Origin of the sequence: Pseudomonas sp. NPDC087817, from assembly GCF_044742875.1 — a bacterium.
Classification (GTDB): Bacteria; Pseudomonadota; Gammaproteobacteria; order Pseudomonadales; family Pseudomonadaceae; genus Aquipseudomonas.
Window position 1 is genome coordinate 162,141 of the sequence record NZ_JBIUVJ010000001.1, and the last position, 57,671, is coordinate 219,811.

Below are 57,671 nucleotides of genomic sequence, written 5' to 3' on the forward strand. Positions count from 1 at the left end.
GTTGCCATCAATCATGGATACACACTGGCAAGCCAGCTCCCACAGGTTTTGTGTGTTGCCATCAATCATGGATACACACTGGCAAGCCAGCTCCCACAGGTTTTGTGTGTTGCCATCAATCATGGATACACACTGGCAAGCCAGCTCCCATAGGTTTTTGTGTGCTGCCATCAATGGTGGGCACACCCTGGATCCCTGTGGGAGCTGGCTTGCCAGCGATTGCGGTGGGTCAGGCAACATTTCAGTCGGCTGCCCCACCAGGTTTGATCGCGTTACGACAGCGGCGGGGTGCGTGGCGGGATCAGGCGTTTGCTGCCTGTCGATTCAAATGCTGCGGCCAGGCGCAGCAAGCTTGAATCGTCATAGGCACGACCGGCGAAGGTCAGACCGACCGGCATGCCGATGTCGGCCATCACGCCCATCGGCACGGTGACGGTCGGTACGCCGAGGTGACGGATCGCGAGGTTGCCGTTGGCGACCCAGATGCCGTTGCTCCAAGCGATATCGGCTGACACCGGGTTCACGTCCGCGTCCGCTGGGCCGACGTCGGCGACGGTCGGGAACAACACGGCGTCGAGGCCCAGCTTGTCCATCCAGTCTTCAAGATCGATACGCCGCGTCTGTTCGAGGCCGCGCAGGCCATCGGGCACGGTGGAAATTTCATTCCACGGCGTGATGCCGCGCTCGGCCATGCGCACGTATTCATCCATGCCAGCGGCGAGGTCGCCTTCCCGGTTCGGCAGAGTGCCCGGGTCGTGCGGGAAAATCTTCGGCCCATCGACGTCGACCAGACGATTGAGCTTCGGATCGCCGTTGGCTTGCAGGAAGTCGTCGAACGCCCAAGCCGTCAGATCCCACAGTTCATGGTGGAGGAACTCTTTCGACACCAGCCCACGGGTGAACACGGTCGGCGCGCCGGGGCGATCGCCTTCGCAATTGGACACCAGCGGGAAGTCCGTCTCGATCACTTCAGCGCCAGCGGCTTCGAGGGCCTGACGTGCCTGTTTCCACAAATCGATTACCGAAGCGCGGGTGTTGATGCGTTGGCCGGTCGGGCCACCAATACCCGGCGCTTCGCTGGTGCCCGCCTCAGGATCGGCGTTGATGAACATGCGCGGCACGGCAAAACGCTTGCCGGCCAGTGCAGTGCGGTCGGCAGCCAATTCAGCGTAAGCGGCGGGGCGCACGGAGCTGACGCTCGGGATCGGTACCCACGGTTGCAGGCGCCACAGGTCGCCACGGGTATCCGGATCTTCGGCAACAACAATGTCGAGGACTTCGAGCAGGTCGGCCATGGTGCGAGCGTACGGCACGACCACGTCCATGGTCGGCGTCAGCGGCCAGTTGCCGCGCACCGAAATCACCCCACGCGAAGGGGTGTAGGCGCACAAGCCATTGTTCGACGCCGGGCCGCGACCGCTCGACCAGGTTTCTTCAGCCAGGCCGAACGCGGCAAAACTGGCCGCCGTGGCGGTGCCGGCGCCATTCGATGAGCCGGAGGCGAACGGCGCGGTGAGGTAGTCGGCGTTGTACGGGCTTTCAGCGCGGCCATACACCCCGCGCTGCATTCCGCCATTGGCCATCGGCGGCATATTGGTTTTGCCCAGGCAGATTGCCCCGGCGGCGCGCAGGCGCTCAATGGTGAACGCGTCGCGATAGGCAACCAGATCAGCGAAGGCCGGGCTGCCGGACGCTGCGGTCAGGCCCTTGACCAGATAACTGTCCTTGGCGGTGTAGGGGATGCCGTCGAGCGGGCTCAGGGTTTCGCCTTTGGCGCGGCGAGCGTCGGAGGCCCGTGCTTCGTTCAGCGCTTCGGGATTGCGTACGACCACCGCGTTGAGTGCGGTCGGCGTGTCGGCGCCGTCGTAGGCATCGATGCGGGCGAGATAGGCCTGCACCAGCTCAACCGAGGTGGTCTGGCCGGATTCAAGCGCGGCGCGCAGTTGCGCAATGGAAACTTCAGTGACTTCGATCATGCGGTCACCGCCGTTTGCAGTGGGGCGACGTTCTTTTTGGAATGGGTGTTCATAGCGGTTCTCGTGGCACGGCTTTAAGCGACAAGGTTAAGACTGGCGCCTATTTAACACCATGCGGCGTGCGGAGTAATCGGCGGGATCGTTCGCCCACCGATTTTTTCCAGGTGAAATGCAATCCCCTGTGGGAGCTGGCTTGCCAGCGATGGCGGTAGGTCAGTCAACCCAATATCAACTGTGCTAGCCCCTTCGCTGGCGAGCCAGCTCCCACAATGTTCCGCCGATTACAGAACCCCATACTCACGAGCCGTACGATCCACCGCAATCCGCGTCTTGTCGATCAGCTCATCAAGCTCCACACGGCTGGCAATCAGCGCCGGCGCCATGATCATCCGGCCCAACGTCGAACGAATGATCAACCCTTCCTCAAACCCGATCGTACGGCAGCGCCAGGCGATGTCGTTCTCGTTGGCAAAACGCTTGCGAGTCGCCTTGTCCTCAGCGAATTGCAACGCCGCCACCAGACCAACACCCTGAATCTCACCGACCAACGGGTGATTGCCAAACACTTCGCGCAGACAGTTTTGCAGGTAAGGCCCGGTATCGGTTTTCACCTGCGTGACCACACCTTCATCACGCAAGGCCTTGAGATTGGCAATCGCCACCGCAGCCGCGACCGGGTGCCCGGAATAGGTGAGGCCGTGAGCAAACACGCCACCCTTTTCCACCAGCGCCTCGGCCATGCGCCGCGAAAGGATCAAGCCGCCCATGGGGATGTAACCGGAGGTCAGGCCCTTGGCGATCGACAGCGTGTCGGGCTCGAAACCGAAAGTCTGGTGGGCGAACCACTCGCCGGTGCGACCGAACCCACCGATCACTTCATCAGCACACAGCAGCACATCGTATTGGCGGCAGATGCGCTGGATTTCCGGCCAATAAGTCGCTGGCGGAATGATCATCCCGCCAGCGCCCTGAAACGGTTCGGCGACGAAAGCTGCCACCTTGTCGGCGCCCAATTCAAGAATCTTGTCTTCCAGTTGCCGCGCCGCACGCAGGCCGAATTCTTCCGGGCTAAGGTTGCCTTCGTGGGCGAACCAGTACGGCTCGTCGATGTGCGCCACATCGGGAATGGTGCCGCCCATCTCATGCATGAACTTCATGCCGCCCAACGCCGTCGCTGCGAGGGTCGAGCCGTGGTAGCCGTTCCAGCGGCCGATCATGATTTTCTTCTCGGGTTTGCCCATCACTTGCCAGAACTTGCGCACCGTGCGGATCAGCACTTCGTTGGCTTCGGAACCGGAGTTGGTGTAGATCGCGTGGCTGTAGTGCTTGGGCAGCAGGCTGAACAACAGTTCGGACAGTTCGATCACGGCCGGGTGAGTGGTGTGGAAGAACATGTTGTAGTAGGGCAGCTGCTCCAGTTGCGCGGTCGCGGCGGCGGCCAGATCCTTGCGGCCGTAACCAAGGTTGGTGCACCACAGGCCGGACATGCCGTCCACATAACGATTGCCGTCGTTGTCCCACAACGCCAGGCGATCACCGCTGACCATCACCCGTGGACCTTCTTCGTTGAGCGCCTTCTGATCGACAAACGCGTGAATGTGGTGGGCGGCGTCCGCGGCTTGAAAATCACGGGTGCTGCGAGTCGGATCGAGTTCGGCGGACATGGCTGATCTCCAAAAGAATTGGGCAAGTGAGTGCGTTCATTCCAGCGGTGCACAGCTAATATTTGTCACTTAAAAATATTTTTGTAAAGAAAATATTTGTCGATGGAAAAAGATATCCGTACGCTGAGGCGCATTGGCAAGGCACAGCAGGCACGACATGAGCGGACTCAGAGAGCGGCAAAAGGAACAGCGCAGGGAAGTCATCGCGCAGGCAGCCCTTGAACTGTTTATCAGCAACGGCTTCGGCGCGACCACGCTGGAGCAGATCGCCAATGCAGCGGCGGTTTCCGCGCCGACAGTGACCAACTACTTCGGCGGCAAACAGGAGATTTTGCTGGCATTGCTCAAGCAACCGGACGAGCAGGCCATGCGCGAGGCCCGGGCCAATCTCGATGACGACAGCGATCCGCTGGAGGCGTTGTGCGAGTTCGAAGGGCTGATGACCGACTACCAACTGCAAGCGATGCCGGCTTCACTATGGCGCGAGTTGGCGCCGTTTCTGCTCACGGGCGAACTGGCTCAGGCGTTGAGCCCGTGGAATGCGGCGGTGATCGAGGAAACCAAGGCGTTGCTGACGCATTTTCAGGCGCTGGGCAAAGTCCGCGAGTCCGTCGATATCGACGTGGCGGCGACGCTGTTCAACCAGTACGCGAACATGGCGTTTATTCGACTGGCGACCGAAGCGGCGCCAGATCGAAAAGCGCATGCGCGGCATATGCGCAGTGTACTGGGGCTGATCTGCCATGGAATTCTGAGCCTGGGGTGATCAACTGTGGCGAGGGAGCTTGCTCCCGCTGGACTGCGCAGCAGGCCTTCTTTTAAAAACAGGGGCCGCTTCGCGACCCAGCGGGAGCAAGCTCCCTCGCCACAAGGTTTTTCGCCGTCCTGAAGATCAGGCTTTCGGCAACCACGGCTGCATTTGCTCCAGCAAACCTCGTCCGCCCCGACGCAATCCTGTTGCCAGTCCCAGCCATGACAGGTCAGTCATGATTACCTCGGAGGCGCGCAGCAAGCGAACTTCGCCAGCCGTGCCGCCAGAGGTCCCTCCGTCCGGCATGAACACCGTCAGCCAATCGCCGACACTGTCCACCACCAGACACAGGCGCCAGCCTTGTTCTTCGGCAATCATGCCGACCTTCGTCCCATCGGCGTGCTCCATGCCGGCAAACCGCGCCGTGGTGTCCTTGAGCAACTGATAACCCGGCAGATTGCTCAGCACTTTGTCTTCGGTCGCCTCAATCGCCCGAGCCGCCGCCGAGGTCCTGGCCAGAAGTCCTGCGAGAAAACACAGCACGATCAAGCCAACCAACGTGGCCAACGTCACCACGGTCACGCCCGCCACATCGTGACCCTCGAACATCGGCAGCAGCTTTTGCATCGGTCCACGCAGCAGATGAATGGCTTTTTCGATCAGGATGAAGATCAGCACCAACGGCAGAATAAACAGCAGTCCGCCGATCACGGTGGTTTTGATGAACTTGAACATGACAGCTCCTTGATGACGATCAGAAATCAAGGCTAGCTGATAAAAATCCCGGGGCAGGCGCGCGATGAAACTCATGGCACCATGGCGGCCGGATGCGCTTAACAAGGAGCAGGGCACATGAACGTACCGGATCAGCAAGCATGGCAAGCGTGGACGCCGGAGGAGTTATCGCAACGTCTGAGACAGGTTTCACGCCCCTGGAGCGTGGTGGGCGGATGGGCGCTGGATCTGTGGCTGGGCAGACAAACTCGCGATCACGGTGATCTGGAGTTCACCGTCCTGCGTGATGATTTTCTGCTGTTCAGGCAAGCGCTGGCGCCCTTGCAGTTCTACACCGTCAAAGACGGCACGTTTGCGTTTCTGCCGACAGACCGGGTGCCGGGCGAGGAGATATTTCAGGTTTGGGGTTTTGATGCGGTTGCCAATGTCTGGCGAGTGGATGTGATGCTGGAGTTCGGCACTGCGGACACTTGGGTCTATAAAAGAGACACTTCGCTTGTCTATCCACGCGCCGAAATGGTCGCTGTCAGTGACGCAGGGGTTCCGTATTTAAAACCTGCGGCCATTCTGCTGTTCAAGGCCAAACACATCCGGTCCAAGGATCAAAACGACTTCAACCAGTCATTGCCGAATCTATCCTGCGAAGATCGGCATTGGTTGGCTCGACACCTTGCTCTACTGCATCCAGATCATGAGTGGACGTACAGACTAGAAAACGCCGAGTAACTTTGTGGCGAGGGAGCTTGTCGAATCGTCGCACCGTCCCGCTGGGCGCGCAGCGGCCCCAAAAGATTGGGACTGCTGCACACTCCAGCGGGAGCAAGCTCCCTCGCCACAAGGTGGTGGATTGTTTACTCGTTGATCCGCGGATGTTGCTGCACCAGATTCTTGCGTTTGGCTTCCAGTTCAGCAATTTCAGCGTCGATGTCTTCGATCTTCTGCTCGATGTTGTCGTGATGCTCCTGCAACAACTCCTTGGCTTCTTCAAGATCGGAAGCCGCCGGCGCCGCGCCTCGCAGCGGTTTGTTGGCGGTTTCTTTCATGGTCACGCCGGTGGCCAGGCCGACCACGGCAATCACCATCAGGTAATACGCCGGCATGTACAGGTTGTTGGTGCTTTCCACCAGCCAGGCCACGACAGTCGGGGTCAGACCTGCAATCAGCACAGAAACGTTGAACGCTGCCGCCAATGCGCTGTAGCGAATGTGCGTGGGGAACATCGCGGGCAGGGTCGAGGCCATCACGCCGATGAAGAAGTTCAGCAGCACCGCCAGCATCAGCAGGCCGCCGAAGATCAGGCCGATCTTGCCGCTGTTGATCAGCATGAATGCCGGAATGGCAAGGATGAACAGACCGATGCTGCCGACGACGATGAAAGGCTTGCGGCCAATCTTGTCGCTGATAAAGCCAATCGCCGGCTGCACGAACAGCATGCCGACCATGATCGCGATGATGATCAGCACGCCACGGTTTTCGCTGTAATGCAGGTTGTGCGACAGGTAACTCGGCATGTACGTGAGCAGCATGTAGTAAGTAACGTTGGTCACCGCCACCACGCCGATACAGGTCATCAGGCTGCGCCAGTGCTTGGTCGCAACTTCCTTGAACGACACTTTCGGCCCGCCGGCCAGGCCTTCGCGGTCGCCTTGTTCCAGCTTCTCGACATGCTGTTGAAACGCTGGCGTTTCTTCGAGCGCATGACGCAAATAAAGCCCGATCATGCCCAGCGGCAACGCGAGGAAGAACGGCAGACGCCAGCCCCATTCCTCGAATTTGGCTTCGCCCAGCGTCGTGGAAATCAGCACCACCACACCGGCACCCAGCACAAAACCGGCAATCGAGCCAAAGTCCAGCCAACTGCCGAGGAACCCACGTTTGCGATCCGGCGCATATTCGGCAACGAAGATCGAGGCGCCGGTGTACTCACCGCCAACCGAGAAGCCTTGGGCCATTTTCGCCAGCAACAGCAGGATCGGCGCCCAGATGCCGATCGAGGCATAGGACGGAATCAAACCGATGGCAAACGTGCTGAGCGACATGATCACGATGGTTGCAGCGAGGACTTTCTGCCGCCCGTACTTGTCGCCCAGTGCGCCGAAGAACAGCCCGCCCAACGGCCTGATCAGGAACGGCACGGAGAACGTCGCCAGCGCGGCGATCATTTGCGTGCCCGGATCGGCGCCCGGGAAAAACACTTTGCCGAGCACATAGGCCACAAAACCGTAGACCCCGAAGTCGAACCATTCCATGGCATTGCCGAGCGCGGCGGCCGTAATGGCTTTGCGCATCTTGGCGTCGTCGACGATGGTGATGTCTTTCAGGCCGATCGGTTTGACGCTGTTTTTACGTGATTTCATCCGCGTATTCTCTTTACTGATCCATCTTGCCGCGTAGATGCCATCTTTTTGATGGCGCGTGCTCTTTGGGTCAGATACATGAGGACACGAAATAATTCACCGCTAACCGCTTTTTTTCCCCGTAGGCGCTGCTGAAGACTGCGATCTGATGATCTTGCCTTGCGAAAACGACAAAACCCGCCATCCCGATTGAACGGGAGTGGCGGGTTTTTTCTGCCGAAGAGATGTATTGCCAGTGAGTCAGCCTTCGCGGGCAAGCCCGCTCCCACAGGGATCTGTGTCGACCACAAACCTGCGCCACACCGCCAAACCTGCGCCACACCGCCAAACCTGTGGGAGGGGGCTTGCCCGCGAAGACGTCAGTGGTTACGACACATCAATCAAGCCTTGTCACAGAGGTTGCGACTACGGCAACTCCAGATTATTCAGCACCCGATTCACCGCCAGCTCCCCGAGCATGATCAGTTGCGCAATGCCCTGCAGTGTTCGGCGCTGTGACGCGGGGATGAGGTTGGCGAAATCATTGGTGATGGTTCTTGCCGATGCCAGTGTTTCGCAGGCATCGACCAGCAGCTCTTCGTTTTTGAAGTCGGCGGTGACGGCGTACATTCTGCGGGTCCTACGGGGAGGTGGCGTGGATCCGGGCGGACAGAGGTAGTGATCGAGCGCACGGTCGGCGGCTTCGTTGAGCTTTTTCGACTCGAGGGATTCGTAGGGAGAGGTGGGGTCGGTTTCGGGCGGGTTTGGCGTTGGTTTGATCATAGTGAAGCTCCTAGAGTCATTGGAGCCGCCACATTTCGCTGCGATACGAAAGGGAGGTGGCAGCTATACGCGGGTCGCAGACCGGGACTCTAGAACCGGCAGACCCGAAGGTCTCCCACGTACAGCCGCCATAAAATGAGGACGGATGTTGTGCGTCTAGAAATCAGCGGGCTGCGAGACCCGATCGCTGATTCGTCAGCGACCGCACCACAATAGAACCCGCCCCCTAGGCGCACAAGCCGGCGGATTCTGGCGTAGCTGTAGGCAATTACGCAAGGTCGTGTAGCCGGATTACATGTCTTGGCGTGTCATTTAAACGGGGGGTGTTTAAAGCCAAAGATCGCAGCCTTGCGAAAACGACAAAACCCGCCATCCCGATTGAACGGGAGTGGCGGGTTTTTTCTGCCGAAGAGATGTGTTGCCAGTGAGTCAGCCTTCGCGGGCAAGCCCGCTCCCACAGGGATCTGTGTCGACCACAAACCTGCGCCACACCGCCAAACCTGTGGGAGCGGGCTTGCCCGAGAAGACGTCAGTGGTTACGAGCCGTCAACCATCGCTGCTAAACGAAGAGGTGGCGGCTGTACGCGGGTTAGCAGACCAGGCTCAAGGATCCCGGCGCACCGAAGTGCCCCACGCAAAGCCGCCATAACGTAATGGCGGAACTCGCGTGCCTTGAGAATTGCCGAGCTGCTAAACCCGATCACTGAAATTTCAGCGACCGCACCACAATAGAACCCGCCCCCTAGGCGCACAAGCCGGCGGATTCTGGCGTAGCTGTAGGCAATTACGCAAGATCGCGTAGCCTGATTACGTGTCTTGGCGTGTCATTTAAACGGGGGTGTTTAAAGCCAAAGATCGCAGCCTTCGGCCGCTCCTGCACCGGTCCATATAGGAGCTGCCGAAGGCTGCGATCTTTTGATCTTTTTCCCGACACAACGCCTAATTCGTCAGCGAAACAACGATATCCAGCGCATTGATCGGCAGGTAAATCAGCGTGACAGTCGTGTAAGCCTTGCGTGATTTCGCCGCGAAGGCGCACAGCGGAAGAATGATCATCAACACATCCAGCACACCCCACAGTGCGATCGGCGAGGCTTGAAACAGGAAGACATTGACGATCAGCCCGAGAAGCAGATAAGTCGACAACGACAGCAAGGCGTAGCGGCCGTCCTGTTCGAAATAGACTCGCAAGCCGTTCTGTTCATCTTCGCTTCGACTCGGCAGCAACAACGCCGAAGAGACAAACAGCGACAGCGCCAGCAGCACCAGCAACAAAAACTCCGGAAAGGAAAATGTCGATTTGATCTGCGGCAGCGAGTTGACCGCCCACCAGAAATCCAGTTGCGTGGCGAACAGCGTGACGGCCCAGACCAGCGCCACCCAATCCGGCGCCGCCGCCCGGCGGATGCGGAATACCGTCAACGCGCCGAGCAGCAGCCGAGTGACCGACAGCCCCAGAATCATCGAAAGAACTGTCGCAACGATGGAGAAATTGCTCATCAATGGCCGTGTCCCGTGTGCTGCCAATACCTGCGTTTCACGTTAGACGAGAAAACGGCCGTACTACCGACGAATCGCTACATAGGATTGCCCCAGATCACTGGCCCAGCCATCCAGCACCCCTTTGACGTCATCCGCCGTCAGCACTTGTTTGTCGTTTTCCAGCGCCACGCCGGTGCCCTTGCGCACGACCTCGGCAACCACTTCGCCGGTCGAGCCGTCCTCGAACGACACTTCGGTGGCGATTTCACTGTCCTGATCGCGGATGCCGGCAGCGGTGCTGACCCCGGCAGCCACTAAAGTGACCGGCAACCATTCATAAAAGCGCAAGCCTTGAGTGCTCGCGGCGACCCGGGTAATGGCCGGCCTGACGATCAGCGTATCCGGGCCGGGCATGGACACCAGTTGCAGGACTTTGCCCAATTCCTGCCGGAGGGCGGCATCGTAATACTCGGTGACGCCGGAAATCGTGCTCAACGGAATACGCCCGGTCGGTTCTACGCCGGGATAAAACTGGCTCGGCGCCAGATAGGCTTTGGTATAGCGGCCCCTGGCCAATGCCGGGCTGACCCAACTCATTACGTCGTGACCCGACGGCGATTTGTGCTCTTTCAGAACGCTGTAATCATGCAGAAATCCCGTCGTTTCGACGCTATTGCTGCTGCAACCGGACAGACTCATTGACGCCGTACAGAGCAGCGTCATCAGGCAATGGCTTTTCATCAACGGGTTCCCTTGTGATGTTGCGTCGTGATGCTGTCCGCGCACTCGATGTGCAACTGGCCGTGGCGCATGATCCATTCGATGAGGTCGGCGGCGGCGATGCTGTGGACGTACTCGACCCAGTGCGCACTGGTCGGGCTGAATTGCTCGAAGTAACGACGCAGGAAGATCCGGCTCTGATCGCCGGACACGCCCAGGCAGGATTCCTGGAACACAACCGGCGTGTCGGGGCCGAGTGCGGCGGTCCGCTGGCTGAGGATCAAGGGACGATTGCTGTGATGTCCCTCGGTGCAATGGCTGTTGTTCAATACCTTCATCATGCGAACCCCCTGGATTGGAATGGCTGCAGAGTGCCCGAGGGGTTTTGCCGGACGATGTCCGCTTGATGTCTGTCATGCAGGAATGTTACTCGATTGAAATAAATGACCCGGGCGGCGAAATGGCTTTAGATAGCCTCTTTTTGGTCCATGGATCCTGTAACCGTGAGCAGACTGCTGTTCGTCGACGACGACGTGGAAATCCTCTCCTTGCTGAAAAAGTTCTTCGTCCAGCACGCCTATGACGTCGACGTCGCCGAGAATGGCGAGGCGATGTGGGCGGCGATCGCGCAGCAGCGTCCGGACACGATCATTCTTGACCTGATGATGCCCGGCGAAAGCGGCTTGAGCCTGTGCCAGAAGGTGCGCGCGCAGCTGGGCATTCCGATCATCATGCTCACGGCAATGGCCGAGCTGAGCGATCGCATTGTCGGTCTGGAACTCGGTGCGGATGACTACCTGACCAAGCCGTTCGCCCCACAGGAGTTGCTCGCACGGGTGCGCGCCTTGCAGCGTCGCGCCGGTGAACAACGGAGCCCGGTTGAACCGTCGCGGCCGGTGATCGGCTTCGCCGGTTGGCATCTGGACATCACTTGCCGCGAGTTGCGCTCACCGGACAACGTGATGATTCCGCTGTCCGGTGGCGAGTTCGATTTGCTCGTGGTGTTTCTTGATCATCCGCAACGCATTCTTACCCGTGAGCAGTTGATCGATCTCACCCATGGCCAGGGTCACGACGCTTTCGACCGCAGCATCGACGTGCAGGTCAGCCGCCTGCGGCGCAAGATCGAGCCGGACTGCAAACGCCCGGATCTGATCCGCACCGTGCGCAATGGCGGTTATATGTTCACTGCCAAGGTCAATCGCTCGTGATCCGCCGATTGCTGCGGGGCGACACACTGAGCCGGCGCATCGCCCTGACCATCATTGCGGCGATGTTTGCCTCGCTGGCGCTCAATGCCCTGTTTTTTCAGGCGGCGGGGATCTGGGCGCGGCCACCGATCGAACGCACCGGCCTGCTGGAGCAGATTGCCGCGACATCGCGCGTGATCGAGGCTGCACCGGCCAACCTGCGCCCGCAACTGGCTGCCGCAGCGAGCAGCGCCATGCTGCAAGTGTCGTGGAAAGCGCAACGCGCTGAATTCGATCTGCCCAATGACGGCCTGCGCATTGAAGCGAGCAGGGTGCCGGTGCTGCAACAGTTGCTGGGTGCTGATCGAAAAATCGAAGCGTTCAACCCCGGCGATTGGCCGAACGACAATCCCCAGGCGCATTACGCTGCACTCGTGCAATTGGTCGATGGCAGCTGGTTGTCATTTATCCCGCCTGAACGCAGCTGGGGTTTGGAGCTGGGCACGCGGATCGCGATCATCATCACGTTGGGGTTGATTGCCACGTTGCTGGTGGCCTGGATCGCCACGCGCCAACTGGCCAATCCCTTGCAGCGTTTTGCCCGCGCAGCGCGGCGTTTCGGCACCGACTTGCGTGCACCGCCGATCAAACTGGAAGGCCCCGACGAGATACGTCAGGTGATTGTGGCTTTCAACACCATGCAGGCACAGATTCAGCATTTCATTGACGAGCGCACGCACATGCTCGCGTCGATTTCCCACGACTTGCGCGCACCGCTGACCCGCATGCGCCTGCGCAGCGAGTTCATCGAGGATCTTGAATACCAAAGCAAACAGATTCGCGATATCGAAGAGATGCAATCGATGATCAACGCCGCATTGGCGTTCTTTCGTGAAGACACTCAGCCCGAACAAACTACGGCGTTCGACCTCTCGGAACTGTTGCATACCATCGTCGATGACTATCGCGATCAGAACATTGCCGTCGACTACAACGGCCCGGCGCATCGGGTGTATGAAGGCCGGCCGCTGGCGCTCAAACGGGTGATCGTCAACCTGCTGGAAAACGCGTCGAAGTATGCGCAGCGCCCGCGTATCGAATTGAGCGGAAATGAGCGCTTGATTCGTATCGACGTCAGCGACGAGGGGCCGGGCATTCCTGAGGAGTCGCTGCAGCGTGTATTCGATCCGTTCTTTCGCCTCGAAGCCTCACGCAACCGCCACACCGGCGGCGTTGGCCTCGGGCTCTCGGCAGCGCGGGCCATCGTGCGCGAGCAGGGCGGCGAACTGACCTTGAGCAATCGCAGCGGCGGCGGGCTGTTGGCGCGGGTCGAGTTGCCGGTTCAATGACCACGTGCTCAAGGCGCGCAAGTCAGCGACACCCGCTCATAGTTGAGGGCCTTGTCGCGCTCAGGCAGTGAATAGCTGGCCTGACATTGCTTGCCCGCCCACTTGATCGTCAGCGTGGCACGCTGTTCCTGAACCAGTGCCAACGCCTTGCCGGAAGGATCGGCGATCGCAATCTGCTTGCCGGCCGCATCTTCGAGCACCGCGCCAAACGGCAAGCGGTTGTGCTGCGAATCAAACAACTCGAACTGCACTCGGCGACCGGTCTGCGACGGGTAGCGCACCAATACGGCGGCACCGCGTCGTGGCACGACTTGCTGGGTGGCGTTTTCAATTTCTACATCGGCACCCAGATCTCGAGTGTCGAGACTGATCCAGTTCACCCGATAGGGCTGGGTGTTGGGAATCACGGCGAAGCCATTGCGACCGGTTTCAGTGCCGCTGAAGCTGCTGATCTTGACCCCGCCCGGTACCCCCGGCACTTCGGCCAAGGCAAAGGTTTCACCCAAGGTTTGCCCCAGATTGATACCGCCCGCGTGCGCTACCACCGAACCGGCAAGGCTCAGGTTCTGCGAAGTGTAGCCGCGCCCCTGGCTGTAACCGGCGTTGACGTCGACGAACGAGGTGCGCGAACTGATGCTCGCCGAGCCTGAATTGCCGCCGGTGCTGCTGTTGCCGGCCTGCACCGAATAATAGGTGTCGCTGTTTTCCGACAGGTAGCCGTTCACGCCCAACTGCGTGCTGTCGCTGGATTTCTGTCGATTGGTCGAGACAAACGCCCTTGGCGCGCGCGGTTTGGAACCCAGCGGAAATGACAGCGAAAGGTTCATCTGCGTGTCGTTGTTCGCCGGGCCGGCATTGCCCACATCCTGGGTATGCGTTACGCCAAGGTTGTAGGTGACGTCGCCCCAGTTGTTGCTGTAGCCGGCAGACAGGCTTTGCGAGCCGCCACGTCCCCAGTACCGCTGATCGGTTGCGTTGAGGTACAGGCTGCCGAATTGCTGGTTGCGCCCCAGACTCTGGCTGACGGTCAGGTCAGTGCGGGTTTTGGAGTTGCCACGGCGCTGCTCCCCGGTGCTTTGATCCTCGATGTGATCGGTCAGGGTGCGATAGCCCTCGGTGGAGTAACGATAGGCGGCGAGGGTGAAATTGGTGTCGGTGCCGGTGAAGGTTTTGGCATAGAGCATCCGCAGGCTATTCCCTTCGGTGGTCTGCCCGTGCGCCTGACTGGACGAGTGCGTCAGGTCGAACGACACCGCGCCAAACGCCGTGTTGCGGCCCATGCCCAGAGACATCGCCTTGAAGCTGTCTGTCGCCTGTACACCAAGAATCCCGGTCATGTTGCTGGTCATGCCATAAGCCAGCGTGCCGCTGACAAACTTCGGTTCGGCCAGACCCTCGGTGTTGCTTTTGTATTGCCCCGCCGAGAGGCTGTAGTTGACCTGGCCCTTGCGCACCATGATCGGCAGGCTGGAAAACGCCTGCTGGGTTTCATGCCGCGTGCCGTCGGCCTCGATGACGATCACCCGCAAGTCGCCGTTCGAGCCACTCGGATAAATGTCGCTGATCTCGAACGGACCGGGTGGCACGTTGGTGCTGTAGAGAACGTAGTCGTTCTGGCGGATTTCCACGGTGGCGTTGCTTTGCGCCACGCCGCGGATGACCGGCGCGTAGCCGCGTTCGCTGTCGGCGCGCATGCCTTCGTCGGAACTCAACTTGAGCCCACGGTAACGCACGCTGTCGAAGAGCTGCGAGTCGGAGAAAATATCGCCGGCGCTGAATTGTCCCTTCAGCGCTGTGACATCGTGCTGCACATAGCTGCGGTTGCTGGTGAACGTGTTGCGCTCGCCGGTACGGCTGCTGAAGTTCGATTCGTTACGCAGCCGCCAGGCGCCGAGGTTGATGCCGTTACGCAAACCGAGGTTGTTGGAGATCGTCGTGGCGGAGTCGGTGCTGTTGCGGTTGCTGCTCAACTGGTAATTGATGAACGCCGCCGGGACGCCGGCATCCCACAGCGCAGGATCGACATAGCCACGCATGCCGCGTTGCATGGCGATTTGCGGCACGCTGATCAACAGTCGCAGGCGGGTAGGGTCGTAGCTGACGGTGGCCTGGTCAATCAGGGTTGGCAAGTCGTAGCAAGTGTCGGGCGCCTCAGGCTTGAGCAGCCCTGCCGCTTCCAGCGTACTCATGTTGATGCCCAACTGCTGCAGCATGTCCAGGGTCAGGCACGCCTCGACCTTGCCGGTTTTCTCGGCGCGACGAAAATCGATATCGCGCCGCCCGACCAACACTTCGTTGCTGTAAACGTCGACTCGGTAATTGCCCGGCAAAACGCTGTTGGCCGAGAGCAACAGATTCAAATCCACCGACGACCCGACTCCCTGCAGAAACGAAGTGTTGAACTGGGCGAGTTGCTCTTGCTCCGGTGCAGCGACGGCATCACTGGCATTTGCCAAGTAAGGAAGACTCACTAACATGGCCAGATACAGCGCATTGAATCCCGAGAGTTTCGGGCAGGATTGTTCAGTCAGCGAATTGAAGTTGCTGCGCGGGAGTAAAGACATACCCAGCCCTATATTGCTACAGAGAACGAAGAGTTAATTCATTATTAGAATCAAGAGAGGGGGCGAACTTTCGGTGCAGGTGCTATTGCACTGCTTTTGCATTCACGGCGGCATTACCCGAGAAAGTTGCGCTGTAACGATCCTGTGCGCCGTAATCGTTAATGCTTGAAAAGTTGAGGTTGGAATAAGTCGAGTTGTTTGTTCCTTTTAGTGCGATGGTCTTGCTCTGGCCCGGAGCAATCATCATCGAATCGACTGGTTTTTCCATTGTGGCACCCGATTGCACGGAGACTTCTGACAACGAAACATGAAAGAGACTTGGATTGGTGATTTTCAATGCGGCATGCCCACCTTGCTGGTCGATCTGCCATAACAGCTGAGTCGGTGCGAGGTAAGCCTGGCTGGCCAGTCCGGCAGGGCGGAAGAACACCTTGATACGCTGGCGCACGGCCAGTTGCAGGGTGTTTTCCGTTTTGGCGGTCTGGGGGATTTCCTGAACGTTCAGCCAGACCACGGATTCCTTGTCAGACGGCATGCCAGTGCCTTCGTAAATCACCCGCAGCAATTGCTGTTCCTTGCCGAGAATCCTCGCCAGCGGCGGCGTGACGGCGAAAGGCACCGAAGCAATGCCGGGCTCATCGCTGTCGATCCATGACTGGATCAACAGGTCATCGCCATTGTTGCGGACCTTGATGCTGACTTCTTTGTGCTCGCCATCAAACACCAGACGGGTCGCGCTCAGCGAGATACCCGCGTGTGCCTGCGTCGCCAGCAGCGCGCAGTGCAAACCCAAGCACAGGGAAAGAATGTGTCGATTAAACATGGAAAACTGCCTGAAATTGAAAAAAGGCGGGACGATTGCGTCCCGCACAGTGTCAGCCCCGAGTGCGGTTTACTCGTATTGCAGAGTGAACGGCAGAGTCGCGTCACCACGACCGGCGACCGCAGTTTTCGGGTCGGCAGTGGTCACATAGGCGGCGGAGAATTTCAGGGTGGTGCTGCCGTCTTGCAGGGTGTTTTGAATTTTGGCGGCGGCAGGCGAACTCAGGTCGATCTGATCGCCATTGGCGTCGAGCAGGGCGATACCGATGTTTTTCGCGGCGCCCACACCGTCGGTCAACTTCAGGACCTTGGTGCCAGTGACGATACCCGAACCAGCGCCTTTGGTCGGTTCGAAGATCATCGAAACTTTGGTACCGGCGTTGCAGTTGATCTTCATGTCGAAGTTCTCGGCACTCAGTTTGCCATTGCCCTTAGGCGCTGCAGCGGTACCCATGTCTTTGATTGACACTTCGCCCATCGGTACGGAAATGGTTTTATTCAGACCTGCATCTTCGATAGAGCAAGCATCGTTGTTGATGATGCCGGTGAAGTTAATGGTGCCGCTGCCCGCTTTAGTGGGTGTTACCGGTTCGTCTGCTGCAAACGATTGGCCCGCCACCGAAAGCATGGAAAGTGTCAGCAGTGTCAGCGAAAGCTTTTTCATGTCGATATCCATTAGATCGTGATTAAGTTGTGTTGGAGAACACGATCCAGAATATAGGTCTGAGTGCAGTGCTCAGACCATCAGACGATTCCTATAAGGTGGGGGTGTTAGTTGCACTTCGTCTGATAAGTGCATTCATTGAAAGACGTTATTCTCCAGGCAGTATGTCAACAGATCCTGATCGCTGGACACTTCAAGTTTGCGCATCGCCGAAATCTTTTGCGTGCTGATGGTTTTCGCACTTCTGGACTGGCTGCGTGCAATCGTGGTGACGCTTTGCCCGGAGACAAACATGCGCAGAATTTCAAATTCCTTGGGCGACAGCCGCGACAGTCTTTCGTCCAGCGCTACGTTAGGCTCCAGGACGCTGACAGGCTCGGGTTTGGCACTCTTGAAGGTGCGGCCTTTGGCGATTGACGAGAGTGCCAGTTGAATATCGTCGTGCAACTGGTTTTTCTGAATCACCCCCACCACCCCCAGTTCATGCAGACGGGTCAGAATCAACGGGCTGGAGATCATGGTCAGCACCAGCACTTTCACCTGGGCAAAATGTCGGCCCAGGTACTCCACCAGTTTCAGGCCGTCACCGTAGGGCGAATCCGCCGGCATGTTGAAGTCGGTGATCACCAGATCAACCGACTGGGTGTGCAACAACTCGATCAGCTCGTTCGAACAGACCGCTTCGCCCACCACACGAAAGCGCTCATCACGCTCTATCAGCTCACGTACGCCCAATAAAACGATGGGGTGATCATCGGCGATCACGACGTTGAGTATTGCCATGTTCGGCTATCCCTAGTGTGTTGTTGAATTCAATCGGGTTACGCCAGAGCATCGAGCATCGCGGTCAATCGCTCAAGCATAGCGCTGATCTCGCGGACCAGAGCGGGCGTGATGACGCGACCTTGCAGCTGGCTTTCCAGACGCACGCACGCTTCCGCCAGACCAGTGGCCTGCACCGCGCCAAGGGCCCCGGCCATGCTGTGCAGGTGTTGGGCCAGCGCGGGGGCGTCATTGCTCTGGAGCAGGGCGCTGACTTTCTCGATGTCCTGTTGCAGGGTACTGAAAAACAGCACGCGCATTTTCGGTGAAAGCTGTGGCTGATCCAGCGGTGGTGGGGGGTCTTGTGTGACAACCGCGTCATCGGCCAGCGCCGGCTCAACGAGTTGGCAATGCTTGAGCAACTGCGTTCGCAACGTGTGCAGGTTGAGCGGTTTCACCAGCCAGGCATTCATGCCCACCGCGGCGCAGCGCTCACCTTCATCGCGCAGGGCATTGGCCGTCACGCCAATGATCGGCAGATCCGCGTCGTTGCTGCGCAACGCCTTGGCCAGCTCATAGCCATTCATGACCGGCATGTTGACGTCGGTCAGCACCAGATCAAACACCCCCGGCAGCCATTGATGCAGCGCCTGTTCACCATCGGCGGCGGCGACCACCGAGCAGCCCAGGGCTTCCAGCTGTTCTTTGATAATCGCTCGATTGATCGGGTTGTCTTCGGCAATCAGGATGTTCAGATCAAGGCGTCGCGCCGGCGCTTTGATCGCCGGGCGAGCTTGCGGGTCGGCGCCTTGTTGCGCGAAGTGGACAGCCCAGGCCACCGCGCGAATATCGTGGGCATCGACCGTCCAGCCTTCGCCCGTGTATTGCGGCGGATTGGCGCCGGCGGCCGTGGCGATGACGCGCAGACCTGGCCAGCCGGATGGCTCGGCGCACGGCAGTACGTCGAGCAACAGTGATGATGAGGCGGCCATGTGTTTGGTCTCGGGGCCGATGATCTGAGTGTCCAGCCCCAGTCGCTCAAGCCAGCCGCAGAAATGTTGCGCCAACTCCGGCGCGTAAGCCTGGACGAACAAGGTTGGCATATGCGCGGTGAATCCCGGGCAGTCACTCAGCGAACCCTCCACACGAGCGAGTTCCAGTTGCAACGAAAAGCTGCTGCCCAGACCGGGCTCGCTGACCACTTTCAGTTGCCCCTCCATCAATTCACACAACCACCAGCAAATCGCCAGACCCAAACCTGCACCGGCTTCGCTGGACGCATCACGTACCTGATAAAACGGGTCGAACAGCTGAAGTTGCTGGGCCTGGGAAATGCCGATCCCCGAGTCGCTGACCTGCCACAGCAGACTGACATTTTCGGCGGATTCCTGCACAACTCTGGCGCGCAATACCACCCGGCCGTTATCAGTGAACTTGATCGCATTGCTCAGCAGGTTATTGAGGATCTGCCGGATGCGCAGGGGATCGCCGCGCACCCGGTCGGGGATCGCCGGGTCGATGCAGGCGTAAAGCTGCAAACCTTTGGCCTGAGCAAATGCACTGTAGGCCCGCAGCGAATCCTCGGTCAGTTCGAGCGGACAGAAATCCTGCGCTTCGATGGTCATTTGCCCGGACTCGATTTTCGACACATCCAGTACATCGCTGATCAATTGGAACAACGTCGTGGATGAGCGCTGGATCGTCCGCAGATATTCTTGCTGCCGAGGGCCAAGTTCGGTCAGCCCCAGCAACTCCAGAGTGCCGAGAACGCCATACAGTGGTGTGCGGATTTCGTGGCTCATGGTCGCGAGAAAACGGGTTTTCGCTTCATTGGCCGAATCGGCTTCACGCAGGGCATTTTCCAGTGCGGCGGCGTCATCGATGTGCCGGGTCACGTCGTGAAATGCGCAGATCCACACATGTTCTCCGTGGTAGCGCGCAGGCACGAACCCGACGTGATAATGCCGTCCTGCCACTTCCAGATCGGTCTGGCCCGCAGCGTTCAGCGCGTGTTCGCGGATTAGCGCCGCGATCAGTTGATCACTTTGTTGCCATTCCTGAATGCAGCGGTTTTCCAAGAGAATCCGGTGGTCACTGCGGCGTACGACACACAGGCCTGTTGGGGCGGTGTCGATGATCGCGCGGCTGAAGGCTTCGCTTTCAGCGATGCTTTCATGGGCCTGATGTGCAGGAATCACCACGCGGATTTTGTACCAGCGATTGAACGCCCAGCCACCGCCGATACTGGTCAGCATCAACGTCAACAAGCCAAGCAGCGGCCACCAGGCATAGTCGATAAATCGCTTGAAACCGACCACATAGACGGCCGTCCACGGTTGTGGCCCGACACTGGAAATCTTGAACACCAGACCGTCCAGACGAACATTCAGCCCGTCCTTTAAATCCTGACTGGCATGCTCCGCACCGATCACCAAAGTGCCGTTGGGAGCGGTGAGGTTGAAGCTGTCGTAGATCGACCACTTCATGATTCGTTCGATGTTGTTGATCTGCGCCAGATTCAACAACGACGCCACAACCACCCATGAACTGGCGCCCTCGATATTCAGTTGCGCGGCGGGCATGTTGACATTGACGTAGGCCAGCAGCGCAGGCGGGCCTTTGCTATCCGATCGGGCGTCGTAGCGGACCCAGTGAACTTCACTGTCCAGCGGTTTGGGGTTGGCATCATGCAGCTGTTGCACCACTTGCTTCATGACGTCAACGAAAGATCCGCCCTGAAGCTGCCCGGCAGTGCGCAACTGCCCGGCAGCGGGGACGGCGATGTCGAAATTATCGGGCACGTTGAACAGGAATACCTGCGGTGATTGATAGTGCGAGGCCGACCAGAAAGCACTGTAGTAACTGGCCAGATGGGCACCCAGGGCAAAGACTCGTGCGCGCTCACTGGTTTCAATCGCTGCCGGATTGATTTTCACGCTGTACGGCAGGGAAGAGGAGAGCTCCTGCGCCTTATAGATCCCGACTCCCTCATAGGGCAATGGCGTCTGCTTGAAGATTTGCACGTGTGTATTCAACGGCAGGCCTTTGTCGGCTTGCTGAACAATGGCGCTGAGGAACACTTCCTGTTCGCCGATGTTCTCCATCAGCCGGGCGAAATGAAACCGCACCGTGTCGCGCTGTTCCTCGACCATCCGATAAAGCCCCCAGCCACTGAGGCCCACCAACAGCGAAGCGAGGCCGCAGAGCACCACCAGACCAGTGTTCATTCGCAATGAGCTATTGGTCAGTTTTTCCAGATGGACAGTCGGGTGGGTCATTGCGCAAGCCTGTTGAAAATGCCGGGATAAGCGTAGGTCACCGCTACCTCTGTAGAAAACATCGGGTCAATCCATCAACGCGGGACCGTCCTGCGTCAGCAGTTGCTGAAAATCCTGTGACGACACGGCGTGGGAAATGATGAAACCCTGAACCTGAGTGCAGTTGATTTTACGCAACACCGCCAGTTCTTGCGCCGTCTCGACGCCTTCGGCCACGACCGTCAAACCCAGTTGTCGGCCGAGGGCGACAATACTTGTCAGGGCCTGCGCCAACTCTTCATTGTCATTGCAGCCCTGGACCAGAGCCCGGTCGATTTTCAACTCGGTAAACGGCGTCGAGACCAGGTTCATGTAAGAACTGTAACCCTGACCGAAATCATCCTGCGACAGGCCAAAGCCCTTCATGCGCAACCGGCACGCACCGGCGTAGAAGTTACTGATGTCCTCGGGCATCGAGCATTCCATCAATTCGAAACAGATCATCGCAGGAACCCCCTGACGCTGAAGCACAAAGGCAAGAATCCGGTCAGCCAGATCGGGGCTGTTGAGCAGATGCGTCGGCAGGTTGATCGACACCGGGATCGCGTAACCTTGCACCTGCCATTGTTCCTGCGCCTTGATTGCTTGTCCCAGAATCAGCCACAGCAAACGCTCTTCCAGATTGAAGGCTTTGAAGGCCGGTAGAAATACCCCCGGCAGCAAAAGCCCTTGCTCAGGGTGAAGCCAGCGCACCAGTGCTTCGGCGGCGACGATGCGGCCGTTGGCCAGTGATTTCTTTGGTTGGAACCAGGCCTGCAATTCACCGTTATCCAGCGCATCGAGAATGGCCAGATGATCAATTTGCGGGCCGGGCAGGGGCAGGGTGGCCTGACGCAAGGTGCCCAATTGGTCGGTGAGATTGCGCAGGGCTGCGGTCTTGACCGGTTTGGAAATCAGGCCGATGACTTTCACGCCCAGATTGCGCGCGGCGAGGCTGGCACTGGTCAGCATGCGGCGCGAGGCGGCGCTCATGATCGCCAGCGCGGGGCGCGAACCCGAGGCGGCAAGCCCCTGGATGAACTGCACGCCGTCCATGCCGGGCATCAACAAATCGGTCAACACCAGATCGAAGTCGTGGCGTTTCAGGCAGTCCAGCGCGGCGCTGCCTTCTTCGGCAAATTGCAGATGAAACTGGCCGATCTCGCTGAACAGGTTTTGCAGGTACAGTTGCTGGAACGGATGGTCTTCAACGACCAGGATACTAATCGGTTTCATGGAGTGTTCTTTCGTAGGACGCCAACTGGTTATGCAGGGCCTGTAGCGTGAAAGGTTTGATCAGGCAGTCGTTCATCCCGGCTGCCAGACACAGCGCTTCTTCGCCGCGCATGGCATTGGCGGTCGCGCCGATAATCGGCGCCGTGCAGCCGAGGCGGCGCAGCTCGCGGGCCAGTTCATAGCCGTTCTTCTGCGGCATGTTGACGTCGCTCAGGATCACGTCGAAATGCCCCTTGCGCCACAGCGCCAGGGCTTCCTCACCGTTGCTCGCCAGCTCGGCGGTACAACCCAGCTCCTGCAACTGGTCATGCAGGATCAACTGGTTGATGACGTTGTCTTCGGCGACCAGTACATGCAGATGCAGGGTTTTCAGTTGCCGCTGTGGCGCATCGATTGTGGGTTTGCTCGCCGACAATCCTTGAGCGTGGCTGACCGCTTGATGAATGGCGTGCAGGTGATTGATGTTCACCACCCAGCCGTCGTCGCTCCATTGCGGTTCGTTGTAGCCATCGCCCGTGGCGATCACTCGCGAGCCGGTCCACTCGGCGTCCAGACGCTGTTCGAATGAGCCGGGATGCAGCTCCAGCAGCACATGGTCAGCGTTGCAGGCGCCCCGCGAAGGCCGATCGAGTTGTGGCCGTGCGCCCCAGCGGCGTAACCAGCCATTCATCGCTTCGGCCAGTTCGCGGATGGGCGACACCACGTAGACCGTCGCCGGCAACAGCGGCGTAAAGCTGCTCGGCAACCTCGGCGTTGAGGGCTGCTCGAGCGACAGGGTCAGAGAAAAGCTGCTGCCCAGGCCCGGCTCGCTGACCACGCGAATATGGCCGTTCATCAAGTGGGTCAGGCGTTGACAGATCGGCAACCCCAACCCGGTGCCGGCGATCACGTTGGTGTGGCCCCGGGACTGATAGAACGGTTCGAAAATCCGCGCCTGATCTTCCTGGGTGATGCCTTTGCCCGTGTCCGACACTTGCCAGAACAGGTTCACCCGCTCAGCGTCACGCCCAAGCAGCTTCACCCGCAGCACGATGCGCCCGGTATCGGTGAATTTGACGGCGTTGTTCAGCAGGTTGTAGAGGATCTGACGAATTCTCGACACATCGCCAATCACCCGTTCCGGCAGCTTCGGATCAATCACTGCGTACAGATCAAGGCCCTTGCCATGCGCCGCCGCCGCGTAGCCTTGAATCACTTCGTGGATCAGCTCGTGGACGCAGAATTCGCTGAGTTCAAGTGCCAGTTGCCCGGCTTCGATCTTGGACACGTCGAGTACATCGCAGATCAACTGCAGCAGCGTTGCCGACGAGCCTTCGATGGTGTGCAGATAGTCGGTTTGCTGCGCGTCCAGTTCTGTTCGCGCCAACAACTCCAGGGTGCCCAATACGCCATACAACGGCGTGCGGATCTCGTGGCTCATGGTTGCCAGAAACAGGGTTTTCGCTTCATTGGCGGCATCGGCCAATTGCCGCGCCTGTTCCAGCGCCTCTTCAATTTGCGTGCGCGTGCTGATATCGCTGAAGGCACAGAGCAACACGTCCTCGCCCTTGTAGCGAGTCGGTGCGCAGCTGAGATAGAGATGGCGGCCGTCGGCGGTTTCGAAGTAGTCAGTGACTTGCGGGTCCAACGCATCGAACGCCTGATAGATCCAGCGATGGCTGAGCCTTTCTCTTTCGCCGCTTTGGCCCAGCCATTGTTGTGACAGGGTATTTTCCAGTACCACCTGACCATTGGTGCGGCGCAACACGCACAGGGCCACGGGTGCGGTTTGAATCACGTCACTGCTGAACAGTTCACTCTCCACCAGCGCCTGAATACGGCTGATGGTCGGCGCGATAAAGCGGTATTCGAGGCGACGGATAAGGATCCACACGAGGCTGATACTGAACAGGCAGAACAGCAGCGCGCCGGCGAGGCGCGGCCACAGGGCGACGACGACATCCCGCAGGTTGATCGAATAAACCAGTTGCCAGTCCGAGGACTTCAGTTGTTTGCGCATCACCAGATGATCCGGCAACCAGCCTTCGCCAACGAAACCGAAGAAGTTCTGCCGCTGGATCTGCAGCAGGTTCTGGCTTAGTTGTGCAGGCTGGCTGTTGCTGAACACCAGCATGCCGTCGGAGTTGAACATCATGAACTGCCCGGCACTTTGATCATCCAGTGCATGGGAGACTTCGCGGCCGTCCATTTCCAGGCCGAGCCAACCGGAGTCGACGTCGCGCTCATCCAGGCGAATGAACATATACAGCCGGGAATGACTGGCCGACTGATTGGTCAACCAGAGTTCTTCCAGCGCAGCGGTGTTGTCGCGTTTGAGCGCCTGCAACCGATCAAGCATCGCCGGGGGGAAGTCGGCGACTATCGGCGTCGCCGTGTAAAGCCTTTTGACGCGCACGTCGTTGCCACTGCTGACGTAGAGCAGATTGACCTGTTTGCTCACCAGATACTGCTTGATGCGCTCCGTCAGCCAGATGCTCCACTGTTTGCCTCGCGTGTTGCCCAGCAGCAGGTGAACTTCCTCGGGTGAGACCTGCGGTTTGACCCCTTGAGGCTTGCGGATGGCCGACAGACTGAGGCTTTCCAGCAAGGCCTCGCGGGTGGTGAAAAAGGTGTGCGCCTCGGCAATGGCGCTGCTCATGTGGCTGCGTCGGCGCGACACTTCGGCATTGAAGGTAAGCAAGAGAAAGCTGTACACGCCGCTGAGGATGCCAATCAGCAACACCAGGCCAAAAATCCGCAGCAACCGCCGGGCGGCGTTGGGCGTAGAGAGCAGGGGATTGATCTGGTGAAGGTAGTTCTTCAGTTTCATCCGGCCACCCTAGCGGGGCGTCGCCGGAGGCCACATCAGACGATTCCTAAAGTGTGCCGTTCTATAAATACGACATGACGAAATTGATACTGGTGTTGGCGCTGCCGGCGCGAAACTCCGCGCCCGGGATTCGGGTGTATGCCGCAAAGAAATTCGCCTCGGCGGTTTCCGCGCCGCTGGTGAAGCGGCCAAGCTGGTAGGTTTCATCCATCAGGATATTGCCCATCAAGCCGTTGGTGATTCTCAGGCCAATACCTCTGGCGGTGGAGTATTGGTCAAGCTCCACGGTGCCGGTGTCTTTGTCGACGATGGGTGTGGTGGCGTTGAGTCTGATCTGAATTTTATTGATGCTCTTGTCGCAGCCGACGACAGGAATCTTGAAGGCGACCGGTGGTGTGGTATCACCGACGTTTTCCAGTTGGTGCAGTCGGTAGTCATTGCCCATCGCGACGTTCACGTCGTTCACCGTGCAGGATGCGGCGACGACATTGATCGGATTGAGCAAATTGAAGGAGGCGATGACATAGCCACTGCTGGTGACCCAGGTGCCGAGCAAGCCAGCGGGAATGGTGGTGCCCGGTTCGATGGTGCGGTTTTTGATCAGAAACAAGCGGTACGGCCCGTCCTTTATCAGCATGCCGGTCTTTGCGATGAAGCTCGGCTGCGGATCCAGTTTGGAGAAGAACGCGCTAAAGCCTTCTATTCTCAACCTCAGGTCCAGTCCGGTATTTCTCAAAGTGAATACCGTGCCCTTGGCGGGCTGAGAGCCCAATGCGGGATTCAACTGGAAACCGGAATTTTCCTCAGGGATACACACCGGTCGGATATGCTTGTTCAACCCCGAAGTGGTCACATCAAGGACGGTCAAACTGCTGCTATCGGCGGGAATATTCAGGGTTGATGGCGCACTGAAATTTATGACGCGAGGCTTGCCGTCGCCGGCCTGCCCATTGTCATCGATATAGCAGTTGGCGACCGCCCCGGCAGAGTGGAAGAGCAGTAATGTTGTGATGATTCGGTAGGTTCTGTTCACGGTGAAATCCAGTCTTCGGGTTTTCTGGCATTGAGCAGGGCGTTTTGGCGTCATCGCTCCCTTACTCATAAGTAATCGTCTGATAGTGATAGGCGCGTTATTCAGAGGCCATCAGAAGATTCCTAGAGTTTCTTGCTGCAGATTCGGCCTGTGAGTGATCTTGTAATACTTTGAAACATTTGCGCGCGGCGGGCGGTCAACAGGTCACATTCCTGATAAGAAGCGTCCATGAAAATCCCACGGCCCTCCGCACGTCTTGAACCGCTGTCGCAACTGCGCAATCTGAAAATGGCCCGCTCGGCGCACGCTTATGTAAGGGGCAGCACCGTGCAGTTTTACGAGTGGCTGCACAGCCAGCCGGGGCGCAGCCTGCCAAAAGGTCCGGCGGTGTGGATCTGTGGCGATTGCCATGCCGGCAATCTGGGGCCGACAGGGGATCTGAAGGGGAAAATCGACATTCATATCCGCGACCTCGATCAGACCGTCATCGGCAATCCCGCGCATGATCTGGTGCGTTTGGCCCTGTCGCTCGCCACAGCCGCCCGCGGCTCGGATTTGCCCGGCGTGGCGACCGCACGAATGCTTGAAGAGATGATGCGCGGCTACGAGCAGGCCTTTGAAGGCGATCTGGATGAAGAGCCGCCGCGCCCGACTCAGATCAAGGCCGGGATGCGCAGTGCGGTGCAGCGCACCTGGAAGCATCTGGCTGCGGAACGGATCGAGAACAGCAAACCGACCATCCCGCTGGGCAAGCAATTCTGGACACTGTCCCGGCCTGAGCGTGCGGCGTTGAAGGCGCTGTGTGCCACACCGGAAATCCACACGCTGGTGACTTCACTGAAGGGCCGGTCGAAGGACGACCGAGTAAAAATGCTCGACTCGGCGTATTGGGTCAAAGGTTGCAGCTCGCTGGGATTGCAGCGTTATGCGGTGTTGCTCGGTGTGGGCGAGGGTGACGATCAGGAATATTGCCTGCTGGATGTCAAAGAGGCCGTCGGCGCCGCCGCTCCACGTGCAGCCCGCGCCACCATGCCCAGGGACAACGGCAAACGCGTGGTCGAAGGTGCGCGTTCGTTATCACCGGGGCTGGGCAATCGGATGCTCGCGACACGCATGCTCGATCACGGATTTTTCGTCCGCGAGTTGCTGCCGCAGGACATGAAGCTTGAACTGGACCAACTGAGCCAACGCGATGCGATGTTGGCGGCCGGTTATCTGGCGCGGGTCGTGGGGCTGGCCCATGCACGGCAGATGGACTTGGCGACGAGGGCCTCATGGATAGGCGAATTGCAAGCTTGCCGCTCGAAAACCCTGGACGCGCCGTCGTGGCTTTGGACGAGTGTGGTGCAGTTGGTCGGCAATCATGAGCGCGGCTATCTGGAGCATTGTCGCCGGTATGCGTTGGCGCACTGATTACTGGGCCAGTCGCTCTAATGTGATGCCCGGGGCAGGCGCCGCTGTGGATTTGACCTGATTGCGGTAACTCTGCGCACTGATGCCGAAATGCTTTTGAAACGCTCGGCGCATGCGTTCTTCGCGACCAAACCCCACGGTTTCGGCAATCCTCTTGATCGGTTCATCGGTGGTTTTCAGCAGCCGACTGGCCGCCTCCATGCGCAAGTTCTCTACGGCTTGCGCAGGCGTTTCCCCGGTGGCGGCGACGTAAGCGCGGGCAAAGTGGCGCGGGCTCATGCCGAACTGCTCGGCGAGCCGATCGACCCGCAGATCACCGTTCAGATTTCCAGCAATCCACCCGTGCAGACGGGCCAGACGCACGTCCTGATCGGTGCGCAAGGCCTTCGATTGCGCATTGAGCGAGGCGCTGAGCTGCGGCTGTTCGGCGCTGCGCCAGAGGAACACGGTGAAATAGCGAGCCAGCGCCAATGCGGCGTGGGCGCCGAGATCCTGTTCGACCAGCCCGAGCGCCAGATCGATACCTGCCGTGGCACCGCCGCACGTCCAGAGATTGCCGTCGTGCAGATACAGGGCTTCGGTCTGACAGTGCAGCGCCGGGTAGCGCGCCTGTAATTCATCGGCGAATTTCCAGTGAGTCACCACTTTTCGCCCATCGAGCAGGCCCGCAGCGGCGAGGGCAAAAGTGCCGGTGCCAATCGAGCAGAGACGGCGGATTTGCGGGGCGCGGCTGCGCAACCAGTGGCAGGCGTGTTCGTCGGCCTCAAGGGCGGCCATGCCCGGTCCACCGGCGACGATCAGCGTATCGATCACTGGCGCTATCTGATCGACCTGCTCCAGCGAACAGGTGGTGACGGTGATGCCCGAGACCGACATCACCTGACCACCCTGCGGCGAGGCCACCAGCAACCGATACGGCGGATTCGTTGCAAAGTCGCCGGCCAACACGCGCGGTATCGCGGCAAACACCTCAAGCGGCCCGGCCGCATTCAGCAGCAACAGATCGTCGAACGCCAACACTACCACCGTGCGCGCAGGCAACGGCGGCGTGTCAGAGATGGCAGCAAAGGAGGGGTGTTTGGCATGGAGCGGCACGGCGGGCCTCGACATACTGAAATCAATGCATAAATGAGGGCACGACAATGCCGCTAAAACTTCTTGCTGCCAAGCACCCACTGCTGACGCGGTTCAAAGCGCTGCTGTGCTGCGCCGCGTTGGTACTGGCGCTTCCGGTGTCGGCTGCCAGCGAACCATTGAAAATGGGCGACCAGAGCGGTCTGATTCAGGCGTTGTTGCACGCGGCGGGTGAGGACAAGGACTTGACTTATCCGCTGTCCTGGCATCCCTTTCTGGCCGGAACGACGATGCTGGAAGCACTGAGCGCCGGGGCGATCGACGCCGGTGTGGTGGGCAATGCGCCGCCGGTGTTCGCCCAGGCGGGCGGCTTCGATGTGCGCATCATCGGCGTGGCCAGTGGCGCGCAAAACAACAATGCACTGCTGGTTCCGCAGGATTCTCAAGTCCATAACGTGGCCGATCTCAAAGGCCAGCGCGTCGCCGTGGCCAAAGGCAGCAGTGGCCATTATTTATTGCTGGCGGCGCTGCATCAGGCAGGCCTGACCCCGCGTGATGTGAACATCGCCTACGTCAGCCCGGTGGATGCGCAAAATGCGTTCGCCAGCGGAAAACTCGACGCCTGGGCGGTGTGGTATCCCTTTGTCGGACAGGCCACTTCCCGTGGTGCGCGGATTCTGCTCGATGGCAGTTCCTGGCCGGAAACCGGTCTGAATTTCACCGTCGCCAGCAAGCGCGCACTTGCAGATCCTGAACGAGCAGGGCAGGTCGGCGATCTGTTGGCTCGACTGGCCCGCGCCCAAGCCTGGGCCACCGCGCATCCTGAGGCCTGGGCCAAGGTGTTCGCCCAGACCACCCGCCTGCCTGTCGAACTGGTGCAGGAGATGCTCGCGCATCAAGACCTTCGCTACGTGCCGATTCAGCCGACAGTGATCACCTCGCAACAACGACTGGCGGACATGTTTGCTGCCGAGCGCCTGATTCCAAAACCCCTGCAAGTCGAGCAGATCTTCGACGACCGTTTCAACGCCTTGCTGCCAACACCGCAGTAACCCCACGACTTCACCTTGCCGCTTGACTGTCGGCCGGGATTCACACGCCTGGAGAAAAGCCATGCCCAACCTCGAACGCACCACACTCAAACGCCAGAAAACCGGTCTGATCGCTGTCGATCATGCCCGCAGCGCTGGTGGCTACACGCTGTTCGCCCCGCAAACGGCGGACGGCAACGTGTTTTTGATCGACCTTGACGGCGAGATCGTCCATCGCTGGAAACTGCCGCAACGCCCCGGCCGCGACGCGGTGATCCTGCGCAACGGCAACCTCGGTTATAACGGCAACCATCCTGATTCGCCGGACCTGTTCCCGGGCTGGTCGGTATGGCATGGCGGCGCGTTCAGCGAAGTCACGCCTGAAGGCGAGGTGGTCTGGGAACACACCGATCTGCTCCATCACCACGACGCGCAATGGCTGGACAACGGCAACCTGCTGTACACCACCGCCGAGCCGTTGAGTGCCGAATTGGCCCGTCGCGTAGTCGGCGGCATTCCCGGCAGCGAGGCGCCGGGCGGGGTGATCTATGCCGACGTGGTCAAGGAAGTCGATCGCCAGGGCAACGTGGTCTGGGAATGGCGCAGTTGGGAGCATCTGCGTCCTGAAGACTATCCGCTGCACGAGTGCTTCGAGCGCCACCACTGGCCGATGACCAATGCGGTGACGCCGGGCCGCGACGGCAAGGTGATCCTGAGTCTGCGCAGCGTTTCTTCGGTGATCGCCGTGCAACGTGGCAGCGGTGAAGTGCTCTGGCGTCTGGGCCACGATCTGGTCGCGCAGCAGCATTGCCCGACTGAGCTGGACAACGGCAACGTGCTGGTTTTCGACAACGGCATCTTCCGCCCGCACATCAGCATGCCGCACTCGCGCATCGTCGAAATCAACCCGACGACGCAACGCATCGAATGGCAGTACGCCGACACGCCGGGTTATGCCTTTTTCACCCCGTTCATGGGTGGCGCGCAGCGGTTGCACAACGGCAATACGCTGGTCACCGAAGCCAACTTCGGCCGTTTGTTTGAAGTGACACACCAAGGCGAAGTGGTCTGGGAATACGTCAATCCGTTCTTCGCCAGCTACCCCGATGCGCCTTCGCGCAATTACTTGCCGGGCGAAAACAACGCGATCTTCCGCGCGCATCGCCACCAGCGCGAAGACCTGCCATGGCTGCGTGACTGACCACGCGCCGACTTCCATCGCAACGATTCCGCTCACGCAAGCCACGCGCAGCGAAGTATCGACTCCTTTCAAAGAGCGGCGTGAAGCCGCTCCAGGAACCACCGATGACTCTTCTTTATTCGCGCAATTTTTCAGTGGGCGCACTGGGCTTGTGTTCGCTGATGCCCATGTTGCCCGCAGCGGCCAATAATCTGCCGAGCAATTCCGATGTCCTGCAACCGGTGACGGTCGAGGCCCGCCGTCGCAGCGAAGATGCCCAGCAAGTACCCACGGCCATGAGCGTGCTCGGCGCGCAAACCCTTGAAGAACAACGCTTGTATCGCCTGCAGGATTTGCAGCAGGCGATGCCCAGCGTCAACGTCGCATTCATGCATGCACGGCAATCGAGCCTGTCGATTCGCGGTTTGGGTAACAACCCGGCCAGTGACGGGCTGGAGGGCAGCGCCGGGATCTATCTGGATAACGTCTACCTCGGTCGCCCCGGCATGGCTGTGTTCGATCTGCTGGATGTCGAGCAGATCGAGTTGCTGCGCGGCCCGCAAGGCACGCTGTTCGGCAAGAACACCACTGCTGGCGTGTTGAACATCACCACTCGGCGACCTTCGTTTACCCCTCAGGGCAGTCTATCCACTTCGGTGGGTGAGGATGGCTACACGCAAACCCAGGCGAGTTTTTCCGGCCCGCTCAACGACACGCTGGCCGGGCGCATTGCCGCCTATCGAACCCGTGAAAATGGCTACGTGGAAAACGACTTCGACGGCCACACGCTGGGTGGTGGCGTGCGGCAGGGCGCACGCGGGCAACTGCTGTTCCAGCCCAACGAGGATTTCAACCTGCGCTGGCTGGCCGACTATCACGAAGAGGACTCGAGCGCCGGCACTCGCTCACTGTTCAGCACCGGGCCGACGATCAATGGCGTCAACCGCTACGAGCAGCGCGCAGCAGCGGTGGGCGCGACGCTGGCGAAGGGGCGCCATGTCAATCTCGACGCCGACCAGAGCGTCAAGGTGTTTCAGGGTGGCACGTCGCTGGAAGCCAATTGGAATTTGCCCGGTGACTACACGCTGACCTCGATCAGCGCTTACCGCTGGTGGGATTTCACCCCGCGTAACGACGATGAGCTGAACGTCGATGTCATGCACAACGTCGGGCAGTCGACGCGGGACAAGCAGTACTCTCAGGAGATTCGCCTGGCTTCGCCGATCGGTGAGCGTTTCGATTACATCCTGGGCGGGTATTACTTCCGTCAGGAAATGCGCAATACCGTGTTCACCGACTACGGCCCGCTAGCCGATACCTGGAATGGCACGCCGCAAGGTGCGCTGAACAACTTCACCAGCGTCGGCCACGGTGAAGTCGATACCGACAGTTTCGCCACGTTCGCCCAAGGCACCTGGCACCTGACCCCACGACTGGATTTCAGCCTGGGCCTGCGCGGCACCTATGAACGCAAACTCGCCGAGGTGACGCGCAATGCGCCGGTCGGTGGTGCGGCGGGCAGCGGCGCAGCAGCGGCGGCGAGGGCGGGGCGGATCGGTGCTTACGACTCCGGTGATTTGAGCCTGTATAGCTTCAGCCCTTCGGCGCTGGCTAGCCTGGCCTGGCATGTCAACGATCAGGTGCTGGCGTATGCCTCGCTGTCCCACGGCGAAAAGTCGGGCGGGGTCAACCTCAGCGTGGCCAGTGCGCCGGTCGCGGGTGCCGATTCCTTGTTGATTGGCAGCGAACGGGCCAACGACGCGGAACTGGGGATCAAGACCACGCTGCTCGACCAGCGCCTGTTGCTCAATGCCAACCTGTTCTGGACCGAAGTGCATGGTTACCAGACCAACGCCTACGATGACGTCAACCTCACCAGCTATCTGACCAACGCCGGTTCGGTGCGTAGTCGCGGGCTGGAGGTGGATAGCAGTTGGCGTCCGCTGCGAGGGTTGACTCTGAACCTCAACGGCTCGTGGAACGACGTGCGTTATCTGTCTTACGAGGATGCACCTTGCCCGGCCGAAGTAGCGTTGCGTCCGGGTGCGCCAGCATCTTGCGACCTCAGTGGTCATGCGGTGGTGGGCGCGTCGAAATGGATCTTCAACAGCAGCGCCAGTTACCAGTGGAATCTGGACGATGGCCTGCAACCCTACGTCAACGGCAACTACGCGTGGCGCTCGCACGCGGTCGGCACTGTTGATGATTCGCGTGAGGCGCAGTTGCCGGGCTACGGCCTGGTGAACCTTTCCACCGGTGTGCGCGGCGACTGGGGCCGAGGGCAGTGGGACGTGTCGTTGTGGCTGAAAAACGCCTTCGATAAAACCTACTACACCACCCTCTGGAACTCACCGAACGGCGCCTACACCGGCGTACTCGGCACGCCGCGAACGTTGGGCATGACGGCGCGATACGACTTCTGATTGTCGTTCGCCCTGATCGGCAAAAACACCCGAGCACGTCATTCGATGCTGCGCTGTGGCGGGGCATCGAATGACGTGCCCGGGTGGTCTTGCCGGGCGGAGAGTCCGCCGAGTCGGCGTGCAGGGTGCGTAACTTCCGTCAGTAACTAAGCAATAGCCTGTCGGATCTTTCACTTTCCGTAGAACTTGGTCGTGACATATTTTGTTTGCTGTTTCAGAAGCGTCCTACAACTTGCCTAAAAAACGTTGGTGTAGGATGTTCGGCAAATAAAAGGGAGTGGTACGTATGGCTAATCACGGTTATATGAAGATCACAGGCAAGGCTCAAGGATTGATTTCATCGGGTTGTTCAACCCAGCACTCCATTGGCAACAAGTGTCAGACTGCACATAAAGACGAAATCATGGTGCTGTCTTACAGCCACAACATGGCCAATATCGGAAACGCTAACAAGCCGACGCACAATCCCGTCATCATCACAAAAAACGTTGATAAGTCATCGCCTTTACTGGCTCAAGCGCTTTCAAGCAGAGAAGAAATAAACTGCATTATCAACTTCTACCGAATATCGCCGTTTGGCCTGCAGGAAAAGTTTTACACGGTAGAAATCAGAGGCGGCATGGTCACCGATCTGACACTCGATATGCCCCATGTGGTTTTACAGAATGACGTCGAACCGCAAGAGCACGTTGCTATTCGATATCAAGACATCATATGGACTCATCATCTGGCAGGAACCAGTGGTTACAGTTCATGGTGGGAATAACCCATGAGCCCATTGAAGAATAGCTGCAAGCCAGGGAGTTGCGATTATTGGATGGTCAGTAATGCTGCTGCCAATCTGGCTAATCAAGCCTGTACGTTAAGTGCGCGTCACATTAAGGATGGCACGTTGCGCATCCAGTTCAATCGCGAGGTTTCTTATTACGCCAGAGGCATTGTCAATGACGTTGCGCAGGGAAAAAGAAGTCCTGAGCAGGGCCTCAAAGCCATAAAAGACGAGCAGAACAGCCTGTTAAGCCAGTCGGTGGAGATTGCTAGAAAAGGTGTTGGTGCAATTGCAGGTGCACTTCAATTCGTAGCAGGTGCGGGGATTTGCTACGGCTCGGCCGGTGCATTGTGCCTTTTTGTCGGCGCGCCTTTGATGGCTCACGGGGCCAATAATACTTATGAGAGTGGGCGGAACTTATGGGAGGGGCGGTCGGATATACAGGGGCCCGTTAGAAAAGGTTATCAAGAGGCCGCTAAATTGATTGGGGGCGGAGCATTTGAAGGGAATATGGCTTATGGGACCGTTGACTTGGGGCTTTCGGTATATGGCCTCGGCAGGCTGGTATTGAAGCCGGATGCGTGGCGGTTGTTTAGGTATGTGCATTCTGATTATGTTCGAGGCTATGAAAATTCAAGCAAGACCGCATTAACGTTAGAGGCGGCTTCCGATGCGATAACAATAGAATCCATGTATTGGCAGGTCAAGGATAATGATGAGTAGTGCGCCACTTGTAACGTTGATTTACTTGCTTGTTTCTTTGGTTGGCTTTTTCTTTCTTGTCTCCCTCTCAAGAAGGATCTCAGGTTCCAACCTTACAGCTAGAAGGTTTTGGGTGTTTTTTGCATTGCTCATGCTTTGGGTGATAAACCAAATGAGCGTGGCTCACAATGGTTATTTATTTTTATATAGGCCGTCCAAAGAGATTTTCGAAAATGATTATATAATTCGGTGGGTCGCATTTGTAAGTGCCATTGTTCAAGCCTTTTTTCTTCCAGGTAGAGAAGAGCCAAGGCGCTGGTTTTCACGAAAATGATCTCACCTCTGAATATGGGCGAGATAAAAAATTCCATGTGTTCAGAGTTCCAAGCAAAGAAAATCACGGGCGCTTGCGTTCCCAAAAGTACAGCAGTGGACGCTTTTGGATCAGGAGGTCAAAAATAATGATAAGTGATTCACGATTAATGGAGGCGCTATATTTTCTCGTTTCCATATTAGGTTTCTGGTGTTTGCGTTCTATCTCAAGAAGGATTTCAGGACAAAATTTTACTCATGGAAAGTATTGGGCTTTTTTTGCATTGTCGTTGTTTTGGGGCGCGAACCAGTTGAGTGTGGCTGACTATGGTCGCTTATTTTTATTTATGCCAATCCTGGAGGTTTTTGAAAGTGATTATATAATTCGGTGGATCGCATTGATAAGTGCTGTCGCCCAAGCCTTTATTCTTCCAGTCAAAAAAGAACAAAACCGCTGGTTCTCCCGAAAGTAACTCCTCCTCTAATCCGTCCCGCGCCACACCGCAACCCAGAAGCACGGACCATTCCTGCATGACGAATGACAATCCCCCGTAGGGGTTGCCGGCATGAAATTTGTTCTGTAGATTTTCATGAAATTATAAGAAATAAATTTCATGAGGCCGCGAATGTTTCAGCAATCCCAGCGCCATGTCGACAGCTATTACGCCCACAGTTGCGCCGCCATCCTCCGCGATCGACCTGCATTGAGCGGTGACCACGATACCGACGTAGTGATCATTGGCGCCGGTTTCAGTGGGCTGCACACCGCGCTGCGCCTGGCGTTGGCCGGCAAGCGGGTAACGTTGCTGGAAGCCAGCCGGGTGGCGTGGGCGGCCTCGGGGCGCAATGGCGGGCAGGCGATTCTGGGCTGGTCGTGTGATATGCCGCCGCTGGAAGCCGCGCTTGGTCATGAGCGGGCGAAACGGCTGTGGGACGGCATGCGCTGGGCGGCTCGCGAACTGCGTGAACTGCCGGGGCGGCATGCTTTCGACTGCGACTATCGCCCGGGGCATCTATGGACGTCGGTGATGCCGCGCCGAGTCAGTCTGCTGACCGAATGGCAACACGAAGCGAGCCACAAATGGGGCCACGATGCGTTGCAATTCATCCCGCGCGAAGAACTGCCGCGATGGGTCGCCAGCGAGCGCTATCAGGCAGGGCTTTACGACCCGGAAGGCGCGCACCTCAATCCGTTGAAACTGGCACTGGGTCTGGCGGCTGCCATCGAGCGAGCCGGCGGGCGCATCTTTGAGCAAAGCAAAGCGCTGAGTTATCAGGAGGAGGGCGCAGGTTTTCGGGTCAACACTGAACGCGGTTCGATCAAGGCCGATGTATTGGTGCTCGCCTGCAACGCCTATCTCGATGAACTCGACCCGCAACTGTCCAGTTGCATCCTGCCGGTGGGCACCTATCAAGTCGCGACCGCGCCGCTCACGTCAGAGCAAGCCACCGCACTGTTGCCGAGCAATGTCTGCGTGACCGACAACCAGTTCGTCCTCGATTACTTCCGCCGCACGCCGGACAACCGTTTGTTGTTCGGCGGTGGCTGCACTTATCTGGGCGGCATGCCCAAGGACATCGTGGCGGCGACCCGGCCGTTTCTCGAACGGGTGTTCCCGCAGCTCAAAGGCGTCGAGGTGCAGTTTGCGTGGGGTGGGCACATCGACCTGACGCTGAACCGCACGCCGGATGTCGGCGGCGCGGGCAACCGTTACTGGCTGCAAGGTTACTCGGGCCACGGTGTGCTGCCGACACTGGCCGCCGCTCGCGCCGTGTCCGATGCGATTCTCGGCAATGCCGATGAGTTGGCGTTGTATCAGGGCCTGAGTAATGGCAGCTTCCCCGGCGGCAAATACCTCGCCGCACCACTCGAAGCCATCGGCAAAGCCTGGTATCGCCTGCGAGACAGCATCTGATGAATCCTTTTCCGGAACCCCGGCCATGAACAAGCAAGAAGAAATCGCCGCGCTGGCGATCCTGATCCACGACCTGCGCAAGCACAAGAAGTGGACCCTCAAGGAGCTGGCCGACAAGATCGGTCGCTCGGTGGGGTTTCTCTCGCAAGTCGAGCGCGGCTTGTCGCGGCCCACCGTGGCCGACCTGACGGCGATCAGCGAAACCTTCGGCGTGCCGACCACCTATTTCTACAGTTTGCCCAAGGCCAAGGAGCTGCCGTTTGTCACTCGCCCGGACGAGCGCCGCACGCTGTATTACGCCAACGGCATCACTGACATCCTGGTATCGCCGCAGATGCGCGCTTCGTTTTCCATGCTCGAAAGTCATCTGGAAGCAGGCGCTAGCAGCGGCGACCGGCACATCAGTGACAGCTCGGAGCAGGGCGGTTACGTGCTCGAAGGCGAATTGACCCTGTGGCTGGGCAATGACGAAGAGCCGGCGACACTCAAGGCTGGCGATAGCTTCCAGTTCGACAGCCACACCCGCTGCCGCTACGGCAATCTCACCGACCAGCTCACCCGCGTGCTGTGGGTCTACACCTGATAACAATCAAAGGATGAATATGATGGACGCTGTCTGCGCTGACCTGCTCGCTGAAGTACGGGCGTTTCGCCAACGCTACCCTGAGGTGCGTTATGTCGACCTGATTTGCCTGGACATTCCGGGGCACTTCTACGGCAAGCGCTACCCCGTGGACATGCTCGAAAAAGTCGCCGCTGGCAGCGTGCTCAAACTGCCGCAAAACTGCGTATTGCTCGGTGTGCAGGGCGGTTTGTTCAAGATCGGCGACTACTGCTTCAACGATGGCGATCCGGACGCCGTGCGCCGCCTGGTGCCCGGCACCCTGAAACCGGTGACCTGGGAAGCCCAGCCGCTGGGGCAGATGCTGATCACCTCCGACGGCACCGAAAACCCCATCGAATTCGAACCCCGCGAGGTCCTCGCACAAGTGCTGAGCCGACTGGCGCGCAAAGGCATTCACCCGGTCGTGGCCTTTGAACTGGAGTTCTACCTGTTCGACAAAAAACTGCGCGACGGCCTGCCGCAATTCCCCCGCGACGACCTGACCGACGATGCCGATGATCAGCCCAACCTGCACATCGAACGCCTGTCACGCTTCGCGCCGGTGCTGGATGAAATGGTCGAGGCCAGCCGCGCTCAAGGCATCGACGCCACCGTGATCACCGCAGAGTTGGGCCCCGGCCAATTCGAAATCAATTTCGGCCATCTCGACGACGGTTTGCGCGCAGCCGACTGGGAGGCGCTGTTCTGCCGCAGCACCCGAGGCGTTGCGCTCAAACACGGCTATCGTGCAAGTTTCATGGCCAAGCCGTACTTGCAGCATCCGGGCAGTGGCATGCACGTGCACGTCAGTCTTTACGATGCGCAGGGCAATAACTTACTGGCGGCGAATCAGCAACAGCCGCTGCGCCATGCCGTCGCCGGGTGCCTGGAATTGTTGCCGCACAGCATGCCGATCTTCGCCCCGAACCAGAACGCCATGCGACGTTTGGGCGGCACGGTGAATACGGCGACCAAGGCCAGTTGGGGGTTTGAGGATCGTGATGCGTGTTTGCGCATTCCCGAGTCGGACGAAAAGAACCTGCGAATCGAGTACCGACTGGCCGGGGCGGATGCCAATCCGTATCTGGTGTTGGCGGCGATTCTGGTGGGGTTGGAGCATGGACTTGCTTCAGGCAAGGAGCCGATCGCGCCGCTCAATGAAGATCGCAACAGCGGGATTGGATTCCCGACGGAGATGTTCGAAGCGGTGAGGGCGATGCAGCATCAAGCGCAGTTGCGTGAAGGCCTGGGTGCGGAGTTTGTCGACGTGTATTGCGAGAACAAACGCCAGGATCATCTGGCGTTCATGCAGGAGATCAGTGCGCGGGAGTATCGCTGGTATTTGTGATGGGAGCCCCTCAGGGAGCACGGTTTATCACCGCCAATTCCGCAGACGTATAGTGCTTGTCCCAAGGCGCGATTACTCATAAACCCTCGAGTGAGTCGACTTATTAAAGTCAATGACACCGGTCAGTAGCCGGCAAGGAGGGACTATGAACGCCACTGCGATTCCCGAGGGCTTTACCCCGTTTACCCGCAGCAGCCCGTTGCTTGATTTGCTTGGCCCGATTTACGCGAGGGGCAACGGGCTGCAACTGGAATTGGGACTATTGACCGACTCGCGACATGCCAATGGCCGCGGCACGTTGCATGGCGGTGTATTGGCAACACTAGCCGATGTGGGCATGGGTTACGCCATGGCGTTTTCCAGCGACCCTCCGCAGCCATTGATCACGGCAAGCATGACCCTGGATTATCTTGGCGCAGTGCAAATCAATGAGTGGCTGGAAGTGCGTCTTGAACACTCCAAAAAAGGCCGTCAACTGGCGTTTGCGGCCGTCAGCCTGCATGTCGGTGAGCGAACCGTTGCTCGAGCCAGTGCGGTGTTCGCTGTGCCAATGAGTGCAGAGGTTGCTGGTTGATAAGCCTCATCACGTGAGTGGGTGAGTGGGTGAGTGTTATCGCGTTTCCTTGAACGGCAGTTTTGGACGGCCTTTCGTGAATGCCTGTTTTCGGCCAGAAGCGGACGTCCATGAACCACCGTTTACAAGCTGACCCGGTCTTTTTTTTGCCTGAGCTTTTGACGAGCTGGATGATGCTGACGCTGGCCGGGTCATTCGGCCTGGTCTTCTTCAAGCCTATTGCGCAGGTGGTTCAGAACCTGATGGGTAGTCTGGATAGCATCGATGTCCAATCCTTCCGCCAGCTCATTAACCCAGGGCATCTGAAGCTTCATCGCCAGATCGAATGCTTCTCTTCCAGCTTCAGTCAGGACAACCAACTGCGCCCTGCGGTGGTGTGGGTTCGGCTGAAACTCCAGCAGTCCATCCTTCACCAGATCGTTGACGATCCGCTGAACGTTTTGCCGATTCGCCCCCATGTCGCGAGCAATCCATGAAACCGGTTGTGCTCGTTCGGCGTACACAATCGTACCCAGTAGTTGCCAGCGGGCGCTTGTCAGACCTAGCTCTGCGACGAGTCGATCGCCTGCAGTAAGCAGACGCGCACTTGCTCGAAAGATCTCAAGAACCAGATCGCTCGTGGCGCGTCCTGCGGGGGTGTAGTTTGTCTTTTTCATGGCGCGAATCCTTCCACGTTGACACCATGATGTCAATCGCAGTAGGTTTGGAGCGTGAAACCCAAACTGTCATCATGATTACAAGTTAGAGGTCGCCATGCTTTCTATTCGCCCCCTTGATCCGATCGTCCCCATCACTCAACAGCTGCAGTGCAGCGAAGCTCCAGTGGTATTGATCAACCTCTTCACTGTCGACACAGACGATGTACCTGATCTCCTTTGCGCATGGGAGCTGGATGCCAACTGGATGAAACAACGTGCCGGCTTCATCTCCACGCAGCTCCATCAGGCCATCGGTGGCAGCAACATGTTCTTGAATTACGCCGTATGGGAATCGGTAGAGCGGTTTCGCGAGGCTTTCAATCATCCAGAGTTCGCCAACGCGTTGGCGCGGTATCCCTCAAGTGCCTTGGCCATGCCACATCTGTTCACCAAAGTAGCTGTGTCGAATATCTGCACGGCCTGAGTATTAACCAACTGTCTGACGGTATTAGATAAATGCTAAGACGATTACATTTGGTCTCCAGCACGCTGGCACTGCTGTGCATCGCCACCTTCTTTCTGTCGACCATTTTTGTCGAGCTCATCGGATCCCGACACTCGATAGCCTCACTCAAGCACCTGATCGTGAGTCCTGGGCTTTGGATATTGGTGCCGGCAATGATTGCGACCGGTGCAAGTGGGGTGTTAATGAGTCGAAAACGACAAGGACGACTGGTCGCTTTGAAGAAGAAACGCATGCCATTCATTGCCGCCAATGGCCTGTTGGTTCTGATGCCGTGCGCCATTGTGCTCAACCAATGGGCGTCGGCGGGAAGCTTCGATACGCGTTTTTACTTCGTACAGGCAATCGAACTGATCGCAGGGGCCACCAATCTCGCGTTAATGGGGCTGAATATGCGTGACGGTCTGCGCCTCAGCGGCCGACTGCTGCGGGTTGCACCTCGCAGACGGTAAGCTGAATACTGGCTTCTGTCTGTCTTGAAAAGCTGGGCCGAAACCTGCCATTCGTGACTGGCTGCTATCGGCCAAGATCCGCCAGTCGACGTCCCTTAAATAAGCGCTAAGCAAGGTAAATTTCGCGATGAAAAGCTGGATAGCTAATACGAAAATTAATGCACTGTTAGGGGCTAGCTCTCAAAAATTTGATGGCGTGAAGGTTAGGCGGATCCTTATAGAATACTGCGACAGGTATCAAAAGATTTATCCTTTCGAAATTCTGGAAGAGCCACTTGAATTTCTGAAAAACAATGTAGATTCAGACAGTAAACATAGGGAGATGCGAGCGCTGCTTAGGGTTGCCGCTGAAGAATACTGCATTAGTTTAAACGAGATAGCCGATGCTCTTCTTGACCTGATAGACATTCGTGTCCTTACTACGGACCAAGCAAAAAAAATTATTAACCACGTTTTCGAAGCTTTTTCCTGCAATGAAAGCCCCGAAGATTTCATCCAAAGAGAGGATGCCTATTTGTGCAAAAATCTATTTGCGATTATCTCCGGCTAGCAAATGGTTGAAACCTCTAGCCTTGCTCACAATGACGGGCCCGATTGGTGTGACTAGATACTCGCCTCGGGACATTTTTGGGGCTTTGATGACTGACCGCTTTTGGCCGGAAACAGTCGTTCCTGAACACATCCGGCTAATAGCAGTCGCTCGCGGACGGCTGCTTACGACCCAAAACTGGCATCAGGCGATGGATGCTCTTGGCCAAATAGCTTTGATTAAGCAACGAGCGTAATCTTTTGGCCTTCTCGTACAATTGAGGTAGGCAACACATGTCTGGACGGCTTTGCGTTGTATTCATTCCGGCGCTTTCGGACGCTTTGCAAAGCGCCGAAACGAACAAAGGCTCCCCACTTACAGAGTCCGAAACACTCAAAATCCGTGATAACGCGACGTGTGTTGCAGTTCCATTCGACGTCGCCCTTGATATGGAGAAAGAACGTGGTTTCCGGGATCTGGTAGCTGAGGACTGCTGGAATGAATGGCAGCGACTACGGCTCTCAACGAAGAAATGAGAGGCCGCTCTTGGCCAATCTCTGCCTGTCGTGAGGGCCGTAATCGGCCCAAAACGGAGCCTCCAAGCAAGAATGTTTGCGTCAGCTACGCTATTCCACCAAGCACGATACTGAAAGCGAGGATTGGAATGACAGTTGGCCGCAGAGATGATCTAGCCTACTCCATCCTGTTAATCACTCCGGTTCTCCTTTTCGCCAGCATAGGTGCGAACCCGCTGTATACAGGCAGTGGTTACCTTGTCGCAGTCCCCGCGGCCGTGTTCGTACTGGGCTTGATTTTTCGAACGCCTGCCCTGTTTCTGACTGGTACGACAGCCGCGGCGGTGGCCACACTGTTGATCTACATGAACATCATCACCAGCTTCGACCACCCCGAAGGGTTGTTTGGGCTCGGGCATGTGTTCTCAATGCCCGGCATGTTGGTTGGCGCATCAGCGTCGGCCTGGCTGTTGAGATACCGCGTGAAAGCAAGTTTGCCGTGGATCGTCGCGGGCATTGGCTTTCTGGGAACCGCCTTGGGATTCATGGTCGCCCAGATGGTTGTGTGCAACATCCTGATGTATTGCGGCCCGCTTTCATTTGGGGGTTAACGCAGGAACCGAACGTCCCCTTCTGGCTGAAAGCAGGCGGGTATTACCTTGTTTCAGCTGCGTCAGGAGGCCAGCTCTCATAGAAAGAGCCGCCTACAGGGATCGGGTTGCCATCCATATGGTATGCGGCCCATGCCAGTAGGTGTGCCATGCGTTCGGCAGCAACTGGCGACAGTCCGCAAGATTCTCTGACTTCGTCTAGCCGTACTCGGCAAACATCGAGGTGGCGTCGAACCCCGGAAAATCCGCCAAGATAGAGATAGAACTCGTCGAGAAGGATACCCACACCTGGAACACCATAGGTGCCGGCCACACCTGGTGCCTCCTCATATATGGCCTTCACATCATGGCCTTCCAAGGTCGCGACAGCGGTTAGTACATCGCAAAAAGTATCTTTCATGCTGTTGCTGACCCAGAGGTCATAGCTGCTGCCGATAATGATGGGCGCGCCCATGAGTCTTACTCTGATTTCGATAATGGAATGCTGAAGAAGAGACGGATTCAGCCATGTAGCCAATTTTCAATAGGCCGTCTCCGCTCCGATTATTATCGTTTTGGGCTGGAAAAGGCCATGCGTGGACGGCAGCTCTTGGCCGATAGTGGACATTTTGGCGTTTCAGGTAAATCCGGCAAGGAGAAAGGGCCAATGGACTTCATTATCGATTTGATAGCTCATCGCATCGGCGTGTTTGTGCTGGGTTTGCTGAGTGGCGGCCGTTTCAAGGGTGAGAGTGGTTTTGCCTGGGGCTGGGCAGTTGTCGTCGGTGGACTGATTCTGCTATCTCCGTTTGCAGCAGTCATAGCTGTGCTCGTCTATACCAGTGCCCCGTGATTTCATGTCTGTAATGGGTCAGAAGCTGCATTTCTCGAACGGTAGCTTTTGGCCGGTTGCTGCCGATTGCACCTTTCGCTTCCGACCAATCGCAGACTTTGCACCCAAAGGCGTCGAATTTATCCCCTGAAATAAATCCGGCCTCATTTTTTCCTGGCATCAAACGCATACCAACTGGCGCGCCTTGCCAATGCTCCCCACGACAGTTGGAGATAACCTTCCCTTGGCTTGAATCAATCGGAAGGGGTTTTCATGAGGCAGACAAATCGTGTGGCGCTGGTAACCGGCGCTTCGTCCGGGATGGGCAAGGCTTTCGCGCAGGCTCTGTTGGACGAGGGGATGGTGGTTTATGCGGTTGCCAGACGAGTCGATCAGATGTCTGAGCTGCGCCGCCAGGGAGCGATTACCCTGGCAATGGACATCACCGTCGAACAGGATATCCAGCGTGTTGTGGCTCACATCAAAAAGGATCATGGTGGCGTGGACGTGCTTTTGAACAACGCAGGTTTCGGATTGTATGGTGCGATGGAAGACACCGATATTAACGAAGCCCGCTATCAGTTCGAGGTCAATTTATTCGGGCTGGCAAGACTGACGCAGTCACTGCTGCCCGATATGCGCGAACAACGCAAAGGCACAATCATCAATATCTCCTCCATGGGTGGCAAGGTGTACACACCATTAGGCAGTTGGTACCACGCGACCAAGCATGCGCTGGAGGGGTGGTCTGATTGTCTGCGTCTGGAGCTTCACCCATTCGGGATCAACGTGGTCGTGATAGAGCCTGGGGCCATCGAGACTGAATTTGGGGGCGTATTGCTGGAGCCGATGCTCCGGCGTTCGAAAAACGGCGCTTATCAGGATTTGGCAAAGAAAGTAGCAGCCGCCACCGGGCAGTCTTTAAAACCAGGAACGCTTTCCACGCCTCAGGTCATCGTCGATCTTGTGTTGAAAGCTGTGCGTAGCTCTAATCCCAAAACCCGCTATGTGGGGGGCAAGTATGCGCGGGTGCTGATGAGTATTCGCAAGTGGCTGGGTGACCGCGTTTACGACAAGATAATAATGTCTACGATGCGGTAATGGAGATAACAGAGTGAGACGGGCCTCGCGATTTTCAGTACATCCCGGCTGGGCCTTGCTCATCGCTGATCTCGGCGTGAATGTTGCCGACGTTCTGAAGCTTGCCGGCCTGCCGGATGATCTTTTTGCCCGACAGGATGCGAGCCTTGAGCCGGTGGAATACTGCCGGTTCTGGCTGGCACTGGAGCAACTGACCCAAGGGGAAGAACTGCCCTTGATCATCGGCAGAGCGATTACCGCCGAAGCGTTCGATCCGCCTATTTTTGCAAGCCTGTGCAGTCCGAACCTGGAGGTCGCACTGCGACGCCTTGCGGGCTACAAAGCGCTGATTGGACCTTTGCTGCTGCACATTGATCAGCAGCCTGGCTATCTTGAGGTGCGTGTCGAATTCCCGCTGACTGTACCGTCATGGCCTTCCAGTTGCGCGATGACCGATCTCGTGTTTTTTACCCAGTTGGCACGTCTGGCAACCCGCAAGCGGATCTGCCCTCTGCGCGTGCAACTACCGAATCCACCCGATAACCTTCATCCGTACCTGGAGTTCTTCGGCTGCCCGGTGGTCTCGGGGCAGGAGATCGCGATTCGGTTCAGCGATAGCGATTCGAGGAGGCCATTCCTGACGGCGAACCAGGCCATGTGGGAGTTCTTTCGACCTCTCCTCGACAAGCGCCTGAGCGAACTGGACGTCAATGCGAGCATGCGCAAGCGCGTGCGCGGTCTTTTACTGGAGCTATTGCCCAGTGGCCAAGTGAGTATCGATGCTGTGGCTGGGCGGTTGGCGATCAGCAGGCGTTCATTGCAACGCCATCTGGAAGTTGAGGGTTGCAGCTATCAGGAGGTGCTCGTGGAGACGCGACGCAGCCTTGCCGAGCACTACCTGAGTCACTCACATATCAGCTTCGCCGAGGTAGGGTATTTACTGGGTTTCAACGACGGAAATACTTTCCACCGCGCCTTCAAATCGTGGGTAGGAATAACACCCGGGGTATACCGCTCTCGCTCACTGGGCTTGACCTTGAGCTAAAACAACATCATCAACGCCGCGCCCAGTGTGCCGCGTACCAGACCACCTCCCGATGCGCCGCTGTAAGCAATGATCGCTGCATAATACCGGTCAGTTGCAGTGCTGAAAAAAAAGCGGCGAATGTCGTTGATGTTTTATAGCGGACAGCGCAATAGCTCGAATGATCTTTGGAGAGAACCATCAAGACGTTATCGATTGTGCGGCCCAGTGGCGGTCGTATCGCTTCAGGGGAGAAAACCCTCGAAATTCGCCGGTGGCATCCAGACCTGGATCCTTGCGAAGATCTTCTGATTGTTGAAAACGGACGCTTTCTGCACACCGAGGGTGACGAGGATGCCGACGGCATTGCTGTCGCTATCGTGCGGGTGAAGGCTGTTCGCCCGTTTGTCCTCGCGGACATGCAAGCGGCCTGTGCGAATTACTTCGAGGAGGGTTGGCTCGCATGGGAATTGAGTCATGTCAGGCCGATCACGCACCCTGTGAACATCCGGGCGGCGCGGGGTATTTACGAAGTGGACTTCGTGTTTACCGATAACGGTTGATCATCGGGGTGGGGGCGAGTGGTCGAAAACGCTCCTGATCAATACACACTTTTTCACAAAGACCTCCTCGCAACCATTCAATGGCAGAATCCCCTCAACTTGAAAGTTTTGGAGATCACCATGCTTCGTGTGTTTGAACGAAGACTCGACCCTTTTCCTCCTGACGAGGTGCCACCACCACCCAACGGTTTGGCACGTTTTCTCTGGGCCTGTACGCGGGGCGCTCGCGGTTACATCCTGGTACTGGCGCTGCTGAGTGCCGCGGTGTCGATCTACGAGGCCTGGCTCTTTTCCTTCCTCGGGCAGGTCGTCGATCTGCTCTCGACCTGGCAGGCGGGCGGTGAAGCCGCCGTGCAGGAAAATCGCGTGTTGTGGGGCATGGGCATTGTCATGGTGACCAGTGTCGGGCTGGTGGCTTTGCGTACGATGGTGCAGCACCAGATCTTGGCGATCAACCTGCCGCTGCGGCTGCGCTGGGACTTCCATCGGCTGATGTTGCGGCAAAGCCTTTCGTTTTTTTCCGATGAGTTTTCCGGCCGCGTCACAACCAAGGTGATGCAGACGGCGCTCGCGGTGCGCGACGTGCTCTTCACCCTTATCGAGATCCTCCCCGGGATTGGCGTGTATTTCATCGCGATCATCGCGTTGGCCGGCGGCTTCGCCTTGAAACTGATGTTGCCGTTCATTGGCTGGGCCGTGTTGTTCGCGTTGGCCATGTGGTATTTCGTGCCGCGCCTGGGGAAAGTCGGTCAGGAGCAGGCGAATGCGCGGTCGATGATGACCGGGCGTATCTCCGACGCCTACACCAACATCACCACGGTAAAGCTGTTCTCCCATTCCAACCGTGAAGCGCACTTTGCCCGTGCGGCGATGGAAGATTTCAAACTCACCGGTTTTCGCCAGATGCGTCTGGTCAGTCTGTTCGAAATCGTCAATCAGGCTCTAGTGGTGGGTTTGATCATGTCGGCGGGCGGTTATGCCTTGTGGTTGTGGCATCAGGGCGACGTTGGCGCCGGTGCAGTGGCGGCAATCACCGCCATGGCGTTGCGGATCAATGGCATGTCGAACTGGATCATGTGGCAAATGACTTCGTTGTTCGAAAGCATCGGCACGGTGCAGGACGGCATGGCGACGCTGACCCAGGGCGCCAAGGTCCAGGACGCGCCGGATGCCGGCGTGCTGGTGACCTCCGGCGGCGCGGTGACTTTCGACAAGGTGCGTTTCAACTACAACGGCGAGCGTCAGGTGCTCGATGGCCTGAGCCTGAGTATTCGTCCGGGCGAAAAAATCGGTCTGGTCGGTCGCTCTGGCGCCGGTAAATCCACGCTGATCAACTTGCTGCTGCGCTTCTATGACATCGACAGCGGTGAGATTCGAATCGACGGTCAGAACATTGCCCACGTAACGCAAGATAGCTTGCGCAGTGCGATCGGCATGGTCACGCAAGACACTTCGTTGCTGCACCGTTCCATTCGCGACAACATCGCCTACGGCCGTCCCGATGCCACCGACGCGCAAGTGCGCAGCGCCGCAGCCAGCGCGCAGGCCGATGAGTTCATCAGCCAACTCAGCGACCGCCAGGGCCATAGCGGTTACGACACGCTGGTGGGTGAGCGCGGCATCAAGTTGTCGGGCGGTCAGCGTCAACGCGTGGCGATTGCTCGGGTAATGCTCAAGAACGCGCCGATCCTGCTGCTGGACGAAGCCACCAGCGCCCTGGACTCGGAAGTCGAAGTGGCGATTCAGGAAAGCCTCGATGACATGATGCAGGGCAAAACCGTGATCGCCATTGCCCATCGGTTGTCGACGATTGCGGCCATGGACCGACTGATCGTCATGGACGAAGGCCGCATTATTGAACAGGGCACTCACAGCGAACTGCTTGCGAAGAACGGCGTTTATGCGCGGTTGTGGCAGCATCAGAGCGGTGGTTTTTTGGGGGAGGACAACGGCGTGGTGGAGGCTGCCTGCATACAATGAGCCGGGAGCAAATGATTTTGCAGTAACGAATGCGGTCTCATTTACGACCGCATCTGGCAATTCAAAGCTGAGCCATCAGCACGGCTCAGCGTTCGCCAGGGTTAATGTTTCAAGGGATGTTTAATGACGAGGGATGATTCAGTGGCGAACACCGCAATGAGCATTAGTCAGCTGCAAATCGATATTCAAGAACACTTTCAAAAGTTCGAACGTGCTCCTATCAAAGCTGCATGGCGCAGGCGCGATGCGCGCAGCTGTCTGATTTGGATTGCTGCATGTCTCCCGGGCATCTTATGGGTGACTTTGGAGTTGCCCAGTGTCTCGCTTTATCAATACATCCCCGTGCTGTTTGCCATTTTGATTATCACCATGATCTGCGCGGCACGGATCGCCGATGTGTACTCTCGGATTCGCGCAGAAAGCCTCGGCGCGGACGTGAATGCTTCTCGCACTGATCGTTTGAAGTTGAGGCAAGATTGGCTGTGCATGCGTTATGAGTGTGGCCCCGGTGAGCTTGTCACCAAGGCGAGAGCCCTCAGACAGCTTTGGGAAGAACGGCAGGAAATTCGACGTTTGGCCAGTAACGATACGATGGGGCCGCGCTTCGCTGCGTTCTTTCGGTTGCCCGACTCTGCGCGTTTTATAGGATTGCTGATTGCGATCACGGCAATTATTGCCACTCTGGTGACGTTGGGAAGTAGCATCGACTCAATCTTCGACGCCTTGCAAAACTGGCGGATGCTGATCGCAAATGTGCTTGTTGCCACCTTGTTGTGCGCCGAGTTGATACTGTTGTGGATAATGCTCACGGGCATGATCCGAGAGATTGGCCCTTCGATACTGGAGCAACTCGCAGTGCTGCCACTTTCCAGTCGGCAGGTTTATCGCTACCTGTTGGCCATGCACACTGCTAGCGAGCCGAATGATCTGCAAGGGAAGTGGATTGATCGTTTATTAAGTTTTGCTGCGCTGTTTTTTATACCCATCCCGCGATTGTGCGGGCGAATAAAGGCCTGGGTCTCCTCGCGACTGTCGAGGCTGAACGCCTGACTGCAAACGTCCGCCTGACATGCGATGAGCCAAGAGGGAATTGATCAGATCGTCTGTTCGGTGGACTGCCGACAGATGTTTTCATGGATAGGGGGTGTTTCCATGCCGAAACCGATATTGCACCTGATGTGCGGCAAGATTGCCTCTGGCAAATCTACACTCGCGAAGTCACTGGCAAGCGAGCACCGCGCGATTCTTTTGAGTGAAGATCAGTGGATTTCAAGGCTCTACCCCGGCGAAGTGCAAACGGTGCAGGACTACGTGCGCTGTGCAAAACGCATTCGCCATGTATTGGGGCCTTTGGTTATCGATTTGTCAGGTGCAGGGCTTGATGTGGTTTTGGACTTTCCGGCGAATACTGTGGCGGATCGCGAGTGGCTACGAGGTCTGGCGGACGCTGCTGGATCGCCGCATTGCCTGCATTATCTGGATGTTGATGACGACACTTGCCGAGCCAGATTGCATGCTCGCAATGAGCGGGGAGGGCATGACTTTGCGGCGACCGATGCGGAGTTTGATTTGATCACTGGCTACTTTCAGGTTCCGGAAGAGGTGGAGGGATTGGTGATCGTTCGGCATTGTCCGTGAGTGCCTGAGGGGGGACAGGTCAGTGCCGCTCAAGAGTTGAGTGACTGGTATCGGCCAGAAGCGGACGCTCCCGAGTATTGACTTTATCAGCGGAGATTCAGGGCTGGGGTTGAGTTGAGTTGAGTTGAGTTGAGGCAAAGCTAATCCCCAAGCTCGAATTGCTGAAACCCTACACGCCTGACGTAAACCCAAAAGTCATGTCTTGGCTCATACTGCTCCATGCATACCCTGTGAACCTGGCGCAGTTCATCTTCGTCGATCAGGATACGATCCCAGTCGAAGTCAGGGTTCGTGGAAATGGCGTAACTAGGGTAAGGTTTGTCGAGATCGAAGTGGATCGAGTAAACGAAAAACGGAGATTCCCCCGGCATGTAGGTTTCGTACAACCGCATCAGTTCGGGCATCTGTGCTTTACAGTGCTGTTCGGCGAACTTCAGTACTTGGGGTAAATCATCCCACGCGGCGTTGACCGCGCGTTGCGCGGCGGCGACCCTGGCGCGAGGTGGCTCGTCATTGCGATGTTGGATGTAAATCAATCGGCTGCCGAATTGGTATTCGCATTGCCAGACACCCGATGCAGCACGCCAGTGGCCAAGCATGGATTCGGTCAGTAAGTTGATGCCCATATGGGTGCCACACAGATTAAAAGGTGTTCAGGGTACCCTCTCAAATACCGACCTGGGAAGGCAGTAGGCGTTTGGGCTATTTTCCCGAAACCCATGGGGATCTAACCGGCAGCATTGGGACGAAAGCAGCTTCTTGTAAAGGGCGGCTTTTGGCCGATTGCTGCCGCTCACGAGTGACCGCTCTCGGCCAATAGCAACCGTGCGATTTCGCCTGCCAATTAACCCATAACGGCCGGTCAGCACTCACGGAAATCGGGAGGCTATTGCCTATCGCTGTTATGCAATCTGCTCAACCGCCGGCAGGCTGGCCCAGGTGCTCACCGGTTCACGTCGCGAGCGCACTGCCAGAAGGCGCCGGGGTTCACAAAGTCGTGAACCCCGTACTCCATTTTAATTTACCATTCGCAGGCGGTCCGTTCCGGCGCCGCTCAGCCCACCCCTGCATTCCGAATTTCAAATGGAAGGATCCCCGCTTCATGTCCACTACTTGGTTCCGCGCACTCGCCTTGCCCAGCCTGTTAGTCCTCGCCAGCTGCACCACTGCAACGACAACCGTATCGACGCCTGTTACCTCCAAGGCCATCGAAGCCTTCGTCGACATCTGTCTGAAGACCGCCCCCTCATTCGCCGGCTCTGCTGAAGCGGCCAAGCGATTCGGCATCAACGACCTCCAGGACATGGGCTTCACGCGCATCGGCTTCACCGCGGACAAAAACCTCTCAGTGCAACTTTCCGAAAAGGAATGCGTCGTTACCACTCCGGAGCAACCCGACGACAGCCTGACCCGCCAACTGCTGAGTGCCGCGCAGGCTTACTCGCAAACGCCGGTAGCAGATCGTGTGCCATCGAAGGTGCGTATCCAGGACAACAACTTTATTCTTCAGCATGACCGAAACGGCGGTGAAGCTTATGTGCTGTTGCGGAACAAGTAATTAGCACTTATACCCCGCGTACAAAAAAAGCCCGCAAAGTGGGCTTTTTTTGTGTCGGCAATTTAACGTAAATGCCGTTCTATCTATCTGCCCCTTGAGGCCGCAATCGACCCAAAACCGGCATCAGGCGAAGGATGCTCTTGGCAACCAGCATATTCCTCGCAGATCAGCGCCATCGGCCGACAGCGCCCGGTTCGCTATGTGCAGTGAGCAAGGCGAGGGCTCAGCCAACCATCACCTCGTCCAGCGCCTGCTCAAGCGTACTCAGCGTGCGCTCGATATTGTGCAGCTTTTCCAGTCCGAACAGACCGATGCGAAAAGTCTGGAAATCGGCCGGTTCGTCGCATTGCAACGGTACTCCGGCGGCGATCTGCAGGCCGTGGCTGGCAAATTTCTTGCCGTTCTTGATGTCGGCGTCATCGGTGTAGCTGACCACCACGCCAGGCGCCTGAAAGCCCGGGGCGGCCACGCTTTTGATGCCTTTGCCGGTCAACATCGCGCGCACCTGATCGCCCAGCGCCTGCTGTTCGTCGCGGACCTTGTCGAAGCCGTAGGCTTGCGTCTCTTTCATCACTTCGTTGAAGCGTGCGAGGGAATCGCTGGGCATGGTCGCATGGTAGGCATGTCCGCCCTGTTCGTAGGCCTGCATGATCTGCAGCCACTTTTTCAGGTCGCAGGCGAAGCTGCTGCTTTGCGTTTGCTCGATGCGTTCGAGGGCCAAGGCACTGAACATCACCAGGGCGCAGCAAGGGGAGGCGCTCCAGCCTTTTTGCGGTGCGCTGATCAGCAGGTCGACCGCGCATTTGTGCATATCCACCCACAGCGCGCCTGAGGCGATGCAGTCCAGCACGAACAGACCACCGACCGCATGCACGGCGTCGCCGACGGCTCGCATGTAATCGTCGGGCAGGATAATCCCTGAGGAGGTTTCAACGTGGGGGGCGAAGACAATCTGCGGCTTCTGCGCCGCAATGGTTGCCAGCACTTCGGCCAGTGGGGGCGGGGCGTAGGCCGCTTGGTGGCCCGTTTCGACCGGGCGTGCTTTCAGTACCGTGGTGGCCGCCGGGATCTTGCCCGTCTCAAGGATCTGGCTCCAGCGATAACTGAACCAGCCATTGCGTATCACCAGGCATTGCTGGTCGGTGGCAAACTGTCGCGCCACCGCTTCCATGCCGAATGTGCCACTGCCCGGAACCACCGCAACAGCTTCGGCGTTGTAGACCTGTTTCAGGGTCCTGGAGATGTTCTTCATCACGTCTTGAAATGACTGCGACATGTGGTTCAACGAGCGGTCGGTGTAGACCACCGAGTACTCGATCAGCCCCTCGGGATCGATACTGGGATAGAGCTTTGACATAGATGACTCCTTTGGCAGAGATTTCAGTGGTATCGACCCTGCCCCAAGCGTTCAAGAGGGGCAGCAACCGACCCAATATAGCTGACCAGCGTTTTTGCGCCCCCGCCGTCAGCCAATGATGAGCGTACCGATGGCAATCACCGCGCAGGCCAGTGTCTTTTGCCCCGACCGAGAATGTAGGGTGAGAATTGGTTTCTCAGCAAAATGTACTCTTCAGTTACTGCATCGATTCAGCACTGCTTGTATCCTTGCTTCCCGAATAGGATGAATGACTGCCGCCATTGCCTTGACCCCATGTTGCTGGAGCGGAAAACCGGACTTTCCAAAAGGTAGTAACGTGAAGCGTGATTCCCACCTGGTTGTGCTTTTGCTGCTGGTCATCGGTTGTTCCCTGGCGTCTTTGACGGTCTGGAAGGTATTGGCCTCTCGAGAGCGAGCACTGGCGGAGGTCGACGTCCATGGTTTGAACCTTACCCAGGCCCTGGCGACTTACTCCGAAGGCATTGTCCGTCAGAGCTCGCTGCTTTTGCTCGGGCTCGTCGAGCGTCTGGAAACTGAAGGCAGCGGTCCTGCACAGATTCAACGGCTGCGTGCTTTGGTCGACCGCCAGGAGCCGCTGATGCCACAGCTCAGTGGTATCACGATCTACGATAATCAGGGTCGTTGGTTGATGTCCTCCAACCGGCCTATTCCAGCAGGTGCGAACAGCAGTGATCGGGTGTATTTCATTCATCACCGCGACGATCCTTCCCGCGAGACCTTTATTGGTCCGCCCATCCAGAGCCGTTCCAACCAGGAATGGGTGATCACCGTCAGCCGGCGTTTCAATGGTCCTGGCGGCGAGTTTGCCGGCGTGGTGGCGGTTACCCTGGGGATCGAAAACTTCCTGCGATTGTTCGGGAAGATCGACGTGGGGCAGGAGGGGGCTATCGGTTTGTCCTATACCGACGGAACGTTGCTCGTTCGCTATCCATTCCGTGAGCAGGACATGGGGCGCAATTTTTCCAATTCGCCCATCTATGCCAAGTATCTCGTCGATCGATCTGTCGGCACCGCCTCATTTACCTCCAGTCTGGACGGCGTGGAGCGCCTCTATGCCTTCCGCAAAAGTGACCGGCTGCCGCTGATAACGACTGTTGCACTAGGCAAACGCGAAGCCCTCGCCGCGTGGCGAACGGAGGCATTGCTCTCGGCGGTGGTGGTAACGGGTTTGCTGGGGCTGACAGGGCTCATCGGCTGGTTTCTGATTCTGGATATCCGTCGGCGTACCGAGGCAGAAGATCAGTTGCGCGGGGCTCAGCAGCAGTTGCTTTCATCGAACCGGCAACTTGAGTTGCTGGCAATGAGGGATGCCCTGACCGGTCTGGCCAATCGGCGTTGCTTTGATGAAAGCCTTGCCATGGAGGCGCGGCGAGCACAGCGTAACGGCACGACGCTGGCATTGCTGATGATTGATATCGACTACTTCAAGCGCTTTAACGATTCCCTCGGGCATGTGGCGGGAGACGCGTGTTTGCAGACGGTGGGCAGAATCTTCGAGGGCTGCGTAAGGCGACCGTCGGATCTGGTGGCACGTTATGGCGGAGAGGAGATCGGCATCATCATGCCTGATACCGACGCTGACGGGGCCGCAGTGGTGGCGCAACTCATCCTCGACCGTTTGCAGCAAGAGAACATTGCGCACAACACCAGCCCGCTCGGTCGGCTGAGTGTGAGCATCGGGATTGCTACCGCTAGCGGCACCCGGCTGGACAATTTACAGGGGTTGATCGAAGTGGCAGATCAGGCTCTGTACAACGCCAAGGCATTGGGACGTAATCAGTTTGTGAGGGGAGGGATGTAACAAGGTGCGCTGGCTCACCGGGCTGGCACGCAAGCCCGTCCGTCCAGAACTCGGCACTCCCATGGGTTGATCGCCTCTGAACTTCAAGCACGGACTTCCCGCGCCTTGTTAGGAGAGCCAGCATGGACATTGATGAGAAAGCGCCAGGCAACACGTCTCAGCAGGAAGTGACACGCACCACGGACAATGAAACCGGGCACGACCCACGGCGCGATGAACCTGAGGTGCCGCTGCCAGCGGACGACGAAGCGCCGGTCGAAGAAGACATGAGCGACGTGGAGGCCAATAACTCGGTGTCGAGTGAGCATCCTTAGCTAAAACCTTGAGCTTCGCGCTGTATCTGTGGCGAGGGAGCTTGCTCCCGCCGGGCTGCGCAGCAGACCCTCTTTTGTGTAAAAGAAGGGCCGCGTCGCGCCCCAGCGGGAGCAAGCTCCCTCGCCACAAATTAATGTTGGTTCGGGTAGAGGTTTTTATGGCCTGCAATCAGAGCGACGCTTTCACCTGTAAACCCACCACCAACGCATTGTCGATGTTCTGCCCGGAAAAAGCCCCCGGCTCGATGATGTACTGCAGATTCGGGCGCAGGGTCAGCCAAGGCGTTGCCTGATACCCGTAGCCGAGTTCGATCAATTGTTCGGCGCTGTCCAGATTCGGGAACGCCGTGCCGTTATTCAACGCGGCATCTTGCTGCACATCGCGACTGCGCGGATTGGGCACCGCACGGCCGTAGCCCAGAGCGACGGTGTCACGCGGGCGGCCTTCGAACGGTTTGTACAGAACGACGCCGGTGCCGTACCACTTGCTGAACGGCGAAGCGGCTTCACTGGCCGCCGAGTATTGACCGAAGGCATGCAGACTGCGGCCCTCGGACGTCTCGGAACGCCACACCGCCTGATCGATCAGCAAATAATGACCACCACGACCGGACACTTCCTTATCGCTGCCAATGCGCTTCACATCAGAGCTGTCGTAGTAGTAGCCGACCTTGTATTCACCCGGCAATTGACCCGCGTGCTTGTACACCAGTTCGATCGGCACCACGGTGCCTGTGGTGTGTTTCGGCCCAAGGTGCCAGGCGCGGCTGGAATTGCCGTTGCTGTCGGGATCGACATTGAACGCGGCCACACGCAGTTGCCATTCAGGCGACAGATCGTATTTCACCCGCACGCCGAGGCGGGCGTTGGGGTAGTTGGTCCAGCCGCTGCCGCCGGACATGTTCAACGGATGCCCGCAGAAACCGGCGTTCATGAAGTTGCAGAGGATGCCGCTGTCGAGGCCACCGAGGTCATTGCCCATGGCCATGTAACCCAGCTTCACGTTCAGTGCCGGAGTCAACAGGCTGCGCTCGTAGCTCAGTTCGGTCAGGCGCGTATAGAGCCCACCGTAGTTTTCCTGGATCGGCAGACGGTTGCCGACCAGATCTTCGGAAGCGCTGTTGCCGCGGCGGTCATTGATGCTCAGTTGGACCTTGCCGGCATTGTCGACGCCGTACAGTTTGCTCAGGTCGAATTGCACGCCGAGCTTGATGTTCTGCGAGTAACGGGCCGAACGGTGCAGACCGCCGTCGGCGTTATAGGCCGTCTCGCCACTGTAGTCGCCGGTGAATTTGACGCCGTCCTCGTCCATCTGGTGGCGCAAACCGCCCCAGTCGCCGGTGAGGGTATTGCGGGTCAAAAGGTTCGAATCATCGGAGGCGAAGGCGGGCAGGGCGGCGCTGCAGGTCAGGCCCAACAGCACGCCGTTGAGCCAGCCGGTATGAGTAAAACGAAACATGACAATCTTCCTGCTGAAATCTTTATCGATTGCGCAAAGCAGTGCGGCACCCGCAGGTGCCGCACTGAAAAGAAAGCGCCCGTGTTGAACACGGGCGCAGCCGCTTACGGTAAGGCGTAAGCCATCACGTAGTCGCCGCGATCGGTCGACTGACGCGCGCCACCGGCGGTGATGACGATGTATTGTTTGCCGGTTTTCGGCGAAACGTAGGTCATCGGGCCGCCCTGGCTGCCCACTGGCAGGCGGGCTTTCCAGACTTCTTCACCGTTGCCGCTGTTGAAGGCGCGCAGGTAGAAGTCCTGAGTACCGGCGATGAAAATCAAGCCACCTTGGGTCGACAGGGTGCCGCCGAGGGTCGGCAGGCCGATCTTGATTGGCAAGTGCATGCGGATGCCCAGCGGACCGGTGTCTTCGACGGTGCCAACCGGAACCTGCCAGGCGACTTTCTGGGTTTTCATGTCGATGGCGGTCAGCGTGCCGAACGGCGGCGCCTGGCAAGGAATGCCGGCGACCGACAGGAAGCGGTTCTTGTTCACCGCATACGGCGTGCCTTTCAGCGGCACAGCGCCCATGCCGGTGTTCAGCGCTTCGCCACCGGAGGCCGCCTGCGCCTTGTTCTGCGACGGGATCATCTGAATCCACAAGCCCAGACGCATGTCGTTGACGAAGATGAAACCGTGCACCGGGTCAGTGGAGATGCTGCCCCAGTTCATGCCGCCCAACGAGCCCGGAAAGCTCAGGGATTTGTCGGTGCCCGGCGCGGTGTACAAGCCGTCGTAGCGCATGCCTTTGAAGTCGATGCGGCAGAGCAACTGATCGTAAGGGGTCGCGCCCCACATGTCCGATTCGGTCAGGTGCTGAGCACCGATCTGCGGCATGCCCACCGATTTTGGCTGGGTTGGCGAGTAAGGCTCGTTCGGAATGTTCGCCGCTTTGACCGGCACTTCTTTGACTTCGGTCAGCGGTTTGCCGGTGGCACGGTCGAGCACGTAGATCTGCCCGGCCTTGGTGCCGATCACCAGCGCCGGTATGGATTTACCGTCCTTGGTGAAGTCGATCAGGCTTGGCTGCATCGGCAGGTCAAAGTCCCACAGATCGTTGTGCACGGTCTGGAACACCCACTTTTCTTCGCCGCTGTTGGCGTCCAGCGCGAGGATCGAAGCGCCGTAGGTGTGATCGAGTTTGCTGCGCTCGACACCGTAGATGTCGGTGGAGGAACTGCCCATCGGCAGGAACACGGTGTTGGTCGCCGCGTCGT

53 protein-coding genes (1 of these 53 only partly in view) are annotated in these 57,671 nt (G+C 58.1%); 30 read left to right on the plus strand and 23 right to left on the minus strand.

Annotation, left to right across the window (positions count from 1 at the left end; all coding sequences use genetic code 11):
* Positions 1-272 precede the first annotated feature (272 nt).
* On the minus strand, positions 273-1,976 hold the full coding sequence (locus ACIONG_RS00715) for an amidase (RefSeq protein ID WP_213028593.1): 1,704 nt from the start codon (positions 1,974-1,976) through the stop codon (positions 273-275).
* A 281-nt stretch (positions 1,977-2,257) separates the two neighbouring features.
* On the minus strand, positions 2,258-3,640 hold the full coding sequence (locus ACIONG_RS00720) for an aspartate aminotransferase family protein (protein ID WP_401295983.1): 1,383 nt from the start codon (positions 3,638-3,640) through the stop codon (positions 2,258-2,260).
* A 157-nt stretch (positions 3,641-3,797) separates the two neighbouring features.
* Here ACIONG_RS00720 and ACIONG_RS00725 point away from each other — a divergent pair, with 157 nt between their 5' ends.
* Complete coding sequence (locus ACIONG_RS00725; RefSeq protein WP_401295986.1) at positions 3,798-4,406, plus strand: TetR/AcrR family transcriptional regulator; 609 nt, start codon at positions 3,798-3,800, stop codon at positions 4,404-4,406.
* Positions 4,407-4,532: 126 nt separating this feature from the next.
* Here the strand turns inward: ACIONG_RS00725 and ACIONG_RS00730 are convergent, their stop codons facing one another.
* Positions 4,533-5,126, minus strand: coding sequence for a hypothetical protein (locus tag ACIONG_RS00730; protein ID WP_401295989.1), 594 nt, complete (start codon positions 5,124-5,126; stop codon positions 4,533-4,535).
* Between the two features lie 117 nt (positions 5,127-5,243).
* Between ACIONG_RS00730 and ACIONG_RS00735 the strand changes: the two genes are divergently transcribed.
* The gene (locus ACIONG_RS00735; RefSeq protein WP_401295992.1) at positions 5,244-5,852 is read left to right on the plus strand and encodes a nucleotidyltransferase domain-containing protein; all 609 of its coding nucleotides are present in this window, start codon (positions 5,244-5,246) and stop codon (positions 5,850-5,852) included.
* Between the two features lie 125 nt (positions 5,853-5,977).
* Here ACIONG_RS00735 and proP read toward each other — a convergent pair whose 3' ends face one another.
* The 5 genes from proP to ACIONG_RS00760 form a co-directional block, all read right to left on the minus strand.
* Positions 5,978-7,483 carry a glycine betaine/L-proline transporter ProP gene (proP, locus tag ACIONG_RS00740; RefSeq protein WP_103304942.1) on the minus strand — a complete coding sequence of 502 codons (1,506 nt, stop codon included), beginning with the start codon at positions 7,481-7,483 and terminating at the stop codon, positions 5,978-5,980.
* Between the two features lie 405 nt (positions 7,484-7,888).
* A complete protein-coding gene (locus ACIONG_RS00745) occupies positions 7,889-8,245 on the minus strand; it encodes a DUF6124 family protein (RefSeq protein WP_213028597.1) in 357 nt (118 codons plus the stop codon).
* Between the two features lie 939 nt (positions 8,246-9,184).
* Complete coding sequence (locus ACIONG_RS00750; RefSeq protein ID WP_103301913.1) at positions 9,185-9,745, minus strand: hypothetical protein; 561 nt, start codon at positions 9,743-9,745, stop codon at positions 9,185-9,187.
* A gap of 63 nt (positions 9,746-9,808) precedes the next feature.
* Positions 9,809-10,468, minus strand: coding sequence for a DUF3313 domain-containing protein (locus ACIONG_RS00755; RefSeq protein WP_401295997.1), 660 nt, complete (start codon positions 10,466-10,468; stop codon positions 9,809-9,811).
* On the minus strand, positions 10,468-10,785 hold the full coding sequence (locus ACIONG_RS00760) for a hypothetical protein (protein WP_103302435.1): 318 nt from the start codon (positions 10,783-10,785) through the stop codon (positions 10,468-10,470). Before ACIONG_RS00760 ends, ACIONG_RS00755 begins: the two co-directional genes overlap by 1 nt.
* Before the next feature lie 150 nt (positions 10,786-10,935).
* Here ACIONG_RS00760 and ACIONG_RS00765 point away from each other — a divergent pair, with 150 nt between their 5' ends.
* Both ACIONG_RS00765 and ACIONG_RS00770 read left to right on the plus strand, forming a co-directional pair.
* On the plus strand, positions 10,936-11,658 hold the full coding sequence (locus ACIONG_RS00765) for a response regulator (protein WP_401295999.1): 723 nt from the start codon (positions 10,936-10,938) through the stop codon (positions 11,656-11,658).
* A complete protein-coding gene (locus ACIONG_RS00770; protein ID WP_315445377.1) occupies positions 11,655-12,986 on the plus strand; it encodes an ATP-binding protein in 1,332 nt (443 codons plus the stop codon). The genes ACIONG_RS00765 and ACIONG_RS00770 overlap by 4 nt, the downstream gene beginning before the upstream one ends.
* An 8-nt stretch (positions 12,987-12,994) precedes the next feature.
* Here the strand turns inward: ACIONG_RS00770 and ACIONG_RS00775 are convergent, their stop codons facing one another.
* From ACIONG_RS00775 to ACIONG_RS00810, 8 genes are all read right to left on the minus strand, one after another.
* Positions 12,995-15,463: a fimbria/pilus outer membrane usher protein gene (locus tag ACIONG_RS00775; protein WP_401296347.1), complete on the minus strand. Its 2,469-nt coding sequence runs from the start codon at positions 15,461-15,463 to the stop codon at positions 12,995-12,997.
* A 169-nt stretch (positions 15,464-15,632) separates the two neighbouring features.
* Positions 15,633-16,373 carry a molecular chaperone gene (locus tag ACIONG_RS00780; protein WP_401296349.1) on the minus strand — a complete coding sequence of 247 codons (741 nt, stop codon included), beginning with the start codon at positions 16,371-16,373 and terminating at the stop codon, positions 15,633-15,635.
* Positions 16,374-16,442: 69 nt separating this feature from the next.
* Complete coding sequence (locus ACIONG_RS00785) at positions 16,443-17,036, minus strand: fimbrial protein (protein ID WP_103301917.1); 594 nt, start codon at positions 17,034-17,036, stop codon at positions 16,443-16,445.
* A gap of 135 nt (positions 17,037-17,171) precedes the next feature.
* The gene (locus ACIONG_RS00790) at positions 17,172-17,819 is read right to left on the minus strand and encodes a response regulator (protein ID WP_103301918.1); all 648 of its coding nucleotides are present in this window, start codon (positions 17,817-17,819) and stop codon (positions 17,172-17,174) included.
* A 38-nt stretch (positions 17,820-17,857) separates the two neighbouring features.
* Entirely contained in the window at positions 17,858-21,076 is a 3,219-nt protein-coding gene (locus tag ACIONG_RS00795) for a response regulator (RefSeq protein WP_401296004.1), read from the minus strand.
* Between the two features lie 66 nt (positions 21,077-21,142).
* Positions 21,143-22,330 carry an EAL domain-containing protein gene (locus ACIONG_RS00800; RefSeq protein WP_401296007.1) on the minus strand — a complete coding sequence of 396 codons (1,188 nt, stop codon included), beginning with the start codon at positions 22,328-22,330 and terminating at the stop codon, positions 21,143-21,145.
* Positions 22,317-25,139, minus strand: a complete 2,823-nt coding sequence (locus ACIONG_RS00805) for an ATP-binding protein (protein WP_401296010.1) — start codon at positions 25,137-25,139, stop codon at positions 22,317-22,319. The genes ACIONG_RS00800 and ACIONG_RS00805 overlap by 14 nt, the downstream gene beginning before the upstream one ends.
* 61 nt (positions 25,140-25,200) lie before the next feature.
* Positions 25,201-26,172 carry a fimbrial protein gene (locus ACIONG_RS00810; protein ID WP_401296013.1) on the minus strand — a complete coding sequence of 324 codons (972 nt, stop codon included), beginning with the start codon at positions 26,170-26,172 and terminating at the stop codon, positions 25,201-25,203.
* 228 nt (positions 26,173-26,400) lie between these two features.
* Between ACIONG_RS00810 and ACIONG_RS00815 the strand changes: the two genes are divergently transcribed.
* Positions 26,401-27,585: a DUF2252 family protein gene (locus tag ACIONG_RS00815; protein ID WP_401296016.1), complete on the plus strand. Its 1,185-nt coding sequence runs from the start codon at positions 26,401-26,403 to the stop codon at positions 27,583-27,585.
* Here the strand turns inward: ACIONG_RS00815 and ACIONG_RS00820 are convergent, their stop codons facing one another.
* Positions 27,586-28,695 (minus strand): GlxA family transcriptional regulator, encoded by a 1,110-nt coding sequence (locus tag ACIONG_RS00820; protein ID WP_401296019.1) that lies wholly within the window; start codon positions 28,693-28,695, stop codon positions 27,586-27,588. It lies immediately after the preceding gene.
* A gap of 32 nt (positions 28,696-28,727) precedes the next feature.
* On the opposite strand from ACIONG_RS00820, the gene ACIONG_RS00825 reads away from it, so the two are divergent.
* From ACIONG_RS00825 to ACIONG_RS00870, 10 genes are all read left to right on the plus strand, one after another.
* Positions 28,728-29,711, plus strand: coding sequence for an ABC transporter substrate-binding protein (locus ACIONG_RS00825; protein WP_401296022.1), 984 nt, complete (start codon positions 28,728-28,730; stop codon positions 29,709-29,711).
* A 61-nt stretch (positions 29,712-29,772) separates the two neighbouring features.
* The gene (locus tag ACIONG_RS00830) at positions 29,773-30,891 is read left to right on the plus strand and encodes an aryl-sulfate sulfotransferase (RefSeq protein WP_401296025.1); all 1,119 of its coding nucleotides are present in this window, start codon (positions 29,773-29,775) and stop codon (positions 30,889-30,891) included.
* A gap of 104 nt (positions 30,892-30,995) precedes the next feature.
* Positions 30,996-33,293, plus strand: coding sequence for a TonB-dependent receptor (locus ACIONG_RS00835; protein ID WP_401296028.1), 2,298 nt, complete (start codon positions 30,996-30,998; stop codon positions 33,291-33,293).
* 286 nt (positions 33,294-33,579) lie between these two features.
* Entirely contained in the window at positions 33,580-34,059 is a 480-nt protein-coding gene (locus tag ACIONG_RS00840; RefSeq protein WP_401296031.1) for an Hcp family type VI secretion system effector, read from the plus strand.
* 3 nt (positions 34,060-34,062) lie between these two features.
* Positions 34,063-34,785, plus strand: a complete 723-nt coding sequence (locus tag ACIONG_RS00845; protein WP_401296034.1) for a DUF4225 domain-containing protein — start codon at positions 34,063-34,065, stop codon at positions 34,783-34,785.
* 245 nt (positions 34,786-35,030) lie between these two features.
* On the plus strand, positions 35,031-35,549 hold the full coding sequence (locus tag ACIONG_RS00850; RefSeq protein WP_401296037.1) for a hypothetical protein: 519 nt from the start codon (positions 35,031-35,033) through the stop codon (positions 35,547-35,549).
* A 153-nt stretch (positions 35,550-35,702) separates the two neighbouring features.
* Positions 35,703-36,992, plus strand: a complete 1,290-nt coding sequence (locus ACIONG_RS00855) for an NAD(P)/FAD-dependent oxidoreductase (RefSeq protein ID WP_401296039.1) — start codon at positions 35,703-35,705, stop codon at positions 36,990-36,992.
* 25 nt (positions 36,993-37,017) lie between these two features.
* The gene (locus ACIONG_RS00860) at positions 37,018-37,575 is read left to right on the plus strand and encodes a helix-turn-helix domain-containing protein (protein ID WP_401296042.1); all 558 of its coding nucleotides are present in this window, start codon (positions 37,018-37,020) and stop codon (positions 37,573-37,575) included.
* A gap of 22 nt (positions 37,576-37,597) precedes the next feature.
* A complete protein-coding gene (locus ACIONG_RS00865; RefSeq protein ID WP_401296045.1) occupies positions 37,598-38,944 on the plus strand; it encodes a glutamine synthetase family protein in 1,347 nt (448 codons plus the stop codon).
* 145 nt (positions 38,945-39,089) lie between these two features.
* The gene (locus tag ACIONG_RS00870; protein ID WP_315445392.1) at positions 39,090-39,518 is read left to right on the plus strand and encodes a PaaI family thioesterase; all 429 of its coding nucleotides are present in this window, start codon (positions 39,090-39,092) and stop codon (positions 39,516-39,518) included.
* A gap of 191 nt (positions 39,519-39,709) precedes the next feature.
* Here ACIONG_RS00870 and ACIONG_RS00875 read toward each other — a convergent pair whose 3' ends face one another.
* Positions 39,710-40,174: a MarR family winged helix-turn-helix transcriptional regulator gene (locus ACIONG_RS00875; protein ID WP_401296049.1), complete on the minus strand. Its 465-nt coding sequence runs from the start codon at positions 40,172-40,174 to the stop codon at positions 39,710-39,712.
* A 97-nt stretch (positions 40,175-40,271) separates the two neighbouring features.
* Here ACIONG_RS00875 and ACIONG_RS00880 point away from each other — a divergent pair, with 97 nt between their 5' ends.
* The 5 genes from ACIONG_RS00880 (at position 40,272) to ACIONG_RS00900 (ending at position 42,786) form a co-directional block, all read left to right on the plus strand.
* On the plus strand, positions 40,272-40,640 hold the full coding sequence (locus ACIONG_RS00880; RefSeq protein WP_401296052.1) for an antibiotic biosynthesis monooxygenase family protein: 369 nt from the start codon (positions 40,272-40,274) through the stop codon (positions 40,638-40,640).
* Between the two features lie 50 nt (positions 40,641-40,690).
* Complete coding sequence (locus ACIONG_RS00885; RefSeq protein WP_401296055.1) at positions 40,691-41,131, plus strand: hypothetical protein; 441 nt, start codon at positions 40,691-40,693, stop codon at positions 41,129-41,131.
* Between the two features lie 127 nt (positions 41,132-41,258).
* A complete protein-coding gene (locus ACIONG_RS00890) occupies positions 41,259-41,681 on the plus strand; it encodes a hypothetical protein (RefSeq protein WP_401296058.1) in 423 nt (140 codons plus the stop codon).
* A 272-nt stretch (positions 41,682-41,953) separates the two neighbouring features.
* Positions 41,954-42,196, plus strand: coding sequence for a hypothetical protein (locus tag ACIONG_RS00895; protein ID WP_249412129.1), 243 nt, complete (start codon positions 41,954-41,956; stop codon positions 42,194-42,196).
* 128 nt (positions 42,197-42,324) lie between these two features.
* Positions 42,325-42,786, plus strand: coding sequence for a hypothetical protein (locus ACIONG_RS00900; protein WP_401296062.1), 462 nt, complete (start codon positions 42,325-42,327; stop codon positions 42,784-42,786).
* A gap of 43 nt (positions 42,787-42,829) precedes the next feature.
* Here the strand turns inward: ACIONG_RS00900 and ACIONG_RS00905 are convergent, their stop codons facing one another.
* On the minus strand, positions 42,830-43,240 hold the full coding sequence (locus ACIONG_RS00905; protein ID WP_103301938.1) for a hypothetical protein: 411 nt from the start codon (positions 43,238-43,240) through the stop codon (positions 42,830-42,832).
* 27 nt (positions 43,241-43,267) lie between these two features.
* On the opposite strand from ACIONG_RS00905, the gene ACIONG_RS00910 reads away from it, so the two are divergent.
* The 7 genes from ACIONG_RS00910 to ACIONG_RS00940 all read left to right on the plus strand — a co-directional run bounded on the left by ACIONG_RS00910 (position 43,268) and on the right by ACIONG_RS00940 (position 49,882).
* Positions 43,268-43,618, plus strand: coding sequence for a hypothetical protein (locus tag ACIONG_RS00910; protein ID WP_256583433.1), 351 nt, complete (start codon positions 43,268-43,270; stop codon positions 43,616-43,618).
* Positions 43,619-43,870: 252 nt separating this feature from the next.
* The gene (locus tag ACIONG_RS00915) at positions 43,871-44,698 is read left to right on the plus strand and encodes an oxidoreductase (RefSeq protein ID WP_401296067.1); all 828 of its coding nucleotides are present in this window, start codon (positions 43,871-43,873) and stop codon (positions 44,696-44,698) included.
* A 55-nt stretch (positions 44,699-44,753) separates the two neighbouring features.
* Complete coding sequence (locus tag ACIONG_RS00920; protein WP_218276670.1) at positions 44,754-45,722, plus strand: AraC family transcriptional regulator; 969 nt, start codon at positions 44,754-44,756, stop codon at positions 45,720-45,722.
* 167 nt (positions 45,723-45,889) lie between these two features.
* Entirely contained in the window at positions 45,890-46,264 is a 375-nt protein-coding gene (locus tag ACIONG_RS00925; RefSeq protein ID WP_213028625.1) for an ASCH domain-containing protein, read from the plus strand.
* A 120-nt stretch (positions 46,265-46,384) separates the two neighbouring features.
* The gene (locus ACIONG_RS00930; protein ID WP_401296070.1) at positions 46,385-48,244 is read left to right on the plus strand and encodes an ABC transporter ATP-binding protein; all 1,860 of its coding nucleotides are present in this window, start codon (positions 46,385-46,387) and stop codon (positions 48,242-48,244) included.
* A 156-nt stretch (positions 48,245-48,400) separates the two neighbouring features.
* Positions 48,401-49,294 (plus strand): hypothetical protein, encoded by an 894-nt coding sequence (locus ACIONG_RS00935; RefSeq protein ID WP_103302439.1) that lies wholly within the window; start codon positions 48,401-48,403, stop codon positions 49,292-49,294.
* A 102-nt stretch (positions 49,295-49,396) separates the two neighbouring features.
* The gene (locus ACIONG_RS00940; RefSeq protein WP_401296072.1) at positions 49,397-49,882 is read left to right on the plus strand and encodes an AAA family ATPase; all 486 of its coding nucleotides are present in this window, start codon (positions 49,397-49,399) and stop codon (positions 49,880-49,882) included.
* 140 nt (positions 49,883-50,022) lie between these two features.
* Here ACIONG_RS00940 and ACIONG_RS00945 read toward each other — a convergent pair whose 3' ends face one another.
* Positions 50,023-50,508, minus strand: a complete 486-nt coding sequence (locus tag ACIONG_RS00945) for a hypothetical protein (RefSeq protein ID WP_401296074.1) — start codon at positions 50,506-50,508, stop codon at positions 50,023-50,025.
* Positions 50,509-50,984: 476 nt separating this feature from the next.
* Between ACIONG_RS00945 and ACIONG_RS00950 the strand changes: the two genes are divergently transcribed.
* Positions 50,985-51,440, plus strand: a complete 456-nt coding sequence (locus ACIONG_RS00950; RefSeq protein WP_103301944.1) for a hypothetical protein — start codon at positions 50,985-50,987, stop codon at positions 51,438-51,440.
* Positions 51,441-51,663: 223 nt separating this feature from the next.
* On the opposite strand, the gene ACIONG_RS00955 is transcribed toward ACIONG_RS00950, so the two are convergent.
* On the minus strand, positions 51,664-52,797 hold the full coding sequence (locus ACIONG_RS00955; RefSeq protein ID WP_401296076.1) for an aminotransferase class V-fold PLP-dependent enzyme: 1,134 nt from the start codon (positions 52,795-52,797) through the stop codon (positions 51,664-51,666).
* Between the two features lie 337 nt (positions 52,798-53,134).
* Between ACIONG_RS00955 and ACIONG_RS00960 the strand changes: the two genes are divergently transcribed.
* Entirely contained in the window at positions 53,135-54,640 is a 1,506-nt protein-coding gene (locus ACIONG_RS00960) for a diguanylate cyclase (protein WP_401296078.1), read from the plus strand.
* 122 nt (positions 54,641-54,762) lie between these two features.
* Positions 54,763-54,954 (plus strand): hypothetical protein, encoded by a 192-nt coding sequence (locus ACIONG_RS00965; protein WP_103301947.1) that lies wholly within the window; start codon positions 54,763-54,765, stop codon positions 54,952-54,954.
* A 169-nt stretch (positions 54,955-55,123) separates the two neighbouring features.
* Here ACIONG_RS00965 and ACIONG_RS00970 read toward each other — a convergent pair whose 3' ends face one another.
* Together ACIONG_RS00970 and ACIONG_RS00975 are read right to left on the minus strand one after the other, a co-directional pair.
* A complete protein-coding gene (locus ACIONG_RS00970) occupies positions 55,124-56,413 on the minus strand; it encodes a carbohydrate porin (protein ID WP_401296080.1) in 1,290 nt (429 codons plus the stop codon).
* 104 nt (positions 56,414-56,517) lie between these two features.
* A protein-coding gene (locus tag ACIONG_RS00975) for a glucose/quinate/shikimate family membrane-bound PQQ-dependent dehydrogenase (protein ID WP_401296082.1) crosses the window boundary here: on the minus strand, positions 56,518-57,671 show its final stretch. The gene runs 1,255 nt beyond the window's last position; 1,154 of the gene's 2,409 nt are visible here — the last part of the coding sequence; its start codon lies off the right edge, out of view — the gene reads right to left on this strand; the stop codon is at positions 56,518-56,520.

Coding starts and splice junctions, on each gene's coding strand:
- ACIONG_RS00870 (WP_315445392.1), top strand. CDS start 39,090: ATGAACGCCACTGCGATTCCCGAGGGCTTTACCCCGTTTACCCGCAGC.
- ACIONG_RS00865 (WP_401296045.1), top strand. CDS start 37,598: ATGGACGCTGTCTGCGCTGACCTGCTCGCTGAAGTACGGGCGTTTCGC.
- ACIONG_RS00905 (WP_103301938.1), bottom strand. CDS start 43,240: ATGGGCGCGCCCATCATTATCGGCAGCAGCTATGACCTCTGGGTCAGC.
- ACIONG_RS00940 (WP_401296072.1), top strand. CDS start 49,397: ATGCCGAAACCGATATTGCACCTGATGTGCGGCAAGATTGCCTCTGGC.
- ACIONG_RS00820 (WP_401296019.1), bottom strand. CDS start 28,695: ATGTCGAGGCCCGCCGTGCCGCTCCATGCCAAACACCCCTCCTTTGCT.
- ACIONG_RS00775 (WP_401296347.1), bottom strand. CDS start 15,463: ATGTTAGTGAGTCTTCCTTACTTGGCAAATGCCAGTGATGCCGTCGCT.
- ACIONG_RS00725 (WP_401295986.1), top strand. CDS start 3,798: ATGAGCGGACTCAGAGAGCGGCAAAAGGAACAGCGCAGGGAAGTCATC.
- ACIONG_RS00855 (WP_401296039.1), top strand. CDS start 35,703: ATGTTTCAGCAATCCCAGCGCCATGTCGACAGCTATTACGCCCACAGT.
- ACIONG_RS00835 (WP_401296028.1), top strand. CDS start 30,996: ATGACTCTTCTTTATTCGCGCAATTTTTCAGTGGGCGCACTGGGCTTG.
- ACIONG_RS00845 (WP_401296034.1), top strand. CDS start 34,063: ATGAGCCCATTGAAGAATAGCTGCAAGCCAGGGAGTTGCGATTATTGG.
- ACIONG_RS00945 (WP_401296074.1), bottom strand. CDS start 50,508: ATGGGCATCAACTTACTGACCGAATCCATGCTTGGCCACTGGCGTGCT.
- ACIONG_RS00840 (WP_401296031.1), top strand. CDS start 33,580: ATGGCTAATCACGGTTATATGAAGATCACAGGCAAGGCTCAAGGATTG.
- ACIONG_RS00890 (WP_401296058.1), top strand. CDS start 41,259: ATGAAAAGCTGGATAGCTAATACGAAAATTAATGCACTGTTAGGGGCT.
- ACIONG_RS00955 (WP_401296076.1), bottom strand. CDS start 52,797: ATGTCAAAGCTCTATCCCAGTATCGATCCCGAGGGGCTGATCGAGTAC.
- ACIONG_RS00800 (WP_401296007.1), bottom strand. CDS start 22,330: ATGAAACCGATTAGTATCCTGGTCGTTGAAGACCATCCGTTCCAGCAA.
- ACIONG_RS00915 (WP_401296067.1), top strand. CDS start 43,871: ATGAGGCAGACAAATCGTGTGGCGCTGGTAACCGGCGCTTCGTCCGGG.
- ACIONG_RS00895 (WP_249412129.1), top strand. CDS start 41,954: ATGTCTGGACGGCTTTGCGTTGTATTCATTCCGGCGCTTTCGGACGCT.
- ACIONG_RS00755 (WP_401295997.1), bottom strand. CDS start 10,468: ATGAAAAGCCATTGCCTGATGACGCTGCTCTGTACGGCGTCAATGAGT.
- ACIONG_RS00950 (WP_103301944.1), top strand. CDS start 50,985: ATGTCCACTACTTGGTTCCGCGCACTCGCCTTGCCCAGCCTGTTAGTC.
- ACIONG_RS00715 (WP_213028593.1), bottom strand. CDS start 1,976: ATGATCGAAGTCACTGAAGTTTCCATTGCGCAACTGCGCGCCGCGCTT.
- ACIONG_RS00900 (WP_401296062.1), top strand. CDS start 42,325: ATGACAGTTGGCCGCAGAGATGATCTAGCCTACTCCATCCTGTTAATC.
- ACIONG_RS00825 (WP_401296022.1), top strand. CDS start 28,728: ATGCCGCTAAAACTTCTTGCTGCCAAGCACCCACTGCTGACGCGGTTC.
- ACIONG_RS00735 (WP_401295992.1), top strand. CDS start 5,244: ATGAACGTACCGGATCAGCAAGCATGGCAAGCGTGGACGCCGGAGGAG.
- ACIONG_RS00780 (WP_401296349.1), bottom strand. CDS start 16,373: ATGTTTAATCGACACATTCTTTCCCTGTGCTTGGGTTTGCACTGCGCG.
- ACIONG_RS00930 (WP_401296070.1), top strand. CDS start 46,385: ATGCTTCGTGTGTTTGAACGAAGACTCGACCCTTTTCCTCCTGACGAG.
- ACIONG_RS00730 (WP_401295989.1), bottom strand. CDS start 5,126: ATGTTCAAGTTCATCAAAACCACCGTGATCGGCGGACTGCTGTTTATT.
- ACIONG_RS00785 (WP_103301917.1), bottom strand. CDS start 17,036: ATGAAAAAGCTTTCGCTGACACTGCTGACACTTTCCATGCTTTCGGTG.
- ACIONG_RS00935 (WP_103302439.1), top strand. CDS start 48,401: ATGAGCATTAGTCAGCTGCAAATCGATATTCAAGAACACTTTCAAAAG.
- ACIONG_RS00795 (WP_401296004.1), bottom strand. CDS start 21,076: ATGACCCACCCGACTGTCCATCTGGAAAAACTGACCAATAGCTCATTG.
- ACIONG_RS00765 (WP_401295999.1), top strand. CDS start 10,936: ATGGATCCTGTAACCGTGAGCAGACTGCTGTTCGTCGACGACGACGTG.
- ACIONG_RS00910 (WP_256583433.1), top strand. CDS start 43,268: ATGCTGAAGAAGAGACGGATTCAGCCATGTAGCCAATTTTCAATAGGC.
- ACIONG_RS00805 (WP_401296010.1), bottom strand. CDS start 25,139: ATGAAACTGAAGAACTACCTTCACCAGATCAATCCCCTGCTCTCTACG.
- ACIONG_RS00970 (WP_401296080.1), bottom strand. CDS start 56,413: ATGTTTCGTTTTACTCATACCGGCTGGCTCAACGGCGTGCTGTTGGGC.
- ACIONG_RS00875 (WP_401296049.1), bottom strand. CDS start 40,174: ATGAAAAAGACAAACTACACCCCCGCAGGACGCGCCACGAGCGATCTG.
- ACIONG_RS00790 (WP_103301918.1), bottom strand. CDS start 17,819: ATGGCAATACTCAACGTCGTGATCGCCGATGATCACCCCATCGTTTTA.
- ACIONG_RS00965 (WP_103301947.1), top strand. CDS start 54,763: ATGGACATTGATGAGAAAGCGCCAGGCAACACGTCTCAGCAGGAAGTG.
- ACIONG_RS00750 (WP_103301913.1), bottom strand. CDS start 9,745: ATGAGCAATTTCTCCATCGTTGCGACAGTTCTTTCGATGATTCTGGGG.
- ACIONG_RS00720 (WP_401295983.1), bottom strand. CDS start 3,640: ATGTCCGCCGAACTCGATCCGACTCGCAGCACCCGTGATTTTCAAGCC.
- ACIONG_RS00880 (WP_401296052.1), top strand. CDS start 40,272: ATGCTTTCTATTCGCCCCCTTGATCCGATCGTCCCCATCACTCAACAG.
- ACIONG_RS00760 (WP_103302435.1), bottom strand. CDS start 10,785: ATGAAGGTATTGAACAACAGCCATTGCACCGAGGGACATCACAGCAAT.
- ACIONG_RS00815 (WP_401296016.1), top strand. CDS start 26,401: ATGAAAATCCCACGGCCCTCCGCACGTCTTGAACCGCTGTCGCAACTG.
- ACIONG_RS00860 (WP_401296042.1), top strand. CDS start 37,018: ATGAACAAGCAAGAAGAAATCGCCGCGCTGGCGATCCTGATCCACGAC.
- ACIONG_RS00830 (WP_401296025.1), top strand. CDS start 29,773: ATGCCCAACCTCGAACGCACCACACTCAAACGCCAGAAAACCGGTCTG.
- ACIONG_RS00745 (WP_213028597.1), bottom strand. CDS start 8,245: ATGATCAAACCAACGCCAAACCCGCCCGAAACCGACCCCACCTCTCCC.
- proP (WP_103304942.1), bottom strand. CDS start 7,483: ATGAAATCACGTAAAAACAGCGTCAAACCGATCGGCCTGAAAGACATC.